Here is a 42030-nt window from a genome sequence, read left to right on the forward strand (position 1 = left end):
GCACGGCTATCCGAACCTGGATCTGCCGGCCAACCTGGAGCCCGGTCCGCACGTGTTCGAGGTGCGGGCGATCGACCAGGAGGACAACGTCGACCTGACCCCGGCGAGCTACGCGTGGACGGTGGCCGGTACGCCCACCGCGCCGCAGACCACCATCGCGTCGGCGCCGGACCTGGCGACCACGGCCACCACGGCGACGTTCACCTTCACCTCCAGCCAGGCGGGCTCGACCTTCCAGTGTTCGCTGGACGGGGCGGCGTTCGCGGCGTGCACCTCGCCGCGTACGGTCACCAACCTCGCGGTCGGTGACCACACCTTCGAGGTGCGGGCGGTCAGCGCGAACGGGACTCCGGACCAGAGTCCGGCGGTCTTCGAGTGGACGGTGGAGCCACCGCCGGACACGACCGCGCCGCAGACGTCGATCGGCACCACGCCGCCGGCGACGACGACCAGCCCGACCGCGGCGTTCACCTTCACCGCGGACGAGCCGGGCTCGACCTTCGAGTGCTCGCTCGACGCGGGGGCCTTCGGGCCGTGTGTCTCCCCGGTCAACTACACCGGGCTGGCCGCCGGAACGCACCAGTTCCGGGTACGGGGAACCGACGCGGCCGGGAACACCGACGCCACCCCGGCGACCTACTCCTGGACGGTCTCCGCGCCGCCGAGCTGCCTCACGCCGGGCTCGGTGACGCTCGGGGCCAACCAGGACAGCTGGGTGCTCCAGTCCTCGTCGTCGAGCAACTACGGCCAGGATTCGGCGATCAAGGTCGACAGCAAGTCGGGCAACAACGCCCGGGTGCTGGTCCGGTTCAACCTGCCGGCGATCCCGTCGGGTTGCCAGGTGACCGACGCGCGGTTGCGGCTGTACTCCGGGTCGTACAAGACCGGCCGGACGTTGCAGGCGATTCCGCTCGCGGCGACCTGGTCGGAGGCGAACGTCCGGTGGAACAACCAACCGGCGACCACCGGTACGGCGGCCACCGTGGCGTCGGGCAACGGCTACCGCGAGTGGGTCGTCCCCGCTCAGGTCGGCGGCATGTACGCGACCGGCAACTTCGGGTTCCTGATCCGCGACAGCGTCGAGAACGCGGGCGGGATGGAGCAGGCGTTCAACAGCAGGGAGAAGGGAAGTGACAACCCACCCCGACTGATGATCACCTTCGGCTGACCCAGCCGGCTTCCGAGCCGGCCGGTTGACATCGGCCGGTTGACCAGGGCCGCCCCCTCCGAAACCATCGGAGGGGGCGGCTCGTCATGCGTATCCCGATGAGCGGTACGCGAGTTCGAGGTGAACGCACCTTGAACAACACATGAACCACGGCGGGATTTTAGGTAAGAACGGCTAGTCGGAACGGCTATTCGCGTCCGAGCGCCCGCCGAGTCGGTCAAGCCATTCGATGAATCCCGATGCCTCTACTTCGGACGTACGATGCGTGAGGGCGCCGACACGTGCTGGTGGGCCGGTTGTGCCCGCCGTACTCGCCGGATGGCTTCGTGGAGGAGATTGTTCGATGCTGGGTCGCTCCGGCTGGTCCCGTGTCGCCAGGAGCATCCACACGCGCATCCTGCTGTCGTACATCGCGCTGATCATTCTCTCCGGCGGGCTCTGCACGGTCGCCATCCACGAGGTGCTGATGATCCGGCTGGAGACCCGGATCAGCGAGGCGGTGGAGCAGGAGTTCCAGGAGATCAACCGGCTCGTCGCGAACGGCCGGGATCCGCGTACGGGTGCCGCCTTCACCTCCGTGCAGGGGGTCTTCGACGTCTACTTCCTGCGTAACGTGCCGAGTCACGAGGAGGCGGTGCTCGCCTTCGCCGACGGTCGGCTGCACCACGCCGCACTGAGCCGCTTCCCGATCGACCGGCTGCCCGACGACACCATGCACGCCTTCGCCACCTCGGCGCGCTCGTACAGCCTCGACGACGGTCGACCGCCGCTGGACCGGTACGACACCGGCCGGGGCGACGCCTACTACGGGATCCTGCCGGTCCGGGTCGGTGCCAGCAGCGGGGCGTTCGTGGTCACCCTCCTGCCGGTGAGCCAGCGCCGGGAGATCGCCGAACTACAGACGTACGGGGCCGGCGCGGTGCTCGGCGTGCTGGTGCTCGCCTCCGGGTGCGCCTGGCTGGTCACCGGTCGGGTGCTCGGTCCCGTACGCCAACTCACCGAGACGGCCCGACTGATCTCGCAGTCGGACCTGACCCGGCGCATCCCGGTCGGACGGCAGGGTGAGGCGGCCGAGATGGCCCTCACCTTCAACGCCATGCTCGACCGGCTGGAGGCGGTCTTCCGCCGGGAACGCGAATTCATCCTGGACGCCAGTCACGAACTGCGCGGGCCGTTGACCATCTCGATGGGCAATCTGAGCATGCTCGATCCGGAGGACACCGACCGTCCGGAATGGCGTGCCACCATCGCGCTCGTCACCGACGAACTGGAACGCATGGGCCGCATCGTCGGCGACCTCCAACTCCTGGCGGATGTCGCCCACCCGCAGTTCCTCCAACCCGAGCGGATCGACGTAGAGCTGTTCGTCGCGGAACTGGCGGTGAAACTCAGCGCGCTCGCACCCCGGCGCTGGCACGTCGACGACCTCGGCGCCGGCATCGTGGTCGCCGACCGGCACCGGCTCACCGAAGCGGTGATCAACCTGGCCGACAACGCCGTCCGGCACACCGACGACACCGAGACCGTCGCCCTCGGCGCGGCCGTCACCGCCACCGAGTTCCGGCTCTGGGTACGCGACACCGGCTGCGGCGTACCCCTGGACGACCAGCCGCACATCTTCGACCGGTTCCGTCGGGGCAGCCAGGCGCACCTACGTTACCCCGGCTCCGGGCTGGGTCTGTCCATCGTCCGCGCCATCGCCGAGTCGCACGGCGGACGGGCCGAACTCGTCAGCCGGCCCGGCGCCGGCGCCACGTTCACCCTGGTGATACCCCGGCAGACAAGGGAGGGCTGGCACCATGGCCAGGATTCTGATCGCTGAGGACGACCCGCAGATCGCGTCCTTCCTGAAGAAGGGGCTGGCGGCCAACGGCTGGCAGACGGTGCATGTCGCCGACGGCGAGCAGGCCGAACAGTACGGCTGCACCGACGACTTCAACCTGCTCATCCTCGACATCGGCCTGCCCGTACGCAGCGGCCTGGAGGTGCTGCGGTCACTGCGCGCCCGAGGTCGGCGGCTGCCGGTGCTGATCCTCACCGGTCGGGCCCGGGTGCACGACGTCGTCGACTGCCTGGACGCGGGCGCCGACGACTACATGACCAAGCCGTTCCGGTTCGAGGAACTGCTGGCCCGGGTCCGGGCCCGACTGCGCGACGTCGGCTCGGACGAGCCACGGGTGCTGACCGCCGGCCCCGTACGCCTGGATCTCTGGTCCCGCCGGGTCACCGTGCACGGCCGCGACGTGACCCTGACCGGCCGCGAGTTCGCCCTGCTGGAAACCCTGATCCGGCACGCCGGCCGGGTACTCAGCCGGGAACAGTTGCTCGCCCACGCCTGGGGCTACGACTTCGACCCCAGCACCAACCTCGTCAACGTCTACGTCTCCACCCTCCGCAAGAAACTAGGCGAAGACGTCATAGAAACCCTCCGAGGCTTCGGCTACCGCCTCCGCACCACCTGACCCCTCCCCCAACGAAGGGCCACTCCTGTAGAGAAAGAGTGGGAATTCAGCGGGATATTGCCACTCTTTCTCTACAAGAGTGGCGATCTTCGAGGTGGGGGAAGACTGGCAGGGCTGGCACGAGGTGGCCGTCGCACCCTCGGCCGTCGGTGCCGGCGGCTCCGTCGCAGGAGTAGGGTGCCGGCGTGGCGAATCTCTTGAGGGACGTGGCGGCGAAGGTCGGCCGAATGGCCCGGCGTGGACCGGTCCGGGTTCCCGGCCAGCCCACCCCCGCTCAGGTTGCCCGACGGCGGCAGCTCGCGGCCCTGCAACGGCGGGAGCTGACGTACGCGCCGGAGTTGGACGGGCAGGCCGATCCGGGCGAGATCGTCTGGACCTGGGTGCCGTACGAGGACGACCCCCGGCAGGGCAAGGACCGTCCCGTACTGGTTGTCGGGCGTAAGAGCCGGACCCTGTACGGCCTGATGCTGTCGAGCCAGAGTGAGCGCCACGGGCAGCGGAACTGGTTCGCCCTCGGCCCCGGCGAGTGGGACCGTGACAACCGGCCGAGCTACCTGCGCCTCGACCGGGTGCTCACGATGCGCGAGGACTGCATCCGCCGTGAGGGGGCGGTGCTCGACCGGGCCCGGTTCGACCGGGTCAGTCAGGCGCTCCGGGCCGGCTACGGCTGGCGCTGACGCGGGCGTCCGTCCCGTCCGTCGCGTATCGGCATCGGCGCGAGGACGTGCGGACCGCGCGGCTGACCGCGTACTTCCATTGGAACGCGGTATTCGCGAGAGTGTCATTGGGTGAGGGTCACGAGCCGGTGCAGGTCGGCTACAACCTCGTCGTGTGGAACCGGGGACCGGCATCGGCATTGCGCGTCGGACTGGTCATCATGGACACCGACGGGCGGGTGGTGGATCTGGCGGGTGTCGACGACGACGAGTTTCCACTCGACCGACTCGACGGTGGCGCGCGTAATCCGGTGCAGTTCGCCGCGCGGGAGAAGCGCTATCACGGTGTCCGCCGGTTTCGGGCGAAGCTGACCTGGACCGATGGCAACGGCCAGCACGAACATGTGGTCCCGCTACGGAAGGGCCAGACGAGCATGTCGCCCCGACCTGCGGGTCCGGCCACGACGGCTACGAGAACTCGACGTTAGTGTCCGACTCGGTTGCCGGACGTCGATTACGGATTTTAGAAAAAAATCAGGGAAATGAGATTCGTACGACAGGTTGGTCGTTCCGGATAGCCGATCCGGCATTCGCTAAGCCAGATTTAAGGGAGAAATAATCGTTCTGGCTCGAAGCGAACAGGGGTGCGCTCGTAGTCTTCCTTCTCGGAAGAAAGGTGTGCCCCCCACATGAATTTGCGACCCACCCCCAGACAACGTCGTTCCGTGACCGCGCTGCTGCTGCTGAGCGTGGCGCTCGCCGGCGGGTGCAAGGAACTGCCCGGAACCCCCGGCGCCGGCGGCCCGTCCGGCGACGCCGGCATGGGCTCGACCGGCCCCACGACTCCGGCGACCTCCACTCCGGGCGGCCCCTCGGCCACCCCGGGTGCACCGGGCACCTCCGCCAGCCCGGGTGCACCGGGTACGTCGGCCTCTCCGTCGACCAGCACCGCCCCGCCCACCAACTCGGGTGGTTGGGTCGCCATCGACCAGGCCGCGCAGGCCGCCGCGACGGCGGCGTTCTTCGCCCGCAAGCCGAAGCCGGTCACCGGCAACCCGGTCAAGGTGCCCGAGTTCAACGTCGGTTGTACGGTCAGCCACCACAACAGCGACGACCCGATCGTGCTGCCGAAGCTGGCCGGTGCCTCGCACAACCACACGTTCTGGGGCAACAAGTCGACCAACGCGAACTCGACCGCCGAGTCGCTGCGGGCGGCCACCGCCACCACCTGCAACTCTCCTCAGGACCACTCCGCCTACTGGGTGCCGACGATGTACCAGAACGGCAAGGTCGTCGACCCGGACGAGGTGACCGTCTACTACGGTTCCCGCCTCAAGGACCCGAGCAAGACCCAGCCGTTCCCGTTCGGCCTGCGGATGATCGTCGGTGACGCGAAGAACCAGGTCGACACCCCGGACAAGCAGGGCAACCGCTTCTGGTGCGCCGGCATCGGCGGCGAGATCGGACGGAGCGCGGACAAGACCTTCCCGGTCTGCGCGAAGACCGCGCACATCGTCCGCCAGATCACCTTCCCCGACTGCTGGGACGGCAAGCACCTGGACAGCCCGGACCACAAGGCGCACATGGCCAACGGCGACCACACCGGCGCCTGCCCGAAGAGCCACCCGGTGCCGATCCCCTCGGTGTCGTTCGTGATCTCGTACCCGCTCAGCGCCAACACCGACGGCATCACGCTGGCGTCGGGCACCTCGTTCTCGATGCACGCGGACTTCTTCAACGCGTGGGAGGACGACGCGTTGGCGGCACGGGTCCGCAACTGCCTCGACCAGGGCGTGAAGTGCAACTCGGCCGGTAATTTCTAGGCTTTCCCACGTACAGGGCGGCGGCGGTACGGTTCCTCCCCGATCGGGGTCGACCGTCCGCCGCCGTCGTGGTTCAGACGTACCCGCCGCCCTCGTCTTCTCGGGCGTACCCGCCGTGACGGCCGGCACCGGCGGCGAAGCGGGCGGCACCGGCAGCCGCGTCGGCGGCGAGCGAATGGGTGCCGTACCGGAGTTCGGTGGCGAGCGCGACCGGCTCGGGCTGACCGGCGCCCGCGAGCAGTGCCTGCCGGTCGTTGCGCAGGCAGGTCTGGGGAAAATCGGCGAGCTGCGCGGCCAGTTTCTCCGCCGCCGCCCGCGCACCGCCCGGCGGGGCCAGCCGGTTGACCAACCCCATCTCGTACGCCTCGACGGCGGGCACGGCGCGCCCGGTCAGGATCAGGTCCATCGCCCTGCTCTCGCCGATCAGCCGGGGCAGCCGGACGGTTCCCCCGTCGATCAGCGGCACTCCCCAGCGTCGGCAGAAGACGCCGAGCACCGCGTCCGACTCGGCGATCCGCAGATCGCACCAGAGGGCCAGTTCCAGTCCTCCGGCGACCGCGTACCCGGAGATGGCGGCGAGCACCGGCTTGCCGAGTCGCATCCGGGTCGGCCCCATCGGGCCGTCGCCGTCCGGCTCGACCCGGTTGCCGCTGGGTGTTCCGATGGCCTTCAGGTCGGCGCCGGAGCAGAACGTGCCGCCGGCACCCCAGAGTACGGCCACCGAGGCCTTCGGGTCGGCGTCGAAGGCCCGGAAGGCGTCGGCGAGCGCTCGGGCGGTGGGACCGTCGACGGCGTTGCGTCGTTCCGGCCGGTCGAGGACGACCGTTGTCACCGGACCGTTGCGTTCCACCCGTACGACCATCGGTCCAGGATGCCCCGGACCCGCCGGTCGCGGAACCGGCCGCGCGGATCTGCCCACGTCGCGCCCCCTGCCGGGCTGTACGGTCGGGACCAGTGGCGGACCCACGCAACCAGTAATGTCGCCGGGACCGGGCAGTATGGGGCGGGCGTGGCGAGTGTGGAGGAGAACCGGTGGGCAGTTGGGGCAGGGGCAACTTCGACAGCGACACCGCCGCCGACCATCTCGGTATCGTCACCGGTCGGCTGGTCGCCGAGGTGGCCGAGGCAATGGCCGGGGATCCGGTCGAGCTGGAGCCGGACGAGTACTGGGGTGTGGCCGTACCGTGCAACCTGGAGCTGCTCTGTCTCCTCTCCGAGCAGCGGTACGTGGGCGTCGAACTGCCGTCGGAGCAGACGATCGCCGACTGGAAGCAGCGCTATCTGGCGGTCTGGGACGACACCATCGGCGGGCTGGAGCCGACGGCCGACTACGTGTCGCAGCGGCGGGCGATCCTGGTCGGCACCTTCGACCGGCTGGCCGCCGAGGCCCGTCGGCAGGCCGGCACCGACGAGGGCTGACCACCACCAGGGTTGACCGCCGGGCCGGCAGTCAGCGCCGGCGCTCAGTGCTGGCGCTCAGCGCCGGCAGTCAGCGCCGGGTGCTCGGTGCTGGCAGTCAGCGCTGGTCGAGGCCGGCGTGGCGGCGGGTGGTCTCGGTGACAGCGGCCCAGTCCCGGTCGGACTGGCCGTGGGCGACGGCCTCGGTGAAGACGTCGCGCAGCACGCTGCCGAAGGCCAGCGGGACCTGGTGCGACCGCGCGGTGTCCAGGGCCAGCTCGACGTCCTTGCGGCCGAGCGCGAGCCTGAACGCGACCGGTTCGTAGGTCCGGGCGGCGATCATCGCCCCGTAGCCCTGGTATACCGGGCCGGTGAACAGCCCCTCGGTGAGGATGTCGACCAGGAGGGTCGGGTCCAGTTCGGCCGCCTCCGCCACGGTGGTCGCCTCGGCCAGCGCCTCGATCGAGCAGGCGATCAGGTAGTTCCCGAGGATCTTGACCAGGTTGGCGTGCGCGGGCCGGTCGCCGACCGTCCAGGTCCGGCGTCCGAGTACGTCGAACAGCGGTTGCGCCTTCGCGATGGCGGCGCTGTCCCCGGCGGCGAGAATGGTCAGGTTGCCGGCTCGGGCGACCTCGACCCGACCGAGCACCGGCGCGGCGACGTAGTGCAGCCCGTGCGTACGGTGCTGCCGGTCGGCGCGGTCGGCCAGTTCGGCGCTGACGGTGGCCATGTTGACGTGCACGGCGCCCTCGGGTGCGGCGGCCAGCAGCCGGTCGTCGAGCAGGTTCTCGATCACGGCGGTGTCGTTGGCCAGCATGCTGATGACGATCTCCGCCGTGAAGACCTCGGCCAGGTCGGCGGCGGCGGTGGCGCCGCACTCGGTCAGCTCCCGGACCGGGCCGGGGGAGCGGTTCCAGACCCGGACCTTGTGGCCGGCGTCGAGCAGGTTCCCGGCCATGACGCTGCCCATGGCGCCAAGTCCGACAAATCCGATGATCATGCTGGTCACGCTCCTGACTCGCGATGGTGTGCGTATGCCGGCCGGCCGACAGGGGGTGCCGGCGGGCCGGCGGGACGAAGGTTAGCGCATGGAACCAGCTAAGGTGGTTCCATGGGTGTCTCCACGGGTGGTGATCGGCCCCGACCGCGTAACTCGGCGAACTTCCGCTGGGGCAACGGCCGGCTCGCGTTCGCGTACTGCGCGACGCTCGGCGACCGGGGATCGGCGACCCCGCTGGAACGGCTGACCGGCGTCGACGCGCTGCTGCGCTGGGCGGTCGAGGCGCAACTCGCCGACCCGACCGTCCCACCGCCGGTCACCCTCGTGCCCGCGCTGGAACTGCGCGAGGCGATCTACGCCATCGGCCGGGCGGTGAGTGCGGCCGAGCGGCCGAGCGGGGCCGACGTGGCGCTGCTCAACGACTGGGCGAGCCGGCCCGGTGCCGTACCGCAACTGGTCCTGGCCGAGTCGGGCCAGCCGTACAGTCGGATCCGCGCGACCTCGGTCGACCAGGTGCTGGCCGACATCGCCCGCGACGCGGTCGACGCGCTCGGCAACTCAGCGGGTCGCGTACGCCGCTGCACCGCGCCGACCTGCCGGGGCGTCTTCCTGGACGACTCGCCCGCCGGCACCCGGCGCTGGTGCTCGATGTCCACCTGTGGCAACCGGAGCAAGAAGGCCACCTACCGCCGGCAGAACACGAGCACGGGCGCTGCCGTCGGCACCGGTGCGGCGACCGATCAGAGCCCGTAGCCGAGTTCCTCGGCGGCAACCGCCCAGACCTGGTTCTCGTCGCGTACGGCGTCGGGATCGATCCGGCCGATGTGGTCGGTCGTCTCGACGCCCAGCGCCTCCAGCGCCTCGTCGTCGTCCTCGTCGATCTTCCTGGCTTGGCGGGCGGCTCGGGAGTAGACCCGGGATGACTCGACCAGCTGGTCCAGTGACCGGTTCACCAGCGTCGGTGCTTCGTCCTTCGCGACGTACAGGACCGTGCCGTCCTCGCGATCCACGACCAGTGCGGCCACGTCCGGGTCGTCGCAGAGCACCGTGACCGGCCGATCGCCGACCGTCCGCTCGGGAAACGGCGACTGCTGCCAGCGCCCCTCGACGGGCACCTTCGCGTACGTGACCGGACGTAGCGGCGCCAGGATGGCGATGATCGTCTCGTCGGATATCACGCGTGAACGGGGCACGGGTCCAACTCGCGAACTGCGGCGGCGGCGCGTCGCAGAGGTTCACCCTCAACAGCTCGGCCGACCTGGTGAACGTACGGGCCGAGTTGCAGATCTGGGAGTGCACCGGTGCCCCCAATCAGAAGTGGCGACTGGGCTGACTGGCGCGGCGTGGTCGGGAGCCGTCCGTCGCCGACGATTTGGCGTGCTGGCCCCGGCCTCGATCATCGTTCCACGCTCGCGCCGGTGTCGATCGACGACTAAACAGTGGACAGTCGGCTGCGTCAGGGATACCTTGACGTAGTGGATCAGTTGATGAACGCCGCGCTGACCGTCGACGTGGCGCGGGCCGCCCAGGCCGCCGAACACGCGGCGGCCAACGAGGCCAGCCAGCAGGCCGACCTGCTGCTCGGCGGTCGACCCGTACCCGGCTCGGAACAGTGGCAGGTCGAGCAGGATGGTCCCGTCGGGGCCCAACGGGAAGTAGCGGCCCAACTCCTCCGGTTCCGGATCGAGCTGAAGACCGGCATCGACCCGATGGGCAGCCTGATCGGCCTCCGGCGCTGGGGCGTCACCTGGGAGCTGATCGCACGTGCGGCCGGCATCAGTCGCCAGGCCGCCCACGAGCGCTGGGGCCGCCGCGTACGTCAGGTCCTCGACCCGTACGACACCGGCGAACTGGGCGGCCCCGTCCCCAACGACGAACACGACCTGACCTCACCCCCCGGCCCACGGTCGTTGATCTAGGGCAAATGGTGGCGAGCAAAGATCCACCAGCACGTATTCGCCCTAGATCGCGGAAGGGTGGGGGTGGCGGTCGGGGCGGAGGGCGGTGCTGGTGGTGCCGGCGCCGACGGCGATGCCGCCGAGGACGTCGCGTACCGCTTCTCGGGCGTCGTGCCGGGGGTGCCAGCCCAACTCCTGCTCCGCCCGCGAGCAGTCCATCAGCGGCACCCCGGCGGTGAGGTCGATCCAGCCGGGCTCGGTGGGCAGCACCCGCAGCCGCCACGCCACCTTGGCCAGCGTCCGGAGCAGGAAGATCGGCACCGGGATGCTCCGACCGCCCAACTCCTGGGCCAGTACCGGCCCGTCGAGCACCGGCTCGCCGGCGATGTTGAACGCGCCCGCCCGGTCGCTGCGCAGCGCCAACATGTACGCCTCGGCCAGGTCGTCGGCGTGCACCGCCTGAGCCCGTAACCGCTTGTTCCGGGGGATGACCGGCAGCCGCCCCGAGCGCAGCCAGCCGACCGGCAGGATGCGGCCGATGAAGTACCGCTTGATCTGGGCGCCCGCGTCCCGCTGGAAGACCAGGGCCTGCCGCAACCGAATGATCCGCAACTCGGGGTGGTCGTGTTCCACCCCGTCGAGCAGCGCCTCGACCGCCGCCTTGTCCGTGCTGTACCCCGAACCGCCGATCCCGGTCGCCGGCCAGCTCTCGGTCACCCGACGGTCCTTCGGGCCCTGGGCGTACGCGCCGATCGACGAGGCGTACGCGAAGGTCCGGACCCCGGCCCCGTCGATCGCCCGCAGCAGGTGCCGGGTGCCGGTGAGGTTGGTACGCCGCAGCAGCGCCCGACGGTGGCTGGGCTGGATCTGCCAGGCCAGGTGCACCACCGCGTCGACCCCGTGCAGGATGTCGGTCAACCGGGGAACGTTGTCCGGATCGCCGAGGTCGAGCGCGTGCCACTGCACCCTGTCGTACGGGCCACCGCCCTCCGCCGGTGGTGGCCGTCGGGCGATGCCGACCAGCTCGATGTCCGATTCGCCGGTCAACCGGCGCAGCAGCGCGGTTCCGACGTTGCCGGTGGCTCCCGTGATGGCGATCCGCATGTCAACCTCTACCCGACCGCCGCCCGGTCATGCCCGGTCCGGCGTACCCCTCGCGAAACCGGACGGACCCCCGTCGGACCAGCCGGTTTGCCGGTGGAGCGGCGGGGAAAGCGACGCGGATGCGAGCGGTGCTGACGAAACTCGAACAGGCTGCCCAACTGGACCGGGTGGGAGACCAGATCCAGCGGGTGATCTGGTCCGCGCTGCCCCGGCGGTGGATGCGGGACGTCCTCCACGGGGTCTGGCTGGGCCACCCGCTCCACCCGGTGCTGGTGCAGGTGCCGGTCGGTGCCTGGACCGCCAGCGCGATCCTCGACCTGCTGCCCAACCAGCGAAAAGCCTCGACGGCGCTGGTCGCGGTCGGCACCTTCGGTGCGCTGCCGGCGGTTGTCGCCGGCTGGAACGACTGGGCCTCGCTCAGCCAGTCGCAACGCCGGGTCGGCATGGTCCACGCCGTGGCCAACGCGGTCGGACTGGCGCTCTACGGCGGTTCGCTCGGCGCCCGGCTCAGCGGCCACCACGGCATCGGTCGCATCCTCGGTTGGGCCGGGCTGTCGGCGGCGAGCGGGGGCGCGTTCCTCGGCGGGCATCTGTCGTACAAGATGGGCGCCGGGGTGAACCAGGCCGCATCCGACCTGCACCGGATCGACGAGGGCTGGCACCCGGTCGCCGACCTGGCCGCCCTGCCCGAGGCGAGCCTGGTGACCCGGAAGATCAACGACGTTCCGGTGCTGGTCTACCGGGACGGCGAGAAGGTCACCGCGATGCTCGAACACTGCGCCCACCAGGGTGGCCCGCTCGGCGCCGGTGACGTGACCAAGGTCGACGGGCAGGCGTGCGTGGTCTGCCCGTGGCACGGCAGCACGTTCCGGCTGGACAACGGCGAGGTGGTGCACGGCCCGGCCGCCACCGACCAGCAGACCCTGCCCACCCGGATCATGAGCGGGGTGCTGGAAATCCGGATGCCCTGACCAGCTCCGGTCGTGCCAGCTCTCCTCAATCAGGTGCGCCGGTCGAGGCGATCAGTTGCGCCGGTGGCGACCGCCGTCGATGGCGTCGGTGAAGGTGCCGCTCGCCGGTCGCCGTCGCAAGCCGAGCACCGCTCCGATCTGGGCGCCGATGATGCTCGCCACCGCGATCACCGCACTGACCGCCAGCGGCCGGTTCAGGTTGTTCAGCTCACTGGCCCGGGACGCGCCGACCGCGTACGTGCTGACCTCACCCGACTTGCGCGGTGACTGCGGCGCGGGCGGCTTCTCCGGTGCCGGCCACCCGTTCGTCGGCGGTTCGGCCGGTGCGTTCGCTGGCGGCGGTATCGCCACCAGGCCGGTGGCGTGCTTGCGTACGCCCTGGTCGGCTGCGTCCGGGGGCAGGTGCAGCAGTTGGCCGGGCTTGATCCGGTCCGGGTTGCGGATCTCGTTGAGCCGGGCCAGGTCCTGGTAGCGCTCGAAGTCACCGAGATAGCGGTCGGCGATCGTACCGAGGTAGTCGCCGTCCTCGACCCGGTAGACCGGGGCCGGTTCCTCGGCGGGTGCGTTCGGCGCGGCCAGGGTCCCCGGGGCGGTGGCGGCCACCGGAGCGGCCGCCGCGGCCGTCCGGCCGTAGGGGGCCGCCGCCCAGGCGGTCGGGGCGTACTCGGTGGGGTTTGCCGAGGTCGGGGCGGCGATGGCCAGGGCCGGTCGGGCGGCCGGTGTGTGGGGCGCGGCGGCGACCGTGCCGGCGGCCACCGAGGTGGCCGCGGTCGCCGCCGGGCTGGTGACCAGAATCAGCGCCACCGCGCCGATCAGGGCCGCCGCCGCCCGCTGCTGACGGCGCATACCGGGCAGTCGGACCGCCGGCCGGCGCAGGATCCGGGCCGGCAACTCCACGAGTACGGAGAGCGCGAACGTCGCCCAGCCGAGCCAACCGACGATCGCCAGCGCCCGCAGGAACAGTTGCCCGTCATCGCGGCTGGTCAGCGTGTTACCGACTTCCGCGAGGCTCGGTACGTGGTCCGGCAGTGGGTTGCCGGCGAAGGCCAGCAGCGCGATCGGCGCCCCGGCTATCAGTCCGACCAGGATGAGGAGCGAGCAGAGACCGGTGAGGAACTGCCCGGTACGCCGGGCCGCCGATACGCGCGCTGCGGGCATGACGTCGCCTCCCTATCTACGGTTGTTCGGTGAGCGGCCGGGCGGTGGCAGTGCCCTCGATCTGTATTGCGCCGACGCCGACAGCGCTGAGCATGATCGGCTGGTAGGTGAACCGGATCGTGACGGTGATCGTCTGGTTCGGCGGCTCTCCCTGGATGACCGGCGGCGGACCGGTCACCCCGGCGGCGGTCCGGTAGCTGTTGACGGCGGCGATGGCGGCGTTCACGTCGAGCCGTTTCGGCCCCCCGTCGATCGCCGCCCCCAGGTCGATCGCCTGGCCGCCGGTACGGGCCGCTTCGGCGGCGAGGTTGTGGGCGCGCTGCATCGCCATCAGGTGCCGGGTGCCGTCGTACGACAGGCCGATGATCGTGAAGATCGCCAGCATGGCGATCGCGAGGAAGACGCTGACCCGACCGGCGTCTCGGTCCGGCCGCCCGTTCATCCCCGGCTCCGGTAGCGGTCCAGCGGTGATACGAAACGCGCCTTCACGGGTTTGGTCGCCGGTAACCCCAACCCGGCCAGGTCCTTGTACGACACCGTGCAGGTGACCTCGGCGACGATGAAGACCTGGTCGCCGATCGGACGCGCGAAGGCCTGTTGCAGGGTCCAGTTGGTGCCGCCGCTCACCGCCGACGTACCGGAGAGGGTGACGGCGGCGGCCGGTTCGCAGCTCAGTCCCTGCTCGGCCAGGCGTTGGGTCACCGCCGTGCCGCCCGCTGCCCGGGCCTGCGCCGCCGTCCGGGAGATGCTGCTGGCACGGGCCGCGTCGTGCGCTGCCGCCGAGACCGCGTTCTCGGCGACCGCCTGTCGACCGGCCACCACCGCCATCCCGAAGAGAAGCACGAAGACCGGGGCGAGAATCGCCACCTCGACCGAGACCGACCCGCGTTCCCGCCGGCGCCTCGTCACCCGTACGCCCATCCTCATCCTCCCGGCGTGAAGCGCTCGATCGGCCCGCGCGCGTTCTGCCGGACCGTGAGGTTGATCCCGGGCATCACCTGCAGGACGGTTCCCTGCACGGTGGCCGTGGCCACGCCGGTGGCCTCGTTCCGGTCGACGTTGACGCTGGTGACGACGAGCCAGTCCGGAGCGGCGTTGATGTAGGCCCACGCCTTCGCCTCGGCACCCGCTTCGGAGTCGCCGGCGAGCGTACGGGTGGAATTGACGCCGATCTGTGCCGCGTTGAGTGCCACCGCCCGCGCGAGGAAGTACACGCCGGCCTGGATCGACATCATCAGCAGGATGAAGATCAACGGGAACAGGATCGCCAACTCGACGGGAGTGGCACCCCGTTCGGAGCGCTCCTCCGCCCTGCGGTCACCTGCACAGCCCATGCTGGCGCTCCCCACCGTCGCGAGGGTGGGGAGCGCAAGCCTGGGCTGACGTCGGGGCATCGGTCTACTACTTGGGTGCCGCGGGAAGCTTGCCCATCCAGCCTTCGACCATCGTGGTGGCCAGTCCGATGAGGGTGACCGCGAGGAGTGCCAGCCCGACGATGATGACGGCGGTGGGGACCGGCCCGTCGCCCCGGTCGGCGTGCTTGCGCAGCTCCGCCAACCGATTGCTTACGAGCGCGTACGCGTAGAGGACCATTGCTCTTCCTTCCTGCAAATTCCGGATTCAGATTCGGGCGACGAAGGGGTAGAGGATGAAGCCGATGAGGACGAAGACGAGCAGTGCACCGGGAATGTCGAGACGGCTGGTCACCGTCTCGGCGCGGGCCAGCTCGTCGGTGCGGATCTGATCGCGCAGCGAGTCGGCCCGCTGGCGGAGTGTTTCGTGTACCTGCGCCCCGTCGGATCCGGAGGACTGCATGATGGCCCCGACATCACCGAGTTCCGGCACCCCGATCTCGTCGGCGAGGTCCCGGATCTCGTCCCACGGCGAGTGCATCTGCAACTGGGCCAGCCGCAGGGCCTCCCGGATCCGGTCGAAGACCCAGCCGTCGCAGACCGCGGCGGCCTGTTCCAGCGCCTGCACCGGTCCGTGCGCGGCGGAGAGTTGCAGCGCGACGAGGTCCAGGTAGGTGCAGACCGCCCGGCTGAACTCGCGCCGGGCATTCTTTGCCTTGCTCAGCACATCGAGGTGCGCGATGTACGCCATCAGGGCAGCCAGCACCACTGCCGCCAGCACCGGAATCACCACCGGCGGGGTGATGCCCGCGACCGCGAGAAGCACCCCGGCCGACGTCGGAATCAGCAGGCCGATCAGTACGGAGAGGACGATCGACAGGGCGTACTGCTCGGGTGTGCGGCCCAGTAGTGCCAGGTCACGGGTTGGCGGTCGCAGCCACCGGGCGACGCCGCTGAGCCATTCCGCGTCGGCCCGGCCGCCCGGCCGCGACGACGGTGCGGCCGGTTGGTGCAGCCGGCGTAGTGCCGGTCCGAGTGCCGGGGTGGCCGGCATCGCCTCCCGGATGAACAGGAACACGCCCAGGCCGACGGCCGCGCCGCCGGTCACGGCGATGGTGAGCTGCCAGTTGAGGATCACGCCAACACCTCGCCCTGCGGCGGCGTGGCGAGGAAGCGGGCCGGGCGGGGCGGCTGGCTCATCGACCGGACCCAGGCCAGCAGCCCGATGAACGCCGCACCAAGGATGATCATCACGATCTGCCCGGCCGGGGAGCCGTACGGGCGCATGTAGGCGGGGTTGATCAGCCCGTACGCCAGGACCGCCAGGGTCATCCCGCTCAGGAACCGGACCGCGAACCGGGGCTGGGAGCGTTTCGCCTCCACCTCCCGCCGGGTGGCCACCTCGGCCGCCGCCGCCGACGCGATCGAGCCGAGTACGTCACCCAACCGTTCGCCACGATCGGAGAGGTGCAGGATCAACGCGGCCACCACCTGGTCGCCGACCGGGTCACCGATCTCGTCGGCGAAGGCCAGCAGCGCGGGGCGGCCCAGCCAGCCGGCCTGGAGCCGGGCGGCGAGCAGCCGCACCTCCTCCTCGATCTCCGGTGGCGCGGTGGCGACGGTGGCGGTGATCGCCTGCTGGAGTCCCTGCCCGGTGCTGGACATGTCCTTGAGCCGGCGGGTCCACTCACCGACCGCCTCGATCCGGCCGATCACCCGTCGCTCGGCCTTGCCCGCGTTGAACAGCCACGGTATTCCCACCACCGCCAGCGCGGTCAGCAGACCGATCACCGGCAACCCGGTGAGCAGGAAGGCCAGTACGCCGACCAGCGCCGCGACGCCGAGCAGTGCCTGGTGCCGTCGGTGCTCCGAGCGGCTGGTGCCGGAACCCTGCCAGATGCGGCGCAGCCACTGGTCGGAGCCGCCCGACGGCCGGACCGGCTTGGTGGTGCCGACCAGTGCCACGACCAGCAGGACCAGCCCGCCCGCGCAGGCCACCCCGGCCAGCACCGCGATCAGTTCGAGGTTGCCGAGCGGGATCACCACACCACCCCGTTCATCCGCGCCGCCCGAGCCGGGTTCGGCGGGGGCGCCGCCAGGCACCCGTACCGGCCTCGATGTAGCGGCTCAGCAGCCGGGCGTCGTACCCGATCCGGAGGAGTTGGTCGCGGATCCGTTCGGGCAGGTGCTTCGGGACCGCGCGGCCGTCCGGGCCGGGGCCGAAGACCGTGGTGGTGGTGATCCGGCCGGTTTCCCCGGCGCCGATCACCTCCTCGATGTGGGAGACGAACCGGTGCTTGCGGCCGCCGATCGCGGTCTCGTCCTCGACCGTGACGTAGACGATCAGGTCGAGCGCGTTGCCGGCCATCCGGCGGGCCTGGTCGACGGTCATCTCCCGGCCGTGCGACAGCGCCAGTTCGACGATCCGCTCACCGACCCCGGCGGGCGTACGGGCGTGGATGGTGCACATCGAGCCGCGGCTGGTGGTCATCGCCTGGAGCATCGGGACGATCTCGCGGGAGCGGACCTCGCCGACGATGATCCGCAGTACGCCCATCCGCAGCGACAACGGGATCAGGTCGGCGATCGTCACCTCCCCGGCCGGTCGCCCGTCGGCCCCGCGCTCGCCGTGTCCCTCGCGGGACTCGAAGCTCATCACCGCCCGGTGCTTGATCCCCCGCTTGGTCGGGAGCAGTTCCCGGCTCTCCTCCAGCACCACGTACGGCTCGTCCGCCGGGATCTCGTCCATCAGCGCCCGGATCACGGTGGTCTTCCCGGCCCCGGCCAGACCGGCGACCATGATGTTCAGACCGGCCGCCATCGCCGCCCGCAGGAAGTCCCGGATCAGCAGGTCGATCATCTCGTCCAGGTCGCCCCGGCCACCGGCGATCTGGTCGAGGCTGACGTCGAGTGTGTTGTGCTTCCGGATCACCGCGTACGGGCGGTGGCTGACCAGGTAGACCGCGGCCAGCCGGCTGCCGTCGGGCAGTTGCAGGTCCAGGGTCGGCTTCGAGGTGGACAGCGACCGTTCGGTGGAACCGGCCCGGCGGGCGGCGGCCTGGAGGATCTCGACCAGTTCCTCGTCGCTGTCGGCGATCGGGTCGATCCAGTCGACGCCGCCGCCGTGCCGGGTGATCCGGACCAGGTCGCAGCCGAGGATGTGCACCTCCTCGATGGTGCTGTCGACCAGCAGGGTCTGTAGCCGGCCCAGCCCGACGAGTTCGGCGGTGACCTGGTCGAGCAGGCTCCGTTCCTCGCTGGCGTGCATTGGTGTGCCGGCCCGGCGGGCCGCGTCGGCGTACTCACCGACCACGGCGACCGCGAGCCGGGCCCGTTCGGTGTCCTCCTCGTCGACGCTGAACTCGCGGCCGCGCTGCCAGAGGGTCAGCCGTTCGCTGAGTTCGCGCCGGAGTTCGCGGACCACCGCGAAGTCGACCCGGGGGCGTTGCGGCGGCGGCGGACCGGTGGCGACCACCGCGCCGCCGGTCGGGCCGGGCCCGGCGGCACCCTGGATCGGGTACGGGGCAACGGCGGCGGCCGGGGCGGTGTGGCCGGGCGGCGGCGGGGTGCCGTTCGCCGAGGGAGCCTGCGGGCGCTGGTGCCGACCGTTCGCCGGCAGCGGCGGCACCGTCGAGGTGACACCGTTGTCCCGGCCGCGCGGGTCGTGCGAGACCGGCTCAAACCGCATGCGGCACCTCCTGGACGGTGGCCGGCCAGGAGAGCCGCGCCCGGCGCCGGTCCAGCAACGTACGGATCGGCACCTCCAGGGCGCCGGCCGCGCGCATCAGCGGCCGTCTCGCCCGTACGGTGCCGCCGTGGCTGAGCACCTCGGCCGTACGCGGGTCGTGCGGCAGGTGGGCGATCACCGGCAGGCCCAGCGCCTTGCTCACCTCGCTCCGGCTGTGGCCGTTGCCGACCAGCAGCAGTCGCAGTGAGCCGGGCGGGACCCGGTGCTCGGCGAAGTCCCGTTCGAGCGCCTTGATCGTCGAGCGGGCGCTGGACAGGTCGGACAGGTGCGCACCGGTCGTGACCAGCACGATCGCCGCCGCACGCAGGATCGGCCAGGGCGGGGCGGTGACCTGCAACCGTCCACAGTCGACCAGAACGTCGTACGCCGGTTGGCCCCGTTCCAGATCGGTGAAGAAGTCGGCGAAGCGTTGCCAGAGCGGGGTCACACTGCCCGCCTGGACCGGGTCGACCACTCCGGGCAGCAGCAGCCGTTCCCGTTTCGGTGCGTCGAGGTCGACCAGTTGGGACCAGAACGCGGTGTCGAGGTTGCCGTCCCGCAGTTCGCCGACGGCCAGTTCGCCGATTCCCCGTGGCCCGTCGAGCGCGCCGCCGAGGTAGCCGGCGAGCACCGAGCCCCCGGCCGGGTCGCATTCGGCGAAGACCAGCCGGTGGTGCCAGGCGAGGGTGCAGGCGAGGGCGGCGGTGGTGACGCCGGGTGAGCCCTTGGTCGAGACGAAGGCGATGATGGCCATGCTCAGGCCGTCGCGGTGAGGACGACCGCGATGCGGTCAGCGGCGTTCAGGGCCACCACCGCCGGCACGTCCCGTACGGCGAGCGCCAGGTAGACGACGACCGTGCTGGTGTCCGGGTTGGACGTGTCGATGACGGTGGTCTCGAACCGGGTTGTTCCCGTGTCCCCGCCGCCGGTGCTGTTCTTGTCGGGCAGCCCGATCAGCAGGAGCTTGTCGCCGGGACGGAGTTCCTTCGCCGGTACTGCGGCCACGTCCAGGTCGATCGCGACCTGCTGCTGGCCGGGGCCGAGCAGCGGCTGGTCGGTGAACTGTCCCGCGGTGAGCAGGGTGCCCGGTGTCAGCGACACGGCGGCCCGCTTCCCGATCACCTCGTCGAGCCGGCTGGCGGCCACCGGGGCGAGGCCCTGACCGCCGGCCACCTCGACCCGGGTGACGTCGTCGGCGGTCAGGATGGCGCCGACCGCCACCGGCCGGGTCACCGCGAGGTAGCTGCCGGTGGCCCGGACCGAGGTGACCGCGAACGCCGACCCCAGCCCGCCGAGGGCGACCAGCAGGACGGCCAGGCCGAGCAGACCGGGTCGGATCCGTCGCTGGCGGACCACCTTCGGGGGTGCCACCGGCGCGTCGACCGGCCCCGACTGGGCGCGAGTGGGTGCCACGGTCACCTCGTCACCACCTGAAGCTCGTCGATCTCGATCGCCACTTCGGCGCTCTGCCGGGTGGTGCGGATGGTGCCGCTGGCGCCGCCGCCACTGGTGACGCGCCACGGCACCACCCAGTGGGTGACGCCGCTGACGATGTACTTGCCGTTGCCACTGGGCTTGCTGTAGCCCTTGGACAGCCCGCACGGTGGGGTGGCGTTCTTGTCGGTGCTCGGTTTGTATGCCCGACCGGGGGTGGTGCAGGTCACCGTTCTGCCGTCGCCCATGGTCCAGACCATCTTCTCGACCCAGGCCTCGATCCGGACGGTCACGCCGCGGTCCGACGCCTGGGCCACCTGCGGCCTCGCGGCCGTCGCCCAGGTTTGTTGCCCGGAATCCGTCCAGAGCCACACCGGGAGCCCGACGAGGCCCGGGCCCTTGCTCGGGTGCGGGGCGATGCCGACGCGCGGTCGGCTGAGGGTGAGGCTGGCCAGCGCCTCGGCGGCCAGGTCGGCCGGGTCCGGGGGAGCGCCGTAGCCGGGCGGTGGGGCGTCCCGCAGTTGGGCGACCTGACCGTTGCCGGCACAGCTCACGTAGTACAGGTCCTGACCCTCCGGCACGCCGTCGGGCTGCGGTTCGGCGAGCTTGTAGTAGCACTCGTCGTTCGAGTTGTACCAGCCGAGCACGTCGTCGTAGCAGCGGATCGGCTTGCCGTCGCGGGTGCACTTGCGGGCCGGGCCGTCACCACCGCCACCGCCCGGGTTGCCGGGGCCGCCGGGGTTGCCAGGGTTGCCGGGGATGTCGTCCCAGACGTGGCAGTCGGTCTGGGTCGGCGGGCATTCGGCACCGGGGCCACGGGCGGCAGCGGCCGGGCCGGAGCCGGTCAGGCCGATCGCCAGGGTCATCGTCGCCGCCGCAACGACGGCGAGCAGCCGCCGGGTCGGGCGGGAGCGCCGGCTCAGCACGGCTGGTCCCGGTGGGCGGTGCCGGTGCTGATCAGCCAACGGCCGTCGGGGTAGCGCGTCGCGGTCGCGGTGGCCAGGTACCGACCGCTGGTGGAGCCGGGTACGACGGACTTGTCCTTGGTGTAGACCAGCCGGTAGCCGGTGCCGTCCAGGCAGTCCTGGATCGAGACCGTGGCCGGGACGGCGTCCAGCCGCACGTCGGTCACCTGTGGGTCGGAGATGAGCGTGCCGGTACGCATCGCGCCGTGCTCCTTCGCGTCACGAATGGCAAGCCGGACCTGGGTCAACAGGGGGTCGGCCAGATACTTCTTGAGCGCCGGATGGAGATGGTTCGCCGATTTTTCCGCTTCCCGGGAGGCGTCCAGATAGCCGGCATAGGCGGCAAGTGCGGCTTTCGAGGCGGCGTCGGTCTCCGGCGCGGCATCGGGTGTGGCGGCGGGAGCGCCGTCGAGAGACGCCGGTGCGGCGGGGCCCTGATCCTTCGCGCAGCCGGCGCCCAGGGCGACCGACACGATCGCGACGAGGACGGCGGAGTACCTGCCCAATCGCTGTGCGCGCAACGGTGTTTCCTTCCTTTCCGCCGCTCGCCGTGCAAACACCGGAATACCGGCCTCACCGATCTGTGCTGCTGAGAGCCCGTTTCCGGTGGAGTACGGGCACGGCACGGCGGGCCCTGACGGCTCGTGTCGAGCCCGGTGCCGCCGTACAGACATTTACTTGTCTCAATCTGAACGGGATCTTACCGAGATGCCAATTCTTTGTCGGATGAGTGGGTTGATCTGTTTTACCCGACGGTTGTGCTCCACTCAAGGGGCGAGCATAGGCTGACCGCCGACGATGCAACAGAGGCAATTGCAGGGAACACGTACGGTCACCATCCGTTGTCCGGATATCCATTGGGGTCCTTTGGTGATGGTCGATAGATATCGTCCCGATCGCCGGCTCCGAGCCGGGTTGGTAGATCACCCTGCGCGTGCTGATGCACGTTCGGATGCACTGCGAAATACAGGGAATGGCGGTGGTCTGGCCGTTTCCGTACCCCGGTCCGGGAGCGGTACCGGCGTGCCGCCGGCTGCCGCGCGTGATCGTCCGAGGCGACCTCGGGGCGGCCGGGGGCCAGTGGTGGACACCGATCGAAGATCGCTCTTGGTTGATCATGAAGTAACGCAACGTGTTGTCGAAGATCCGGCCCGGCCGGGTCTCCCCACCCCCCCCGTACGGAGGTCGTCATGTCGTTGACCGAGCACCGACCGGGACCGGCCGGGACCCGGCGAAGTGGTCCCGGCTGGCCGCTGCGGCTGCTGGCCGCCCTGACGATCGCCTCGGTGGTCCGCTGGATCGTCGCGGCCGACTCGGTGCCCGCCGGCACGGCCCGCCGGACCGGGTGCGACAACTGCGGTACGCCGATCGGGCGCACCGGGCCACTCTCGGCCCTCTCGCCGCTCGCCCGCTGCGGCACGTGCGGCCAGCGGATCGGGGCCCCGCCGGTCACCGTGGAGTTGGGCCTGCTCGTCGCGATCGGGGTGCTGGTGGTGGCCGGCCGACCGGCCGTCGAGACGGTCGCCTTCGCCTGGTGGCTGCTCTGCGCGCTGCCGCTGTTCTTCGTCGACCTGGCCGTACACCGGTTGCCGGACCGGCTCACCTACCCGGCCGCGCTCGGCACCTGGGGCCTGCTCGGCGTCGCGGCACTGGTCGGCGATCCGGCGGGCGGTGGTGGCGCGGCCTGGGTGCGGGCCCTGCTCGCCGGTGGTGCGGTCGCCTTCGTCTTCGCCGCCTCGACGGTGCTGCTCGGCCGGCGCGGGTTCGGCCTGGGTGACGCCAAGCTGGTGTTGAGCAGCGCCGCCGTGCTCGGCTGGTTCGGCTGGGGGGCGGTGTTCCTCGGGTTGATGGTCGCCTTCGTCGTCGCCGCGTTGACCAGCGTGGTCCTGCTGGTCGCCGGCCGGGTCCGCTGGTCGGGCCACCTGCCGTTCGGCCCGTTCCTGATCCTGGGCAGCCTGGTCACCCTGGCCCTGGCCTGAACCACCGGAACGGACTCATCACATCGAGAATCATGGATATAGTGAGGAGGCCTTCCGTCGGCATCACCCGTTTCCGGGGAGGAACGACCACAATGGACAATTGTCGACCGGTGCTCCCGCTCCCACCCACCGGCAGGTTCCGGGGGAGCGTCGGGCGAGGGCTGCTGCCACGCCTGTTGGCGACGACCCTGCTGGCGGTGGCGTTGCCGACGCTCGCACCGGCGGCAACCGCGACCGCCGCGAATGCCGGTGCCACCGTCAGTGCGGCGACCGTCGACACCGAGCGGCCGACCACACCCGGACCGATCGAGGTCGTCTGCTACGGCACCAACTCGGTCGAGCTGACCTGGGCGGCCTCCACCGACAACGTGGCCGTGGTGCGGTACGAGGTGAGCCAGTTCCACACCGACATCGCCGTGCTCTGGCGTACGACGACGAACAGCGTCACCATCACCGGGACACTGCCGTCGCGCACCTACCGGTTCAGCGTCCGCGCGCTCGACGAGGCGGGCAACTCGTCCACCTCGCCGCCGCTGTTCAAGCTGACCATGCCGCCGGGTGACAACCAGCCGCCGACCGCGCCGTCCGCGCTGACCGCGACCCGGATCACCGACACCACGGTCACCGTCTCCTGGGGCGGCTCCACCGACAACATCGGGGTGGGGCTGTACGAGGTGCTGTCGATCACGCCGAGCGGCAACACGGTGGTCGCGACCCGGCCGATGCACCCGCCCTGGCCGAACAACGTACTGGACGTCACCCGGCTCACGCCGGGCACGACGTACACCTTCGCGATGCGGGCGGCGGACGACGCCGGCAACTACTCGGCGCTCTCCGCGCCGGTCACGGTCACCACCCGGCCGGCCGGGCCCGACGTCAGCCCGCCGAACACTCCCGGTACGCCGGTCGCGTCCAACCTCGGCCGCGCGGTGTGACCCTGACCTGGGCTCCGGCCAGCGACGACAGCGATGCGCCGCGCTACGAACTGGTCGACCGTGCCGAGCCGGGCGGCCCGGTCGAGGTCGCCCGGAGCATCCTCAACCAGGTCACGGGGGTCAGGTCATCAGGCTGGTGATGAAGTCACCGAAGCCCTGCAGGATCATCATGCACCCGGCCCCGAGGGTCTTGAAGGTGTGCGCGGCGCTGTCCGGGCGGAACGCGATGAAGAAGATCAGGAAGGCCAGGCCTCCCCAGGCAAATACCTTCTTGATGAAAACGGGCATCTTTCCTCCGCCGGTGCGATCGGCCGTTTCGTCCGGCCCGTGGAGTTCGGATGACAAGTGCTGCTCGACGTGTCGCTGGCTTCCCGCGCGACCGGGTGGCAAACGGCGCGGACCGGGGTCACCTGGCCAGGAAGTGCCAACCCATCCAGACCCACGCTCCGAGTACGATCAGCCGCCCGGTGCCGCCGCGCATCGCCGCGATCAGCGCGCCGCCCAGCGGGGCGACCGTGCTGTTCGGCCGACGACCGGCGAGGTCGACCAGGACCATCGCGCCGATGATCACGGCGAACCCGACGACGAGGACGGCCCGAGCGGTCAACGGGTCACCAGCCAGGCGCCGGTGCTCAGCCACAGCACGTAACCGGCCACCCGGCCCGGATAGGTGTCCAGGAACGGGTCGGCCAGGATGCTGAACGTCGGGTGCGCCGCGTCGTTGCCGGTGAACAGGGCCACCAGCTCCCAGACACAGAAGGCGGCACCGAGCCCGACCCAGGTCACCGCCGTCGCCCGGCCGGCCGTACGGGTACGCTGCGGCACCCGCCGGGCGCCCCACCAGAGCAGGGCCAGTCCGGGTGCCAGTACGGCGCAGGCGGCGGGCAGGGTCAGCGGCCGGGCGAACGCGGCGAGCAGGGCGTACCCGGCGATGGCGGCGGCGAAGGTAGGGGCCACCCGACCGACGAGTGGGGCGACCGTATCGGCGGTGGGCGGCTCGACCGTATCCAGATCCGTCTGATGCATCCCCATAGAATGCGGTGCTTCTCCCGCTTTATCCGCCTACGGCACGCGGACGATCCCGGCCGAACTGGATGAACCAGGTATTCGGTGACCAACGGGCACGGGACGGCTCGGCCGGGGCTCGGTCCTCACCCTCGGTTGCCCGTCCGGCCGGCGCCGGCCGGAAACTACCGGGTATGACTGAGCAACAGACCCGAGCAGAGCTGTTCCGTACGTTGCACACCCCCGGTGACCCGGTGGTGCTGGTCAACGCCTGGGACGTGGCCAGTGCCAGGATCGTCGAGACGGCCGGCGCCCGTGCGATCGCGACCACCAGCGCCGGGGTCGCCTGGAGCCTCGGCGCCCCGGACGGCGACGTGCTCGCCCGTGACCTGGCCGTCGACCTGGTCCGCCGGATCGTCGACGCCGTCGCCGTACCGGTGACCGCGGACATCGAATCCGGCTTCGGCGCCACCCCGGAAGAGGTGGGCGAGACCGTACGGGCGGTGCTCGCCGCCGGGGCGGTGGGCGTCAACATCGAGGACGCGCTGTACGGGGGCGCCACGGGGCTGCGACCCGTCGACGATCAGTGCGCCCGGTTGGCCGCCGCCCGGTCCGCCGGAGCCGACGCCGGCATCCCGCTGTTCGTCAACGCCCGCGTCGACACCTACCTGCGTGGGGTCGGTGGGTTGGCGGAGACGGTGGCGCGGGCGAACGCGTACCTGGCCGCCGGTGCGGACGGGATCTTCGTGCCCGGTGTGGTGGACCCGGCGCGGGTGGCCGATCTGGTGCGGGAGATCCCGGCCCCGGTGAACATTCTCGCCGGGCCGGGTGCCCCGTCCCTGCCGGAGCTGGCGAAACTCGGGGTCGGTCGGTTGAGCCTCGGCTCCGGACCCGCCGAGGCGGCGTACGGGGTGGCGCAGCGGGTCGCCGAGGAGGCGTTCCGCACCGGGACGTACGACGCTCTCGCGGGTGCGTTGGACTGGGGCGCGGTCAACGCGCTGATGGCCGGCCGCTGACCGTCCGCCGACACCACGCCCACCCGAAGCGGCCTCCGGCGAGCGACCTCAGTCGACCGGTCGGGCGAGGGGCGCAGGCTGGGCGAGGGGCGCGGGCTGGGCGAGGGGCGCGGGCTGGACGAAGGACGCCGGCAGCAGTTCGGGCGGGTCGATGCCGACCGGTTGGAGCAGCCACCAGTGCCCGCCCAGCCCGGCCGGGTCGGTCAGCTCGGCGACCGTCGAGGCGGCGGCGAGCGCCCGGAGGTACCCGGTCGGGTCGGTGCTGGCCAGGGTCAGCGGCGGTCGGCTTCCGTCGGCCCCGAGCGCACGCAGCGCCACCCGCTGGCTGACCAGCGTGTACGGCACCCCGCTCACCGCCTCGCCGGCCGCCGCCACCGAGTCGATCGCGACGTGCGCGGTCAGGTCGCAGGACCCGTCCGGCACCGGTGGCACCTGCCGGCCGGCCCGGAAGCCGGTCAACGTACCGCCGGCCGGGCGAGCGGCGCGGAGGTGGCCGTAGTCGACGGCGAGGGCCAGCCCGCGGTCGACCGCGCCGACCGCCGCCGCCCAGGCGGCGTCCCGGCTCCGGCCGATCTCGACCCGCCTGCCCGGCGACGGTTCCGCCCGGTCGGGTCCGGTCGGCTGGTCCGCCTCACCGGGCTGGTCCGCCTCACCGGGCTGGTCCGCCTCACCGGGCTGGTCCGCCTCACCGGGCTGGTCCAGCTCACCGGGCCGGTCAGCCTTACCGGGCTGGTCCAGCTGACTGGGCCGGTCGGGCCACCACCGGTCGAGCCAGGCGAGGTCGGCGGCGGCGAGCGGCGGGCCGGCGGACTCGGTCCCCGACACCGGTTCCACCAGCACCTGGTGCCAGCCGCCGGGCCCGGCCTCGGCCAGGTCGAGCGGTACGTTGTCCAGCCACTCGGTGCCGAGCAGCAGCCCGACGATCCCGCTCGGCACGGTGTCCCGCCAGCCGATGGTGGCGGGCAGCGACTCGGGGCGGGGGGCGAGTTCGACCCCGGTCAGCCGCAGCCGGCGGCCCAGGTCGGCCGGGGCGAGCGCGGCGAGCATACGCAGCAGTTCTCCCCGTCCGGCCCCGACGTCGACCACGTCCAGCCGGTCCGGGTGGTGCAGGGCGGTGTCGACCCGTTCGAGCAGGCGCAGCACTGCCGCGCCGAGCACCGGTGCGACGTGCGCGCTGGTACGGAAGTGCGCCGCCGGGCCGGCACCGGCCACGAAGAAGCCGTCGGGGCCGTAGAGCGCGGTGGTCATCGCCGCCCGCCAGGTCATCGACATCCGTTCATCCGCTGTTCAGTGCACGTCACGGTGCAGACCCTACGGTCGGCGGACATGCGACGACTTCTGATCCCTGCCGCGCTGACCGTACCGCTGCTCCTGGGTGCCGCCGTTCCGGCCAGCGCGGACGGGTCCGCCGGAGCCCGGACCCGCACGGTCGGAGCCGCGGTCGAGACCCCGGCACTCTACGACGACGAGGCCGGCGGCGACGCCGACGCGGACGACCCGGCGATCTGGGTCAACCCGGTCGACCGGGCCGGCAGCCTGGTGATCGCGACCGCCAAGAACGGCGGTCTGCGGGTCTACGACCTGCACGGGCGGCAGCGGCAGGCGATCGCCACCCCGCCCGCGCCGGGACCGGACGACGAGTCCGGCCGGTTCAACAACGTGGACCTGGTCGAGGGCTTCCCGCTCGGCGGCCGGCGCTCCGACCTGGCCGTGGTCAGTGACCGGGGGCGGGACCAGTTGCGGTTCTACCGGATCGACCCGGCCGGGCGGCGGCTGGTCGACGTGACCGCGCCGGACGTGCCGTACGCCTTCAGCCGCGACCAGGCGGAGGTCAACGGGCAGCGCACGGCGTACGGCCTGGCCACCTGGGCCGCCCCGGACGGCACCGTGTACGTGGTCGTCAGCCGGCGCAGTACGCCGGAGGTCGGCATCTTCCGGCTGGTCAGCCGGGGTGACCGGGTCAGCTACCGGCCGGTGGACCGGCTGACGCTGCCGGCGGAGTTCACCCTGCCGAACGGCAACCGTTGGGTGCCGTGTGCCGATCCGGGTGACGGGCCGCAGGTCGAGGGGATGGTGGTCGACCCGGCGACCGGGGTCGCGTACCTGGCCCAGGAGACGGTCGGGCTCTGGCGGATCCCGGTGACCGGTGGCCGGTTCCGGGGCCAGCCGACCTCGGTGGAGCGGACCCGCGAGTACGGCGTACCGGCGGTGTTCGACGTCGAGGAGGACGACTGCGTGGTCGACTACGCCGCCGACCCGGGCTTCGGCGGGCGGATCGCGGCGGACGTGGAGGGGTTGACCATCCACCGGACCGGTCGGCTCGACGGCACCCTGGTCGTGTCCAGCCAGGGTGACGACACGTTCTTCACCTACGACCGGCGGACCAACCGGCCGGTGGGCCGGTTCGAGGTGACCGACACCCGTCGTGCCGGCGTCGCCGAGATCGACGGGGTGCAGGAGTGCGACGGCGCCTCGGTGGTATCGACGCCGCTGCCCGGTTTTCCCGGTGGTCTGCTCGTGGTGCACGACGGGCAGAACACCCCCGAGGTCACCGACGGTGCCGGCGAGGTGCGTCCGAACACCAACTTCAAGTTCCTCGACGCCGGGTTCCTCCGCCGCTGACCCCCTGTTCCGTTCCCCGGCCGGCTCGGTGGAGCCGGGTGAGGATGGCGTGAGGATGGCGGAATGCGCCCGGTGCGGACCGGGCGCATTCCGCTGTTCGGGGGCGGTGAAGGTTTTCACACATGCTTGTCGCACATCCGTAACAACGGCGCATACTTGCGATCGACCGGTACCCACTTGTCGAGGACTGGATCGAAGACATGAGCGCATCGCCGCGCCCGCGTCCGGCCACCCCTGTCGGGGTGACCGCGCCGGCTCACCGCCCCGCTGTCGCCGTACCCGAGGGTGGGCACCTCGGCTCCCGGACGCTGACCGTCGGAGTGATCGGTACCGGCCGGGTGGGTGCCGTACTCGGCGCCGCGTTGGCCCGCGCCGGTCACCGCGTACGCGCCGCCTCCGGTGTCTCCGTGGCCGCGAAGGCCCGGATCGACCAACTGTTGCCCGGCGCCGCGAACCTGCCGGCCGCCGAGGTCGCCCGTTCCGGCGTCGACCTGCTGCTGATCGCGGTCCCGGACGACGCGCTCGGCGCGGTGGTGTCGGGGCTGGCCGAGACCCGCGCGCTGCGCCCGGCCCAACTGGTCATGCACACCTCCGGGGCGCACGGGCTCGGGGTGCTCGCACCGGCCGCCGCCGTCGGCGCCCGACCGCTCGCGGTGCACCCGGCTATGACCTTCACCGGCACCGCCGACGACCTGGCCCGGCTGCCCGGAATCTCGTACGGCGTGACGGTGCCGGCCGATCTCCGCCCGCTCGCCGCCCGGCTGGTCGCCGACCTGGGCGGGGTGCCGGAGTGGGTGGCCGAGGACGATCGTCCGCTCTACCACGCGGGCCTGGCCCACGGCGCGAACCACCTGGTCACCCTCGTCAACGAGGCGATGGACCGGTTGCGGGACGCGGGTGTGGCACAGCCGGAGAAGGTGCTCGGGCCGCTGCTGCACGCCGCCCTGGACAACACCCTGCGGCTCGGTGACGCGGCGCTGACCGGCCCGGTGGTCCGGGGTGACGCCGGCACGGTCGCCAAGCACCTGGACCGGTTGGCCGCCACCGCGCCCGAGTCGGTCGCCGGTTACCTCGCGCTGGCCCGGCGTACCGCCGACCGGGCCATCGCCGCCGGCCGGCTCCGCCCGGTCGACGCGGTGTCGCTGCTCGGCGTACTCGCCGACCGGCAGCGGCAGTCGGTCTGACCAGAGCGGTAGCCGTGGTCGGGTCGACCCGACCGGGCGCGGCGGATGTGGCACGTCAGGTTCGGTTCGGTGGGGAAGCGAGGAGCGGCATGACCGAGGTGGTACGCACCCGGGCGGAGTTGACGGCGGCGCGTGAGGCGCTGTCGGGCACGGTCGCGGTGGTGATGACACTCGGCGCGCTGCACGCCGGGCACGAGGCGCTGCTGCGCGCCGCCCGCGAGCGAGCCGATCACGTGCTGGTGACGATCTTCGTCAACCCGTTGCAGTTCGGGCCGAACGAGGACTTCGACAAGTATCCCCGTACCTTCGAGGCCGACCTGGCGATCTGCGCGGACGCCGGGGTGGACCTGGTGTTCGCGCCGGCCCGCGAGGAGATGTACCCGACCGGGGCGCCGCTGGTCCGGGTCGATCCCGGGCCGCTCGGCGGCGAGTTGGAGGGCGCCAGCCGCCCCGGTTTCTTCCACGGGGTGCTGACCGTCGTGCTCAAGCTGCTCCACCTGGTCCGGCCGGACTTCGCGTTCTTCGGCGAGAAGGACTACCAGCAGCTCACGTTGGTGCGCCGGATGGTGCGCGACCTGGACGTACCGGTGGAGATCGTCGGTGTGCCGACCGTCCGGGAAGCGGACGGACTGGCCCTTTCCAGTCGTAACCGCTACCTGTCGGCGGAGGAGCGGGTGACCGCGTCGAGCCTCTCCGCCGCGCTGCGGGCGGGCGCGACCGCCGCCGAGGCCGGGCTCGGCCCCGACGCCGCGCTCGCCGCCGCCCACCAGGCATTCCAAGCCACCGGTACGCCGGGCGCGAAGCTCGACTACCTGGTCCTGACCGATCCGGAACTGGCACCGGCACCGCTCGCCGGTCCGGGCCGGATGGTGGTGGCCGCCTGGGTCGGCGGCACCCGTCTGATCGACAACCTGGCCGTCCGGCTCACCGACGCCGCTGCTCCTTTCAAGAAGGAAGAACTCTGATGTTCCGCACCATGCTCAAGTCGAAGATCCACCGCGCCACCGTGACCCAGGCCGACCTGCACTACGTCGGCTCGGTGACCATCGACGAGGAGCTGCTCGACGCCGCCGACCTGCTGCCCGGCGAGAAGGTGGCCATTGTGGACGTCACCAACGGCGCCCGGCTGGAGACGTACGTCATCCCCGGCGTACGGGGCAGTGGCGTGATCGGCATCAACGGTGCCGCCGCGCACCTGGTGCACCCCGGTGACCTGGTCATCATCATCGCGTACGGGCAGTTCGAGGATGCGCAGGCGCGGTCGTACCAGCCTCGGGTGGTGCATGTCGACGCCGACAACCGGGTGGTCGGGCTCGGGGCGGACCCGGCGGGTGTGGCGGCCGGTACGGCCGGTGACCCGGTTCGCGGTGACCTGGTGGCGGAGGCCCGCTGAGGCTCCATCCCGGACCGATGGGTTGATGATGATCGACCTATCGGTGAGGCGACGCAACGGCGTCGGACGGCTACCCTATGTCTCAGCCGTCCATACTGGTGCCGCCCCGGGGGAGGGACGCGATGCGTCGTTGGTGGAGCGTCCTGGTCGCGGTGGGATTGGCGGGAGTGCTGCTGTCCGGATGTGGGCAACCGGCCGGGATCGACGGGGCGCTGCTCGACGACTGGGCTCCGCTGGCCGAGCCGAAACCCTTCGTACCGCCGGTCGGGACCTGCCACCCGGCGGAGCCGGTGAAGGTCGCTCCCCTCGCGTCGTACGAGCCGGTCGACTGCACCGCCGCGCACCGGACCGAGACCGTGCATGTCGGCACTTTCGCCGGGGCCGCCGCGAACGCGGAAACCCCGCCGGCCGAGCGATCGCCGGAGATTCGTACCGCCTTCGGCGAATGCGACGGGAAAGCGCGGGAATACGTCGGCAACGAATGGCGGGTCGGCCGTCTCCGGATGGAGGTGGCACTTCCCTCTCCGGTGGCCTGGACGGGTGGTGCGCGGTGGTTCCGGTGCGACATGGCGGAGGTGGCCAACGTCGAGCCGACCAACGGCGCCGTGGTCAGCCGTACGGCCAGCGTGCGCGGTGCTCTGAGGGGGCCGTCCCCGCTCGGTCTGGCCTGCTACTCGATCCAGCGGACGGCGAGCCGGACCATCACCGGGATGCCGGCCGTCGACTGCGCCAAGCCGCACAACAGCGAGTTCGTCGGGGTGTGGAACGCGCCGGCGACGATGACCTTCCCGACCAGGGACATCGACTGGGTCCGGCCGTTCGAGGAGTGCCGGAAGCTGATCGCGACGTACGTCGGTGCGCCCGATGACGCCAACCTCCGGTTCCGCACCGACGTGCTCCCACTGCCGCCCCGCGAGCCGGACTGGCAGGCCGGTAACCGGGGTGTCCGCTGCTACCTGGGCCTGTACGGCCAGGGCACGGTCAGTCGCTCGGTCAGGGGCGCCGGTCTTGCCGCACTGCCCGTACCCACGAAGTGAGCGGGAAGTCGATCCGATCGGATCCAGATCACCCTCGCCGCCCCCGGGCGTCGGGGCGCGCATCGAGCGGGGTTCACTGTGCTGATGCATGTGCCGACCCTGGATCTGCCGGTCTTGCCCACGCTGCTCGGTGCACCCGCACCGGGTTGGGTGGAGACCACCGACGTGTTGGTGGTCGGGTCGGGTATCGCCGGGCTCACCGCCGCGTTGCAGTTGCGGGAGGCCGGTCTGCACGTGACCGTCGTGACCAAGGTCAACATCGATGACGGTTCCACCCGCTGGGCGCAGGGCGGCATCGCGGCCGTGCTCGACCCGCTGGACACCCCGGCCGCGCACGCGTACGACACCGAGGTCGCCGGGGTCGGGCTCTGCGACCCCGAGGCGGTCCGGGTGCTGGTCGAGGAGGGCCCGGCCCGGCTGCGCGAGCTGATCCGGATCGGTGCCGAGTTCGACCGCAACGCGGACGGGTCGCTGATGCTCACCCGAGAGGGCGGGCACCGGACCAACCGGATAGTGCACGCCGGCGGCGACGCCACCGGGGCGGAGGTGCAGCGCGCCCTGCACGAGGCGGTCGGTCGCGACCCGTGGATCCGACTGGTGGAACACGCGCTGGTGCTGGACCTGCTGCGCGCCCCCGGCTGGGGTGAGGCGCCGGGCCCCGCCTGCGGCATCACCCTGCACGTGCTCGGTGAGGGCAGCGAGGACGGGGTGGGCGCGATCCTGGCCCGCGCGGTCGTCCTGGCCACCGGGGGCATGGGGCAGGTTTTCTCGGCCACCACCAACCCGGCCGTCTCCACCGGGGACGGTGTGGCGTTGGCGATCCGGGCCGGCGCGGCAGTCACCGATCTGGAGTTCGTCCAGTTCCACCCGACCGCCCTGATCAGCCCGGCGGACGCGACGAGTGCGCTGGGCGCCGCCCAGCAGCCGCTTGTCTCCGAGGCGCTGCGCGGCGAGGGCGCGTACCTGGTCGACACCGACGGCAAGCGGTTCATGGTGGGCCAGCACGAGCTGGCCGAGCTGGCCCCGCGCGACGTGGTGGCCAAGGGGATCTACCGGGTGCTGCTCGCCTCCGGCGAGGACCACGTCTTCCTCGACGCCCGGCACCTCGGCGCCGAGTTCCTCAACCAGCGCTTCCCCACCATCGTCGCCTCCTGCCTGGCGATCGGCATCGACCCGGCGGTCGACCTGATCCCGATCGCGCCGGCCGCGCACTACGCCTCCGGCGGTGTCCGTACGGACCTGCACGGCCGGACCTCGATCCCCGGCCTGTACGCCTGCGGCGAGGTCGCCTGCACCGGCGTGCACGGCGCGAACCGGTTGGCCAGCAACTCCCTGCTGGAGGGGCTGGTGTTCGCCCGGCGGATCGCCGACGACATCGCCCACAACCTGCCGCCGCAGGCGCAACCGGCACCGGGCGGGGCCTGGCAGGGCGGCACCGGCTGGGTGGTACGGCCGGAGACCCGGACCGGTCTGCAACGGGCGATGACCCGGGGTGCGGGCGTACTCCGGTCGGCGGAGACGTTGCGGGCGACCGCGACCGAGCTGGCCGAGGTCGCCGCGACGCGGGACACGCCCCGGACCGCCACCTGGGAGGCGACCAACCTGCTCACGGTGGCGTCCGCACTGGTGGCGGCGGCGTACGCGCGTCAGGAGACCCGTGGCTGCCACTGGCGGGAGGACTTCCCGACGGTGAGCGACGAGTGGCGGGGTCATCTGGTCGGTTCGATCGGACCGGCCGGCGAACTGCTGGACAGCTGGGAGGCGCTGTGAGGACCGCTACCGAGGACGCGTTGCGGGCGGCCGGACTGGATCCGTCGGCCGTGACCCGGATCGTGCAGACCGCGCTGGAGGAGGACCTCGGGCCGGACCGGGTGGACGTGACGAGCGTGGCGACGATTCCGGCCGGGCAGGTCGACACGGTCGACGTGGTCGCCCGCGCCGACGGGGTGGTGGCCGGGCTGGCCGTGGCGGCGGCGGTGTTCGAGCTGGTCGGCGACGAGGCGGCCGGTCGTACGGTGGAGGTGTTGCTGCACGCCCGCGACGGTGACCGGGTGGCCCGCGGCGACGTGCTGGCGACGGTGACCGGGCCGACCCGGGTGCTGCTGACCGCCGAGCGGACCGCGCTGAACCTGCTCACCCGGATGTCCGGGGTGGCGACCCACACGCGGGCCTGGGCGGATGCCCTGGTCGGCAGCAAGTCGACGGTGCTGGACACCCGGAAGACCACGCCCGGCCTGCGGGTGCTGGAGAAGTACGCGGTCCGGGCCGGTGGCGGCACGAACAAGCGGATGGGCCTCTACGACGTCGCGATGATCAAGGACAACCACAAGCTGGCGGCGGGCGGGATCACGCCGGCGTACCAGCGGGTGCGGGAGGCGTTCCCGCAGGTGCCGATCCAGGTCGAGGTGACCACCGTCGCGGAGGCGGTCGAGGCGGTGGAGGCGGGCGCGAGGTTCCTGCTCTGCGACAACATGACCCCCGGCCTGCTGGCCGAGGTGGTGGCGGTGGTGGGCGACCGGGCCGAGCTGGAGGCGACCGGCGGGCTGACCCTGGACGTGGTGGCCGAGTACGCCGCCACCGGGGTCGACTACCTTTCGGTTGGGGCGCTGACCCACTCGTCGCCTATCTTGGACATCGCACTAGACCTCCGGCCGGCGGACCTCGGCCGAACCGAGGGTACGGACCTGGAGCACCGGGGCTGACGAATGCTGCTCTGCATCGACATCGGTAACACCAACACTGTTCTGGCGACGTTCGACGGCGACAAACTGGTCCACTCGTGGCGGATCAAGACCGATGCCCGGTCGACCGCCGACGAACTGGGCCTGAAGTTCCGTGGGCTGCTCGCCGGTGACGCTGTGGAGATCACCGGGGTGGCCGCCTGTTCGACCGTGCCGGCGGCGCTGCGGTCGTTGCGCAGCATGCTGGGTCGCTACTACGCCGACGTACCGAGCGTGATCGTGGAGCCGGGGGTGAAGACCGGGGTGCAGCTCGCGATCGACAACCCCAAGGAGGTCGGCGCCGACCGGGTGGTGAACACGCTGGCCGCGTACACGATCTACGGGGGACCGTCGATCGTGGTCGACTTCGGCACCACCACCAACTTCGACGTGATCAGCGGGCGGGGCGAGTTCCTCGGCGGGGCGTTCGCGCCCGGCATCGAGATCTCCTTCGACGCGCTCGCCGCCCGCGCCGCCCAGCTGCGCAAGGTGGAGCCGACCAAGCCGCGTTCGGTGATCGGCAAGAACACCGTCGAGTGCCTCCAGGCGGGGCTCTACTTCGGGTTCGCCGGCCAGGTGGACCGGATCGTCGAGCGGATGACGCAGGAGCTCGGTGAGGTGCGCGCGGTGATCGCCACCGGTGGGCTGGCCCCGCTGGTCATCGGCGAGTGCGACACGATCACCCACCACGAGCCGATGATCACCCTGATCGGCCTGCGGATGGTCTACGAGCGCAACATCTGAGCGCGCTACCGGGTCAGCGGCCCGAGCGTGACCGGGTCAGCGGCGGCGGGCCCGGTAGACGGTGGTCCGGTAGGGCAGGTCGAAGGTTTCCCGGCCGGCCAGGTCGGGGTGGTGCAGGGCGAGCTCGCGTACGGCCGCTTCCAGCTCGCGTTGTCGCTGCTCGGAGGCGGTCAGGTAGTAGGAGCGGGTGCCGACCAGCCCGACCAGGGTGTCGGCGGTCTGGCTGACGGTGTGGGTGAACTCGGCCCGCTCCAACGGCTCGAAGCGGTCGCCGAAGGTGCTCAGGTCCGGTGCGGTGTCGACGCTCGGCCTACCGGCGAAGTCGGCCAGCAGCCGGCTCAGCGCGGCCACCCAGGCCACCGACTCGTCCCGGCTGTTCCAGATCGGGGCGAAGCGTCCGCCGGGGCGCAGCACCCGGGCCGCCTCGGCGTGCGCCCGGTCGCGGTCGAACCAGTGGTACGCCTGCCCGGTGACGATCACATCGGCGTCGCCGTCCGGCAGCGGTACGGATTCCGCGCTGCCGGCCAGCGCCGTCGTGCCCGGTGTGGCGGCCTCCAGTTGGGCCCGCATCCCCTCGTCCGGCTCGACCGGTACGACACCGTGCCCGAGCCCGAGCAGTTGCCGGGTCAGGATGCCGGTGCCGGCGGCGAGGTCCACCACCCGGACCGGCTCGGCGGCGTCGACGGCCCAGGTGAGCGCGGCGAGCGGGTACCCCGGCCGGAAGCGGTCGTAGGTCGACGCGGCGGCGCCGAACGACAGCGCCTGCTCAAGATCAGCCATAGCCCGATGCTATCCGCTGGTCACCCGGTGCTGTCGCCCGGTTATCTGCTGCCCGGCCCGGAGGCACTTGAGTAGGCTCGGGGAACTCTGCCGAACTCACTGTCCTGAGGAAGCCTGCCGTGACCGAGCACATCCCCGCCGCCGCCGAACCAGTGGACGACCTTCCGGAGCAGATGCGGGTCCGGCGGGAGAAGCGGGACCGCCTGCTCGCCGACGGCGTCGAGCCGTACCCGGTGGGGTATCCACGTACCGCGACCCTGGCCGAGGTCCGGGCCCGGTACGTCGACCTGGCGACCGACAGCAAGACCGGGGACACCGTCGCGGTGACCGGCCGGGTGATCTTCGTACGGAACAGCGGCAAGCTCTGCTTCGCCACCCTGCGCGACGGCGACGGCACCGAACTCCAGGCGATGATCTCCCTGGACCGGGTCGGCGCCGAGCGGCTGGAGGAGTGGAAGCGCCAGGTCGACCTCGGTGACCACGTCGGTGTGACCGGTGAGGTGATCACCAGCCGGCGTGGCGAGTTGTCCATCCTCGCCGAGTCCTGGACGATCACCGCCAAGGCCCTGCGGCCCCTGCCGGTGGCGCACAAGCCGCTCAGCGAGGAGGCGCGGGTCCGGCAGCGTTACGTCGACCTGATCGTCCGGCCGCAGGCCCGACAGACCGTGCGGACCAGGGCGACGGCCGTACGGAGCCTGCGCGATTCTCTGCACGCCCGCAGTTTCGTCGAGGTCGAAACCCCGATGCTCCAGTTGCTGCACGGCGGGGCCAGCGCCCGGCCATTCGTGACGCACAGCAATGCGCTGAGCACCGATCTGTACCTGCGAATCGCGCCCGAGCTTTATCTGAAGCGTGCCGTGGTCGGCGGGATCGACCGGGTCTTCGAGATCAACCGTAACTTCCGTAATGAGGGCATCGACTCCTCGCACTCTCCCGAGTTCGCGATGCTGGAGATGTACGAGGCTTACGGCGACTACGACACTATGGCCAAGCTCACCAGGGAACTGGTGCAGGAGGCGGCGTACGCCGTGGCCGGCTCCCACGTCGTGACGCACGCGGACGGGACCGAGTTGGACCTGAGCGGCCAGTGGCGTACGACGACGCTCTTCGGGTCGCTTTCGGAGGCCCTCGGCGAGGAGGTGACGGTCTCCACCGATCGGGCGCAGCTCGTGCGGTACGCCGAAAAGGTCGGCCTCGGAGTCGATCCGAAGTGGGTGCCGGGCAAGCTGGCGGAGGAGCTGTTCGAGGAACTGGTGGTGCCCGGACTGCGCGAGCCGACGTTCGTACGGGACTACCCGGAGGACACCAGCCCGCTCGTCCGCGCCCACCGTGAGCAGCCAGGACTCACCGAGAAATGGGACCTCTACGCGCTCGGATTCGAGCTCGGTACGGGCTACTCGGAACTGGTCGACCCCGTGGTGCAGCGTGCCCGCCTGCTCGCCCAGGCGCAACTCGGGGCGAAGGGTGACGATGAGGCAATGCGCCTGGACGAGGACTTCCTCCGCGCGTTGGAGTACGGAATGCCGCCCTCCGGCGGCGTCGGAATGGGAATCGACCGGCTGCTGATGACCCTCACCGGCCTCGGAATTCGGGAAACCATCCTCTTCCCCTTGATCCGCGCGGAGTAGTCGCGTAAGTCCTGTTGAGTAATTTCCGGGTCCTATTGACGCAACGAGTGCGTTGCGGGCTATTGTGCTCTTGTTTGCGGAACACCCTGCTCGAGAGGATTACGGCACGTGGCCAAGCAGATCATTCACAAGCTTGTCGATGACCTTGACGGCGGCGACGCGGACGAGACCGTCAAGTTCTCGCTCGACGGCGTTCAGTACGAGATCGACCTGTCGAAGAAGAACGCCGGGAAATTGCGGGACCTATTCGCGCCGTACGTCGCGTCCGGCTCGAAGGTCGGCCGTGGCGGCGTCGTCGTGGGCGGCCGGGCGGCCCGGGGGCGCGGGGGCGCCACCGCGGACCGGGAGCAGAACAAGGCGATCCGGGCCTGGGCCAAGAAGGAAGGCCGGGACATCTCCGACCGTGGACGCATCCCGCAGGAGATCGTCGACGAGTACCACGCCAAGGCCGGCCGCTGAGGCCTGCCCTGTGACCGGCTCCCTGCGCCGGGCCCGGAGCGAATGCGACGCTCTTGGCCCGGCGCCGGACTTTATCCCCATACGTCCCTTCTGTCGGAATTAAGCCGGTTCGCCACCCCGGCTCCCCGTCTGTTGCCCGCCGTTGCTCGGCTCCCCGTCTGTTGCCCGGCGCCCGTTCGTTGCCGGGCCACCCGTCCGTCAGCCGTCAGCCGCGTCGGTCGTCAGCCGTCAGCCGTCGGCTCGGCCCCGGCGTCCCGGGGTGAGGGGCGGCCGTTGCCGTCCGGCGGTTCGGGGCGTCCCAGGGGTACCGGCCGCCTTGGCGCCCCGGGCCCTCTCCGGCTCCCTCCCGCTCTCCCCGGCCTGGTTCGGGCTGCCCTGCCGTCCGGCTCTCCGGGGTGTCTCGGGAAAGATCCCCGCCGCCGGGAAGGAACCCGGCGGCGCCGACGTTGTCCACAACCAGTGGAAGAGTTATCCACAAGCTGTGGATGGACTCGGGGCTGCCTGTGGACGTCAGACCGCCGGGCTGGATTTCGCTCTACGCGTAGAGCCGGGGGCCGGGGAACACGCTCTGAGCGCGGGCAGTTGGGAAAAAACGTCGCGGACGTGGCGCATTCCAGCAACACACGACCTCAGAAGAGTCGGTTCGCGGCGATAGAGTGATGGCACGGGTGTCACCTGGACGCCCGGGCGCTGGCCCCGCCAAGATCAATGGCGCACGGCACGTGAGGAGCACGAGGGCATGTTCGAGCGGTTCACCGACCGAGCGCGGCGGGTTGTCGTCCTGGCTCAAGAAGAAGCCCGGATGCTCAACCACAACTACATCGGTACGGAACACATCCTGTTGGGTCTCATCCACGAGGGCGAAGGCGTCGCCGCAAAGGCTCTGGAGAGCCTGGGCATCTCCCTGGAGGGCGTCCGCCAGCAGGTCGAGGAAATCATCGGCCAGGGTCAGCAGGCGCCGAGTGGGCACATCCCGTTCACGCCGCGGGCCAAGAAGGTGCTGGAGCTGTCGCTGCGCGAAGCGCTGCAGCTCGGCCACAACTACATCGGTACGGAGCACATCCTGCTCGGTCTGATCCGTGAGGGTGAGGGCGTTGCCGCCCAGGTGCTGGTCAAGCTCGGCGCCGACCTGAACCGGGTCCGCCAGCAGGTGATCCAGCTCCTCTCCGGCTACCAGGGCAAGGAGCCGGCTGCGGCCGGAGCCGCGCCGGGTGAGGCCGCGCCGTCGACCAGCCTCGTGCTGGACCAGTTCGGCCGGAACCTGACCCAGGCCGCCCGCGAGGGCAAGCTCGACCCGGTCATCGGGCGCGAGAAGGAGATCGAGCGGGTGATGCAGGTGCTCTCCCGCCGTACCAAGAACAACCCCGTCCTGATCGGCGAGCCCGGGGTCGGTAAGACCGCGGTCGTCGAGGGGCTGTCCCAGCGGATCATCAAGGGCGAGGTGCCGGAGACGCTCAAGGACAAGCAGCTCTACACGCTTGACCTGGGTGCCCTGGTGGCCGGTTCGCGCTACCGCGGTGACTTCGAGGAGCGCCTGAAGAAGGTGCTCAAGGAGATCCGCACCCGCGGGGACATCATCCTGTTCATCGACGAGATCCACACGCTGGTCGGCGCTGGCGCCGCCGAGGGTGCGATCGACGCGGCAAGCATCCTGAAGCCGATGCTGGCCCGTGGCGAGCTGCAGACCATCGGTGCCACCACGCTCGACGAATACCGCAAGCACCTGGAGAAGGACGCGGCGCTTGAGCGCCGGTTCCAGCCGATCCAGGTGGGTGAGCCGTCGCTGGCCCACACCATCGAGATCCTCAAGGGTCTGCGTGACCGGTACGAGGCCCACCACCGGGTGAGCATCACCGACGCCGCGTTGGTCGCGGCGGCCACGCTGGCCGACCGGTACATCTCGGACCGCTTCCTGCCGGACAAGGCGATCGACCTGATCGACGAGGCCGGTGCCCGGATGCGCATCCGTCGGATGACCGCGCCGCCAGACCTGCGGGACTTCGACGAGCGCATCGCCCAGGTGCGTCGCGACAAGGAATCCGCCATCGACGCGCAGGACTTCGAGCGCGCCGCGCAGCTGCGGGACAAGGAGAAGCAGCTGCTCGGCCAGAAGGCCCAGCGGGAGAAGGAGTGGAAGGCCGGCGACCTCGACGTCGTGTCCGAGGTCGACGACGAGCAGATCGCCGAGGTCCTGGCGAACTGGACCGGCATCCCGGTCTACAAGCTGACCGAGGAGGAGACCTCCCGGCTGCTCCGCATGGAGGACGAGTTGCACAAGCGGGTCGTCGGCCAGGAGGACGCGGTCAAGGCGGTGTCCAAGGCGATCCGGCGTACGCGTGCCGGGCTGAAGGACCCGAAGCGGCCCTCCGGCTCGTTCATCTTCGCCGGCCCGTCGGGTGTGGGTAAGACCGAGCTGTCCAAGGCGCTCGCCGAGTTCCTCTTCGGCAGCGAGGACGCCCTCATCCAGCTGGACATGTCCGAGTTCCACGACCGCTACACGGTGTCCCGGCTCGTCGGTGCGCCCCCCGGATACGTCGGTTACGACGAGGGTGGCCAGCTGACCGAGAAGGTGCGCCGGCGGCCGTTCTCGGTGGTTCTCTTCGACGAGATCGAGAAGGCCCACCCGGACGTGTTCAACACGCTCCTCCAGATCCTGGAGGACGGTCGGCTCACCGACGGCCAGGGTCGGATCGTGGACTTCAAGAACACGGTCATCATCCTGACCACCAACCTGGGTACGCGTGACGTCGCCAAGGCGGTGTCGCTGGGCTTCCAGGCCTCCGAGGATTCCGACTCGAACTACGAGCGGATGAAGCAGAAGGTCAACGACGAGCTCAAGCAGCACTTCCGGCCGGAGTTCCTCAACCGGATCGACGACACGATCGTGTTCCACCAGCTCAACCAGAACGAGATCCTGCACATCGTCGACATCATGATCCAGCGGATCGAGACTCAGCTCCGCAACAAGGACATGGGGCTCGAGCTCACCGACAACGCCAAGAAGTACCTGGCGAAGAAGGGGTTCGACCCGGTGCTGGGCGCCCGGCCGCTACGCCGGACGATCCAGCGCGATATCGAGGACAACCTGTCCGAGCGGATCCTGTTCAACGAGCTGACCCCCGGTCAGATCGTGGTGGTGGACTGCGAGGGCGACCCGGAGAACATCGACAAGTCCAAGCTGGTGTTCCGCGGCGCGGACAAGCCGGTTCCGGTGCCCGACGCGGTCCCGGCCGACCTCGGCAACACGGCCGCCGCAGGCGCGGACGAGTAAGCACAGCACCACCCAGCACCACGAACGCGGGCCCGGCGGGGGAAACGGCGCCCGGGGTCGAGTGACGCCCCCCACCCCCACCACCCAACCCCCCCCCCTCTCTGGGGAGGAGGGGGAGGGTCCCCCCTCTCCCCCGAAACC

46 protein-coding genes (1 of these 46 only partly in view) are annotated in these 42030 nt (G+C 71.0%); 24 read left to right on the forward strand and 22 right to left on the reverse strand.

Translation table 11 applies throughout. The annotated features are described in order from the left end of the window. From ACZ6QQ_RS02260 to ACZ6QQ_RS02275, 4 genes are all read left to right on the forward strand, one after another. A protein-coding gene (locus ACZ6QQ_RS02260; protein WP_465873786.1) for a right-handed parallel beta-helix repeat-containing protein crosses the window boundary here: on the forward strand, positions 1–1168 show its final stretch. 7337 nt of this gene lie to the left of the window's left edge; the window shows 1168 of its 8505 coding nt (coding positions 7338–8505); its start codon lies beyond the left edge, outside the window; the stop codon is at positions 1166–1168. A 343-nt stretch (positions 1169–1511) separates the two neighbouring features. Continuing rightward, positions 1512–2990: a sensor histidine kinase gene (locus ACZ6QQ_RS02265; protein WP_465873607.1), complete on the forward strand. Its 1479-nt coding sequence runs from the start codon at positions 1512–1514 to the stop codon at positions 2988–2990. Further along, positions 2968–3630, forward strand: a complete 663-nt coding sequence (locus tag ACZ6QQ_RS02270) for a response regulator transcription factor (RefSeq protein WP_465873609.1) — start codon at positions 2968–2970, stop codon at positions 3628–3630. The genes ACZ6QQ_RS02265 and ACZ6QQ_RS02270 overlap by 23 nt, the downstream gene beginning before the upstream one ends. A 185-nt stretch (positions 3631–3815) precedes the next feature. Continuing rightward, positions 3816–4307, forward strand: a complete 492-nt coding sequence (locus tag ACZ6QQ_RS02275) for a type II toxin-antitoxin system PemK/MazF family toxin (protein ID WP_465873611.1) — start codon at positions 3816–3818, stop codon at positions 4305–4307. Between the two features lie 104 nt (positions 4308–4411). Here the strand turns inward: ACZ6QQ_RS02275 and ACZ6QQ_RS02280 are convergent, their stop codons facing one another. Then, positions 4412–4690, reverse strand: coding sequence for a hypothetical protein (locus ACZ6QQ_RS02280; protein ID WP_465873612.1), 279 nt, complete (start codon positions 4688–4690; stop codon positions 4412–4414). 321 nt (positions 4691–5011) lie between these two features. Here ACZ6QQ_RS02280 and ACZ6QQ_RS02285 point away from each other — a divergent pair, with 321 nt between their 5' ends. Beyond that, on the forward strand, positions 5012–6109 hold the full coding sequence (locus ACZ6QQ_RS02285; RefSeq protein WP_465873614.1) for a DUF1996 domain-containing protein: 1098 nt from the start codon (positions 5012–5014) through the stop codon (positions 6107–6109). Between the two features lie 73 nt (positions 6110–6182). Here the strand turns inward: ACZ6QQ_RS02285 and ACZ6QQ_RS02290 are convergent, their stop codons facing one another. Beyond that, positions 6183–6971 (reverse strand): crotonase/enoyl-CoA hydratase family protein, encoded by a 789-nt coding sequence (locus ACZ6QQ_RS02290; protein ID WP_465873616.1) that lies wholly within the window; start codon positions 6969–6971, stop codon positions 6183–6185. A gap of 170 nt (positions 6972–7141) precedes the next feature. On the opposite strand from ACZ6QQ_RS02290, the gene ACZ6QQ_RS02295 reads away from it, so the two are divergent. After that, positions 7142–7528, forward strand: a complete 387-nt coding sequence (locus tag ACZ6QQ_RS02295) for a DUF4259 domain-containing protein (RefSeq protein WP_465873617.1) — start codon at positions 7142–7144, stop codon at positions 7526–7528. Positions 7529–7625: 97 nt separating this feature from the next. Here the strand turns inward: ACZ6QQ_RS02295 and ACZ6QQ_RS02300 are convergent, their stop codons facing one another. Continuing rightward, positions 7626–8516: an NAD(P)-dependent oxidoreductase gene (locus ACZ6QQ_RS02300; RefSeq protein ID WP_465873619.1), complete on the reverse strand. Its 891-nt coding sequence runs from the start codon at positions 8514–8516 to the stop codon at positions 7626–7628. Between the two features lie 102 nt (positions 8517–8618). Between ACZ6QQ_RS02300 and ACZ6QQ_RS02305 the strand changes: the two genes are divergently transcribed. After that, positions 8619–9260 (forward strand): CGNR zinc finger domain-containing protein, encoded by a 642-nt coding sequence (locus ACZ6QQ_RS02305; protein ID WP_465873620.1) that lies wholly within the window; start codon positions 8619–8621, stop codon positions 9258–9260. On the opposite strand, the gene ACZ6QQ_RS02310 is transcribed toward ACZ6QQ_RS02305, so the two are convergent. Then, the gene (locus ACZ6QQ_RS02310; RefSeq protein WP_465873621.1) at positions 9248–9685 is read right to left on the reverse strand and encodes an SUKH-4 family immunity protein; all 438 of its coding nucleotides are present in this window, start codon (positions 9683–9685) and stop codon (positions 9248–9250) included. The genes ACZ6QQ_RS02305 and ACZ6QQ_RS02310 overlap by 13 nt on opposite strands. Before the next feature lie 2 nt (positions 9686–9687). Here ACZ6QQ_RS02310 and ACZ6QQ_RS02315 point away from each other — a divergent pair, with 2 nt between their 5' ends. Together ACZ6QQ_RS02315 and ACZ6QQ_RS02320 are read left to right on the forward strand one after the other, a co-directional pair. Then, complete coding sequence (locus ACZ6QQ_RS02315) at positions 9688–9840, forward strand: hypothetical protein (protein WP_465873623.1); 153 nt, start codon at positions 9688–9690, stop codon at positions 9838–9840. A 142-nt stretch (positions 9841–9982) separates the two neighbouring features. Next, positions 9983–10426, forward strand: a complete 444-nt coding sequence (locus ACZ6QQ_RS02320) for a hypothetical protein (RefSeq protein ID WP_465873625.1) — start codon at positions 9983–9985, stop codon at positions 10424–10426. A gap of 42 nt (positions 10427–10468) precedes the next feature. Here ACZ6QQ_RS02320 and ACZ6QQ_RS02325 read toward each other — a convergent pair whose 3' ends face one another. Further along, entirely contained in the window at positions 10469–11509 is a 1041-nt protein-coding gene (locus ACZ6QQ_RS02325; RefSeq protein ID WP_465873627.1) for an NAD-dependent epimerase/dehydratase family protein, read from the reverse strand. A 119-nt stretch (positions 11510–11628) separates the two neighbouring features. Here ACZ6QQ_RS02325 and ACZ6QQ_RS02330 point away from each other — a divergent pair, with 119 nt between their 5' ends. Continuing rightward, positions 11629–12480 (forward strand): Rieske (2Fe-2S) protein, encoded by an 852-nt coding sequence (locus ACZ6QQ_RS02330; RefSeq protein ID WP_465873628.1) that lies wholly within the window; start codon positions 11629–11631, stop codon positions 12478–12480. A gap of 51 nt (positions 12481–12531) precedes the next feature. Here the strand turns inward: ACZ6QQ_RS02330 and ACZ6QQ_RS02335 are convergent, their stop codons facing one another. From ACZ6QQ_RS02335 to ACZ6QQ_RS02390, 12 genes are read right to left on the reverse strand one after another with little or no spacing between them, the layout of a single operon-like run. Beyond that, positions 12532–13638 carry a LysM peptidoglycan-binding domain-containing protein gene (locus ACZ6QQ_RS02335; RefSeq protein ID WP_465873630.1) on the reverse strand — a complete coding sequence of 369 codons (1107 nt, stop codon included), beginning with the start codon at positions 13636–13638 and terminating at the stop codon, positions 12532–12534. A gap of 16 nt (positions 13639–13654) precedes the next feature. Continuing rightward, a complete protein-coding gene (locus tag ACZ6QQ_RS02340; RefSeq protein ID WP_465873631.1) occupies positions 13655–14080 on the reverse strand; it encodes a pilus assembly protein TadG-related protein in 426 nt (141 codons plus the stop codon). Continuing rightward, entirely contained in the window at positions 14077–14559 is a 483-nt protein-coding gene (locus ACZ6QQ_RS02345) for a TadE/TadG family type IV pilus assembly protein (RefSeq protein ID WP_465873633.1), read from the reverse strand. Before ACZ6QQ_RS02345 ends, ACZ6QQ_RS02340 begins: the two co-directional genes overlap by 4 nt. Positions 14560–14561: 2 nt before the next feature. Continuing rightward, positions 14562–15032 carry a TadE/TadG family type IV pilus assembly protein gene (locus tag ACZ6QQ_RS02350; RefSeq protein WP_465873634.1) on the reverse strand — a complete coding sequence of 157 codons (471 nt, stop codon included), beginning with the start codon at positions 15030–15032 and terminating at the stop codon, positions 14562–14564. Positions 15033–15039: 7 nt separating this feature from the next. After that, entirely contained in the window at positions 15040–15231 is a 192-nt protein-coding gene (locus ACZ6QQ_RS02355) for a hypothetical protein (RefSeq protein ID WP_465873636.1), read from the reverse strand. A 27-nt stretch (positions 15232–15258) separates the two neighbouring features. Next, on the reverse strand, positions 15259–16125 hold the full coding sequence (locus ACZ6QQ_RS02360) for a type II secretion system F family protein (protein WP_465873788.1): 867 nt from the start codon (positions 16123–16125) through the stop codon (positions 15259–15261). Then, positions 16125–17030, reverse strand: a complete 906-nt coding sequence (locus ACZ6QQ_RS02365; RefSeq protein WP_465873789.1) for a type II secretion system F family protein — start codon at positions 17028–17030, stop codon at positions 16125–16127. The genes ACZ6QQ_RS02360 and ACZ6QQ_RS02365 overlap by 1 nt, the downstream gene beginning before the upstream one ends. Before the next feature lie 16 nt (positions 17031–17046). Continuing rightward, positions 17047–18678 carry a CpaF family protein gene (locus tag ACZ6QQ_RS02370; protein WP_465873638.1) on the reverse strand — a complete coding sequence of 544 codons (1632 nt, stop codon included), beginning with the start codon at positions 18676–18678 and terminating at the stop codon, positions 17047–17049. Continuing rightward, positions 18668–19471 (reverse strand): P-loop NTPase family protein, encoded by an 804-nt coding sequence (locus ACZ6QQ_RS02375; protein ID WP_465873640.1) that lies wholly within the window; start codon positions 19469–19471, stop codon positions 18668–18670. The genes ACZ6QQ_RS02370 and ACZ6QQ_RS02375 overlap by 11 nt, the downstream gene beginning before the upstream one ends. 2 nt (positions 19472–19473) lie before the next feature. Next, positions 19474–20136 carry an SAF domain-containing protein gene (locus tag ACZ6QQ_RS02380; RefSeq protein ID WP_465873642.1) on the reverse strand — a complete coding sequence of 221 codons (663 nt, stop codon included), beginning with the start codon at positions 20134–20136 and terminating at the stop codon, positions 19474–19476. Then, complete coding sequence (locus ACZ6QQ_RS02385) at positions 20133–21077, reverse strand: hypothetical protein (RefSeq protein WP_465873643.1); 945 nt, start codon at positions 21075–21077, stop codon at positions 20133–20135. The genes ACZ6QQ_RS02380 and ACZ6QQ_RS02385 overlap by 4 nt, the downstream gene beginning before the upstream one ends. Then, positions 21071–21637 carry a hypothetical protein gene (locus ACZ6QQ_RS02390; RefSeq protein ID WP_465873645.1) on the reverse strand — a complete coding sequence of 189 codons (567 nt, stop codon included), beginning with the start codon at positions 21635–21637 and terminating at the stop codon, positions 21071–21073. Before ACZ6QQ_RS02390 ends, ACZ6QQ_RS02385 begins: the two co-directional genes overlap by 7 nt. Before the next feature lie 669 nt (positions 21638–22306). On the opposite strand from ACZ6QQ_RS02390, the gene ACZ6QQ_RS02395 reads away from it, so the two are divergent. Together ACZ6QQ_RS02395 and ACZ6QQ_RS02400 are read left to right on the forward strand one after the other, a co-directional pair. After that, positions 22307–23095 (forward strand): prepilin peptidase, encoded by a 789-nt coding sequence (locus ACZ6QQ_RS02395; RefSeq protein WP_465873646.1) that lies wholly within the window; start codon positions 22307–22309, stop codon positions 23093–23095. A gap of 92 nt (positions 23096–23187) precedes the next feature. Beyond that, positions 23188–24030, forward strand: a complete 843-nt coding sequence (locus ACZ6QQ_RS02400; RefSeq protein WP_465873647.1) for a fibronectin type III domain-containing protein — start codon at positions 23188–23190, stop codon at positions 24028–24030. A 120-nt stretch (positions 24031–24150) separates the two neighbouring features. On the opposite strand, the gene ACZ6QQ_RS02405 is transcribed toward ACZ6QQ_RS02400, so the two are convergent. From ACZ6QQ_RS02405 to ACZ6QQ_RS02415, 3 genes are all read right to left on the reverse strand, one after another. After that, positions 24151–24318 carry a hypothetical protein gene (locus tag ACZ6QQ_RS02405; protein WP_465873649.1) on the reverse strand — a complete coding sequence of 56 codons (168 nt, stop codon included), beginning with the start codon at positions 24316–24318 and terminating at the stop codon, positions 24151–24153. A gap of 118 nt (positions 24319–24436) precedes the next feature. Then, positions 24437–24637, reverse strand: a complete 201-nt coding sequence (locus ACZ6QQ_RS02410; RefSeq protein ID WP_465873650.1) for a DUF6186 family protein — start codon at positions 24635–24637, stop codon at positions 24437–24439. Further along, complete coding sequence (locus tag ACZ6QQ_RS02415) at positions 24634–25056, reverse strand: hypothetical protein (RefSeq protein WP_465873652.1); 423 nt, start codon at positions 25054–25056, stop codon at positions 24634–24636. Before ACZ6QQ_RS02415 ends, ACZ6QQ_RS02410 begins: the two co-directional genes overlap by 4 nt. Positions 25057–25229: 173 nt before the next feature. Between ACZ6QQ_RS02415 and ACZ6QQ_RS02420 the strand changes: the two genes are divergently transcribed. After that, positions 25230–26051: an isocitrate lyase/PEP mutase family protein gene (locus ACZ6QQ_RS02420; protein ID WP_465873653.1), complete on the forward strand. Its 822-nt coding sequence runs from the start codon at positions 25230–25232 to the stop codon at positions 26049–26051. 48 nt (positions 26052–26099) lie between these two features. Here ACZ6QQ_RS02420 and ACZ6QQ_RS02425 read toward each other — a convergent pair whose 3' ends face one another. Next, positions 26100–27323 carry an SAM-dependent methyltransferase gene (locus tag ACZ6QQ_RS02425; RefSeq protein WP_465873655.1) on the reverse strand — a complete coding sequence of 408 codons (1224 nt, stop codon included), beginning with the start codon at positions 27321–27323 and terminating at the stop codon, positions 26100–26102. 54 nt (positions 27324–27377) lie between these two features. On the opposite strand from ACZ6QQ_RS02425, the gene ACZ6QQ_RS02430 reads away from it, so the two are divergent. The 8 genes from ACZ6QQ_RS02430 (at position 27378) to ACZ6QQ_RS02465 (ending at position 35751) form a co-directional block, all read left to right on the forward strand. Next, entirely contained in the window at positions 27378–28673 is a 1296-nt protein-coding gene (locus ACZ6QQ_RS02430; protein WP_465873656.1) for a phytase, read from the forward strand. Positions 28674–28873: 200 nt separating this feature from the next. Next, positions 28874–29857 carry a Rossmann-like and DUF2520 domain-containing protein gene (locus ACZ6QQ_RS02435; protein ID WP_465873657.1) on the forward strand — a complete coding sequence of 328 codons (984 nt, stop codon included), beginning with the start codon at positions 28874–28876 and terminating at the stop codon, positions 29855–29857. Between the two features lie 89 nt (positions 29858–29946). Beyond that, positions 29947–30822, forward strand: coding sequence for a pantoate--beta-alanine ligase (panC, locus tag ACZ6QQ_RS02440; protein WP_465873659.1), 876 nt, complete (start codon positions 29947–29949; stop codon positions 30820–30822). Further along, entirely contained in the window at positions 30822–31250 is a 429-nt protein-coding gene (gene panD, locus ACZ6QQ_RS02445) for an aspartate 1-decarboxylase (RefSeq protein WP_465873660.1), read from the forward strand. The genes panC and panD overlap by 1 nt, the downstream gene beginning before the upstream one ends. A gap of 122 nt (positions 31251–31372) precedes the next feature. Beyond that, entirely contained in the window at positions 31373–32287 is a 915-nt protein-coding gene (locus ACZ6QQ_RS02450) for a septum formation family protein (protein ID WP_465873661.1), read from the forward strand. Between the two features lie 84 nt (positions 32288–32371). Beyond that, a complete protein-coding gene (locus ACZ6QQ_RS02455) occupies positions 32372–34057 on the forward strand; it encodes an L-aspartate oxidase (RefSeq protein WP_465873663.1) in 1686 nt (561 codons plus the stop codon). Next, on the forward strand, positions 34054–34989 hold the full coding sequence (gene nadC / locus ACZ6QQ_RS02460) for a carboxylating nicotinate-nucleotide diphosphorylase (protein WP_465873664.1): 936 nt from the start codon (positions 34054–34056) through the stop codon (positions 34987–34989). Before ACZ6QQ_RS02455 ends, nadC begins: the two co-directional genes overlap by 4 nt. Before the next feature lie 3 nt (positions 34990–34992). Beyond that, positions 34993–35751, forward strand: a complete 759-nt coding sequence (locus ACZ6QQ_RS02465; RefSeq protein ID WP_465873665.1) for a type III pantothenate kinase — start codon at positions 34993–34995, stop codon at positions 35749–35751. A 36-nt stretch (positions 35752–35787) separates the two neighbouring features. On the opposite strand, the gene ACZ6QQ_RS02470 is transcribed toward ACZ6QQ_RS02465, so the two are convergent. Beyond that, a complete protein-coding gene (locus ACZ6QQ_RS02470) occupies positions 35788–36531 on the reverse strand; it encodes a class I SAM-dependent methyltransferase (protein ID WP_465873667.1) in 744 nt (247 codons plus the stop codon). Positions 36532–36704: 173 nt separating this feature from the next. On the opposite strand from ACZ6QQ_RS02470, the gene lysS reads away from it, so the two are divergent. From lysS to ACZ6QQ_RS02485, 3 genes are all read left to right on the forward strand, one after another. Further along, positions 36705–38159 (forward strand): lysine--tRNA ligase, encoded by a 1455-nt coding sequence (gene lysS / locus ACZ6QQ_RS02475; protein ID WP_465873791.1) that lies wholly within the window; start codon positions 36705–36707, stop codon positions 38157–38159. 108 nt (positions 38160–38267) lie between these two features. Further along, positions 38268–38618, forward strand: coding sequence for a histone-like nucleoid-structuring protein Lsr2 (locus ACZ6QQ_RS02480; protein WP_326562180.1), 351 nt, complete (start codon positions 38268–38270; stop codon positions 38616–38618). Between the two features lie 739 nt (positions 38619–39357). Continuing rightward, complete coding sequence (locus tag ACZ6QQ_RS02485; RefSeq protein WP_121157508.1) at positions 39358–41889, forward strand: ATP-dependent Clp protease ATP-binding subunit; 2532 nt, start codon at positions 39358–39360, stop codon at positions 41887–41889. Positions 41890–42030: the final 141 nt, after the last annotated feature.

This window comes from Micromonospora sp. NPDC049529, from assembly GCF_055586685.1.

Bases quoted from the DNA above. Each gene is read 5' to 3' on its own strand.
- ACZ6QQ_RS02265 (WP_465873607.1), top strand. From the start codon at position 1,512: ATGCTGGGTCGCTCCGGCTGGTCCCGTGTCGCCAGGAGCATCCACACG.
- ACZ6QQ_RS02270 (WP_465873609.1), top strand. From the start codon at position 2,968: ATGGCCAGGATTCTGATCGCTGAGGACGACCCGCAGATCGCGTCCTTC.
- ACZ6QQ_RS02280 (WP_465873612.1), bottom strand. From the start codon at position 4,690: ATGTTCGTGCTGGCCGTTGCCATCGGTCCAGGTCAGCTTCGCCCGAAA.
- ACZ6QQ_RS02290 (WP_465873616.1), bottom strand. From the start codon at position 6,971: ATGGTCGTACGGGTGGAACGCAACGGTCCGGTGACAACGGTCGTCCTC.
- ACZ6QQ_RS02305 (WP_465873620.1), top strand. From the start codon at position 8,619: ATGGGTGTCTCCACGGGTGGTGATCGGCCCCGACCGCGTAACTCGGCG.
- ACZ6QQ_RS02325 (WP_465873627.1), bottom strand. From the start codon at position 11,509: ATGCGGATCGCCATCACGGGAGCCACCGGCAACGTCGGAACCGCGCTG.
- ACZ6QQ_RS02330 (WP_465873628.1), top strand. From the start codon at position 11,629: ATGCGAGCGGTGCTGACGAAACTCGAACAGGCTGCCCAACTGGACCGG.
- ACZ6QQ_RS02335 (WP_465873630.1), bottom strand. From the start codon at position 13,638: ATGCCCGCAGCGCGCGTATCGGCGGCCCGGCGTACCGGGCAGTTCCTC.
- ACZ6QQ_RS02340 (WP_465873631.1), bottom strand. From the start codon at position 14,080: ATGAACGGGCGGCCGGACCGAGACGCCGGTCGGGTCAGCGTCTTCCTC.
- ACZ6QQ_RS02345 (WP_465873633.1), bottom strand. From the start codon at position 14,559: ATGGGCGTACGGGTGACGAGGCGCCGGCGGGAACGCGGGTCGGTCTCG.
- ACZ6QQ_RS02350 (WP_465873634.1), bottom strand. From the start codon at position 15,032: ATGCCCCGACGTCAGCCCAGGCTTGCGCTCCCCACCCTCGCGACGGTG.
- ACZ6QQ_RS02355 (WP_465873636.1), bottom strand. From the start codon at position 15,231: ATGGTCCTCTACGCGTACGCGCTCGTAAGCAATCGGTTGGCGGAGCTG.
- ACZ6QQ_RS02370 (WP_465873638.1), bottom strand. From the start codon at position 18,678: ATGCGGTTTGAGCCGGTCTCGCACGACCCGCGCGGCCGGGACAACGGT.
- ACZ6QQ_RS02375 (WP_465873640.1), bottom strand. From the start codon at position 19,471: ATGGCCATCATCGCCTTCGTCTCGACCAAGGGCTCACCCGGCGTCACC.
- ACZ6QQ_RS02395 (WP_465873646.1), top strand. From the start codon at position 22,307: ATGTCGTTGACCGAGCACCGACCGGGACCGGCCGGGACCCGGCGAAGT.
- ACZ6QQ_RS02400 (WP_465873647.1), top strand. From the start codon at position 23,188: ATGGACAATTGTCGACCGGTGCTCCCGCTCCCACCCACCGGCAGGTTC.
- ACZ6QQ_RS02405 (WP_465873649.1), bottom strand. From the start codon at position 24,318: ATGCCCGTTTTCATCAAGAAGGTATTTGCCTGGGGAGGCCTGGCCTTC.
- ACZ6QQ_RS02415 (WP_465873652.1), bottom strand. From the start codon at position 25,056: ATGCATCAGACGGATCTGGATACGGTCGAGCCGCCCACCGCCGATACG.
- ACZ6QQ_RS02420 (WP_465873653.1), top strand. From the start codon at position 25,230: ATGACTGAGCAACAGACCCGAGCAGAGCTGTTCCGTACGTTGCACACC.
- ACZ6QQ_RS02425 (WP_465873655.1), bottom strand. From the start codon at position 27,323: ATGTCGATGACCTGGCGGGCGGCGATGACCACCGCGCTCTACGGCCCC.
- ACZ6QQ_RS02430 (WP_465873656.1), top strand. From the start codon at position 27,378: ATGCGACGACTTCTGATCCCTGCCGCGCTGACCGTACCGCTGCTCCTG.
- ACZ6QQ_RS02435 (WP_465873657.1), top strand. From the start codon at position 28,874: ATGAGCGCATCGCCGCGCCCGCGTCCGGCCACCCCTGTCGGGGTGACC.
- panC (WP_465873659.1), top strand. From the start codon at position 29,947: ATGACCGAGGTGGTACGCACCCGGGCGGAGTTGACGGCGGCGCGTGAG.
- panD (WP_465873660.1), top strand. From the start codon at position 30,822: ATGTTCCGCACCATGCTCAAGTCGAAGATCCACCGCGCCACCGTGACC.
- ACZ6QQ_RS02450 (WP_465873661.1), top strand. From the start codon at position 31,373: ATGCGTCGTTGGTGGAGCGTCCTGGTCGCGGTGGGATTGGCGGGAGTG.
- ACZ6QQ_RS02455 (WP_465873663.1), top strand. From the start codon at position 32,372: ATGCATGTGCCGACCCTGGATCTGCCGGTCTTGCCCACGCTGCTCGGT.
- ACZ6QQ_RS02465 (WP_465873665.1), top strand. From the start codon at position 34,993: ATGCTGCTCTGCATCGACATCGGTAACACCAACACTGTTCTGGCGACG.
- ACZ6QQ_RS02470 (WP_465873667.1), bottom strand. From the start codon at position 36,531: ATGGCTGATCTTGAGCAGGCGCTGTCGTTCGGCGCCGCCGCGTCGACC.
- lysS (WP_465873791.1), top strand. From the start codon at position 36,705: ATGCGGGTCCGGCGGGAGAAGCGGGACCGCCTGCTCGCCGACGGCGTC.
- ACZ6QQ_RS02485 (WP_121157508.1), top strand. From the start codon at position 39,358: ATGTTCGAGCGGTTCACCGACCGAGCGCGGCGGGTTGTCGTCCTGGCT.